General features: G+C 62.6%; 46 protein-coding genes, 2 tRNA genes, 2 pseudogenes and 1 other annotated feature (1 of these 51 running past the window's edge). Of the genes and pseudogenes, 31 read left to right on the top strand and 19 right to left on the bottom strand.

Annotated elements, in window-relative coordinates; all coding sequences use genetic code 11:
- Positions 1 to 599: the start of a succinylglutamate-semialdehyde dehydrogenase gene (gene astD / locus ACK4R0_RS08250; RefSeq protein ID WP_409672945.1), read on the bottom strand. The gene continues 853 nt to the left of window position 1, outside the view; the window shows 599 of its 1,452 coding nt (coding positions 1-599); it begins with the start codon at positions 597 to 599; the stop codon falls past the left edge of the window.
- Positions 600 to 807: 208 nt separating this feature from the next.
- On the opposite strand from astD, the gene ACK4R0_RS08245 reads away from it, so the two are divergent.
- From ACK4R0_RS08245 to ACK4R0_RS08205, 9 genes and pseudogenes are all read left to right on the top strand, one after another.
- Positions 808 to 5,535, top strand: a complete 4,728-nt coding sequence (locus ACK4R0_RS08245) for a beta strand repeat-containing protein (protein WP_409672943.1) — start codon at positions 808 to 810, stop codon at positions 5,533 to 5,535.
- Between the two features lie 53 nt (positions 5,536 to 5,588).
- Positions 5,589 to 6,080, top strand: coding sequence for a hypothetical protein (locus ACK4R0_RS08240; protein WP_409672940.1), 492 nt, complete (start codon positions 5,589 to 5,591; stop codon positions 6,078 to 6,080).
- A gap of 256 nt (positions 6,081 to 6,336) precedes the next feature.
- Positions 6,337 to 7,545, top strand: coding sequence for a trans-sulfuration enzyme family protein (locus tag ACK4R0_RS08235; protein ID WP_409672937.1), 1,209 nt, complete (start codon positions 6,337 to 6,339; stop codon positions 7,543 to 7,545).
- A gap of 145 nt (positions 7,546 to 7,690) precedes the next feature.
- Complete coding sequence (gene otsB, locus ACK4R0_RS08230) at positions 7,691 to 8,446, top strand: trehalose-phosphatase (RefSeq protein WP_409672935.1); 756 nt, start codon at positions 7,691 to 7,693, stop codon at positions 8,444 to 8,446.
- Positions 8,443 to 10,254: a glycoside hydrolase family 15 protein gene (locus ACK4R0_RS08225; RefSeq protein ID WP_409672932.1), complete on the top strand. Its 1,812-nt coding sequence runs from the start codon at positions 8,443 to 8,445 to the stop codon at positions 10,252 to 10,254. The genes otsB and ACK4R0_RS08225 overlap by 4 nt, the downstream gene beginning before the upstream one ends.
- Positions 10,251 to 11,669: a trehalose-6-phosphate synthase gene (locus ACK4R0_RS08220; protein WP_409672929.1), complete on the top strand. Its 1,419-nt coding sequence runs from the start codon at positions 10,251 to 10,253 to the stop codon at positions 11,667 to 11,669. The genes ACK4R0_RS08225 and ACK4R0_RS08220 overlap by 4 nt, the downstream gene beginning before the upstream one ends.
- A 144-nt stretch (positions 11,670 to 11,813) precedes the next feature.
- Positions 11,814 to 11,866: a sequence feature (sul1 is cis-regulatory element that is thought to sense ions involved in sulfur or methionine metabolism; They are found in Alphaproteobacteria), on the top strand.
- A gap of 214 nt (positions 11,867 to 12,080) precedes the next feature.
- A complete protein-coding gene (locus ACK4R0_RS08215; RefSeq protein ID WP_409672926.1) occupies positions 12,081 to 13,565 on the top strand; it encodes a SulP family inorganic anion transporter in 1,485 nt (494 codons plus the stop codon).
- Between the two features lie 13 nt (positions 13,566 to 13,578).
- Positions 13,579 to 14,430, top strand: coding sequence for a universal stress protein (locus ACK4R0_RS08210; RefSeq protein ID WP_409672923.1), 852 nt, complete (start codon positions 13,579 to 13,581; stop codon positions 14,428 to 14,430).
- Between the two features lie 590 nt (positions 14,431 to 15,020).
- Positions 15,021 to 15,398: pseudogene (locus tag ACK4R0_RS08205) on the top strand (HEPN domain-containing protein); the annotation flags it as partial.
- A 47-nt stretch (positions 15,399 to 15,445) separates the two neighbouring features.
- On the opposite strand, the gene ACK4R0_RS08200 reads toward ACK4R0_RS08205, so the two are convergent.
- The 3 genes from ACK4R0_RS08200 to ACK4R0_RS08190 all read right to left on the bottom strand — a co-directional run bounded on the left by ACK4R0_RS08200 (position 15,446) and on the right by ACK4R0_RS08190 (position 21,046).
- Positions 15,446 to 15,928 (bottom strand): hypothetical protein, encoded by a 483-nt coding sequence (locus ACK4R0_RS08200; RefSeq protein ID WP_409672920.1) that lies wholly within the window; start codon positions 15,926 to 15,928, stop codon positions 15,446 to 15,448.
- 672 nt (positions 15,929 to 16,600) lie between these two features.
- On the bottom strand, positions 16,601 to 20,761 hold the full coding sequence (locus tag ACK4R0_RS08195; protein ID WP_409672917.1) for an RHS repeat-associated core domain-containing protein: 4,161 nt from the start codon (positions 20,759 to 20,761) through the stop codon (positions 16,601 to 16,603).
- A 39-nt stretch (positions 20,762 to 20,800) separates the two neighbouring features.
- A complete protein-coding gene (locus ACK4R0_RS08190) occupies positions 20,801 to 21,046 on the bottom strand; it encodes a hypothetical protein (RefSeq protein WP_409672914.1) in 246 nt (81 codons plus the stop codon).
- Between the two features lie 362 nt (positions 21,047 to 21,408).
- On the opposite strand from ACK4R0_RS08190, the gene ACK4R0_RS08185 reads away from it, so the two are divergent.
- From ACK4R0_RS08185 to ACK4R0_RS08145, 9 genes are all read left to right on the top strand, one after another.
- Positions 21,409 to 21,699, top strand: coding sequence for a TrbC/VirB2 family protein (locus ACK4R0_RS08185; RefSeq protein ID WP_409673277.1), 291 nt, complete (start codon positions 21,409 to 21,411; stop codon positions 21,697 to 21,699).
- Between the two features lie 4 nt (positions 21,700 to 21,703).
- Positions 21,704 to 21,988 carry a type IV secretion system protein VirB3 gene (locus ACK4R0_RS08180; protein WP_409672911.1) on the top strand — a complete coding sequence of 95 codons (285 nt, stop codon included), beginning with the start codon at positions 21,704 to 21,706 and terminating at the stop codon, positions 21,986 to 21,988.
- Positions 21,988 to 24,369 (top strand): VirB4 family type IV secretion/conjugal transfer ATPase, encoded by a 2,382-nt coding sequence (locus tag ACK4R0_RS08175; RefSeq protein ID WP_409672909.1) that lies wholly within the window; start codon positions 21,988 to 21,990, stop codon positions 24,367 to 24,369. The genes ACK4R0_RS08180 and ACK4R0_RS08175 overlap by 1 nt, the downstream gene beginning before the upstream one ends.
- A 119-nt stretch (positions 24,370 to 24,488) precedes the next feature.
- Entirely contained in the window at positions 24,489 to 25,562 is a 1,074-nt protein-coding gene (locus ACK4R0_RS08170; RefSeq protein ID WP_409672907.1) for a type IV secretion system protein, read from the top strand.
- Complete coding sequence (locus tag ACK4R0_RS08165) at positions 25,559 to 26,350, top strand: virB8 family protein (protein ID WP_409672904.1); 792 nt, start codon at positions 25,559 to 25,561, stop codon at positions 26,348 to 26,350. Before ACK4R0_RS08170 ends, ACK4R0_RS08165 begins: the two co-directional genes overlap by 4 nt.
- Positions 26,347 to 27,051, top strand: a complete 705-nt coding sequence (locus ACK4R0_RS08160) for a TrbG/VirB9 family P-type conjugative transfer protein (protein WP_409672901.1) — start codon at positions 26,347 to 26,349, stop codon at positions 27,049 to 27,051. Before ACK4R0_RS08165 ends, ACK4R0_RS08160 begins: the two co-directional genes overlap by 4 nt.
- Positions 27,051 to 28,175 (top strand): TrbI/VirB10 family protein, encoded by a 1,125-nt coding sequence (locus tag ACK4R0_RS08155; protein WP_409672898.1) that lies wholly within the window; start codon positions 27,051 to 27,053, stop codon positions 28,173 to 28,175. The genes ACK4R0_RS08160 and ACK4R0_RS08155 overlap by 1 nt, the downstream gene beginning before the upstream one ends.
- Positions 28,172 to 29,182 (top strand): P-type DNA transfer ATPase VirB11, encoded by a 1,011-nt coding sequence (gene virB11, locus ACK4R0_RS08150; RefSeq protein ID WP_409672896.1) that lies wholly within the window; start codon positions 28,172 to 28,174, stop codon positions 29,180 to 29,182. The genes ACK4R0_RS08155 and virB11 overlap by 4 nt, the downstream gene beginning before the upstream one ends.
- Positions 29,182 to 29,550 (top strand): TrbC/VirB2 family protein, encoded by a 369-nt coding sequence (locus tag ACK4R0_RS08145; protein ID WP_409672893.1) that lies wholly within the window; start codon positions 29,182 to 29,184, stop codon positions 29,548 to 29,550. The genes virB11 and ACK4R0_RS08145 overlap by 1 nt, the downstream gene beginning before the upstream one ends.
- A gap of 82 nt (positions 29,551 to 29,632) precedes the next feature.
- Here ACK4R0_RS08145 and ACK4R0_RS08140 read toward each other — a convergent pair whose 3' ends face one another.
- The 11 genes from ACK4R0_RS08140 to ACK4R0_RS08090 all read right to left on the bottom strand — a co-directional run bounded on the left by ACK4R0_RS08140 (position 29,633) and on the right by ACK4R0_RS08090 (position 40,331).
- Positions 29,633 to 30,142: an RNA polymerase sigma factor gene (locus tag ACK4R0_RS08140; protein WP_409672890.1), complete on the bottom strand. Its 510-nt coding sequence runs from the start codon at positions 30,140 to 30,142 to the stop codon at positions 29,633 to 29,635.
- Positions 30,139 to 30,618: a hypothetical protein gene (locus ACK4R0_RS08135; protein ID WP_409672887.1), complete on the bottom strand. Its 480-nt coding sequence runs from the start codon at positions 30,616 to 30,618 to the stop codon at positions 30,139 to 30,141. Before ACK4R0_RS08135 ends, ACK4R0_RS08140 begins: the two co-directional genes overlap by 4 nt.
- A gap of 234 nt (positions 30,619 to 30,852) precedes the next feature.
- The gene (locus ACK4R0_RS08130; protein WP_409672885.1) at positions 30,853 to 31,773 is read right to left on the bottom strand and encodes a nucleotidyltransferase and HEPN domain-containing protein; all 921 of its coding nucleotides are present in this window, start codon (positions 31,771 to 31,773) and stop codon (positions 30,853 to 30,855) included.
- Positions 31,774 to 31,814: 41 nt separating this feature from the next.
- Positions 31,815 to 34,598 (bottom strand): MobF family relaxase, encoded by a 2,784-nt coding sequence (mobF, locus tag ACK4R0_RS08125; protein ID WP_409672883.1) that lies wholly within the window; start codon positions 34,596 to 34,598, stop codon positions 31,815 to 31,817.
- Positions 34,598 to 36,493 carry a type IV secretion system DNA-binding domain-containing protein gene (locus tag ACK4R0_RS08120; protein ID WP_409672880.1) on the bottom strand — a complete coding sequence of 632 codons (1,896 nt, stop codon included), beginning with the start codon at positions 36,491 to 36,493 and terminating at the stop codon, positions 34,598 to 34,600. The genes mobF and ACK4R0_RS08120 overlap by 1 nt, the downstream gene beginning before the upstream one ends.
- On the bottom strand, positions 36,490 to 36,858 hold the full coding sequence (locus ACK4R0_RS08115; RefSeq protein ID WP_409672878.1) for a hypothetical protein: 369 nt from the start codon (positions 36,856 to 36,858) through the stop codon (positions 36,490 to 36,492). The genes ACK4R0_RS08120 and ACK4R0_RS08115 overlap by 4 nt, the downstream gene beginning before the upstream one ends.
- A 207-nt stretch (positions 36,859 to 37,065) precedes the next feature.
- Entirely contained in the window at positions 37,066 to 37,605 is a 540-nt protein-coding gene (locus tag ACK4R0_RS08110; protein WP_409672875.1) for a hypothetical protein, read from the bottom strand.
- A 65-nt stretch (positions 37,606 to 37,670) separates the two neighbouring features.
- Entirely contained in the window at positions 37,671 to 37,979 is a 309-nt protein-coding gene (locus ACK4R0_RS08105) for a helix-turn-helix domain-containing protein (protein WP_409672873.1), read from the bottom strand.
- A 42-nt stretch (positions 37,980 to 38,021) separates the two neighbouring features.
- A complete protein-coding gene (locus tag ACK4R0_RS08100; protein WP_409672870.1) occupies positions 38,022 to 38,873 on the bottom strand; it encodes a hypothetical protein in 852 nt (283 codons plus the stop codon).
- 9 nt (positions 38,874 to 38,882) lie between these two features.
- Positions 38,883 to 40,091 carry a tyrosine-type recombinase/integrase gene (locus tag ACK4R0_RS08095; RefSeq protein ID WP_409672868.1) on the bottom strand — a complete coding sequence of 403 codons (1,209 nt, stop codon included), beginning with the start codon at positions 40,089 to 40,091 and terminating at the stop codon, positions 38,883 to 38,885.
- A gap of 166 nt (positions 40,092 to 40,257) precedes the next feature.
- A tRNA-Cys gene (locus ACK4R0_RS08090) sits at positions 40,258 to 40,331 on the bottom strand.
- 257 nt (positions 40,332 to 40,588) lie between these two features.
- On the opposite strand from ACK4R0_RS08090, the gene ACK4R0_RS08085 reads away from it, so the two are divergent.
- The 8 genes and pseudogenes from ACK4R0_RS08085 to ACK4R0_RS08050 all read left to right on the top strand — a co-directional run bounded on the left by ACK4R0_RS08085 (position 40,589) and on the right by ACK4R0_RS08050 (position 52,183).
- Complete coding sequence (locus ACK4R0_RS08085; RefSeq protein ID WP_409672865.1) at positions 40,589 to 41,260, top strand: protein-L-isoaspartate O-methyltransferase family protein; 672 nt, start codon at positions 40,589 to 40,591, stop codon at positions 41,258 to 41,260.
- 54 nt (positions 41,261 to 41,314) lie between these two features.
- Positions 41,315 to 42,769 (top strand): TolC family outer membrane protein, encoded by a 1,455-nt coding sequence (locus ACK4R0_RS08080; RefSeq protein ID WP_409672862.1) that lies wholly within the window; start codon positions 41,315 to 41,317, stop codon positions 42,767 to 42,769.
- 36 nt (positions 42,770 to 42,805) lie between these two features.
- The gene (locus ACK4R0_RS08075) at positions 42,806 to 43,246 is read left to right on the top strand and encodes a DUF2497 domain-containing protein (protein WP_409672859.1); all 441 of its coding nucleotides are present in this window, start codon (positions 42,806 to 42,808) and stop codon (positions 43,244 to 43,246) included.
- A gap of 61 nt (positions 43,247 to 43,307) precedes the next feature.
- On the top strand, positions 43,308 to 45,365 hold the full coding sequence (locus tag ACK4R0_RS08070; protein ID WP_409672856.1) for a prolyl oligopeptidase family serine peptidase: 2,058 nt from the start codon (positions 43,308 to 43,310) through the stop codon (positions 45,363 to 45,365).
- 24 nt (positions 45,366 to 45,389) lie between these two features.
- Positions 45,390 to 47,750: pseudogene (locus ACK4R0_RS08065) on the top strand (valine--tRNA ligase); the annotation flags it as partial.
- A 2-nt stretch (positions 47,751 to 47,752) separates the two neighbouring features.
- Positions 47,753 to 48,340, top strand: a complete 588-nt coding sequence (locus ACK4R0_RS08060; protein ID WP_409673274.1) for a class I tRNA ligase family protein — start codon at positions 47,753 to 47,755, stop codon at positions 48,338 to 48,340.
- A 39-nt stretch (positions 48,341 to 48,379) separates the two neighbouring features.
- A complete protein-coding gene (locus ACK4R0_RS08055) occupies positions 48,380 to 49,621 on the top strand; it encodes a DUF2254 domain-containing protein (RefSeq protein ID WP_409672853.1) in 1,242 nt (413 codons plus the stop codon).
- 249 nt (positions 49,622 to 49,870) lie between these two features.
- Positions 49,871 to 52,183 (top strand): ATP-dependent helicase, encoded by a 2,313-nt coding sequence (locus ACK4R0_RS08050; RefSeq protein WP_409672850.1) that lies wholly within the window; start codon positions 49,871 to 49,873, stop codon positions 52,181 to 52,183.
- A 115-nt stretch (positions 52,184 to 52,298) separates the two neighbouring features.
- Here ACK4R0_RS08050 and ACK4R0_RS08045 read toward each other — a convergent pair whose 3' ends face one another.
- Positions 52,299 to 52,505: a hypothetical protein gene (locus ACK4R0_RS08045; protein WP_409672847.1), complete on the bottom strand. Its 207-nt coding sequence runs from the start codon at positions 52,503 to 52,505 to the stop codon at positions 52,299 to 52,301.
- A 181-nt stretch (positions 52,506 to 52,686) separates the two neighbouring features.
- Between ACK4R0_RS08045 and ACK4R0_RS08040 the strand changes: the two genes are divergently transcribed.
- Positions 52,687 to 52,896: a hypothetical protein gene (locus ACK4R0_RS08040; protein ID WP_409672844.1), complete on the top strand. Its 210-nt coding sequence runs from the start codon at positions 52,687 to 52,689 to the stop codon at positions 52,894 to 52,896.
- A 115-nt stretch (positions 52,897 to 53,011) separates the two neighbouring features.
- Positions 53,012 to 54,400 carry an alpha/beta fold hydrolase gene (locus ACK4R0_RS08035; protein ID WP_409672841.1) on the top strand — a complete coding sequence of 463 codons (1,389 nt, stop codon included), beginning with the start codon at positions 53,012 to 53,014 and terminating at the stop codon, positions 54,398 to 54,400.
- A gap of 10 nt (positions 54,401 to 54,410) precedes the next feature.
- Here ACK4R0_RS08035 and recF read toward each other — a convergent pair whose 3' ends face one another.
- Positions 54,411 to 55,496: a DNA replication/repair protein RecF gene (gene recF, locus ACK4R0_RS08030; RefSeq protein WP_409672838.1), complete on the bottom strand. Its 1,086-nt coding sequence runs from the start codon at positions 55,494 to 55,496 to the stop codon at positions 54,411 to 54,413.
- A 257-nt stretch (positions 55,497 to 55,753) separates the two neighbouring features.
- Here recF and ACK4R0_RS08025 point away from each other — a divergent pair, with 257 nt between their 5' ends.
- Entirely contained in the window at positions 55,754 to 55,882 is a 129-nt protein-coding gene (locus tag ACK4R0_RS08025; RefSeq protein ID WP_409672835.1) for a hypothetical protein, read from the top strand.
- Between the two features lie 43 nt (positions 55,883 to 55,925).
- On the top strand, positions 55,926 to 56,114 hold the full coding sequence (locus ACK4R0_RS08020) for a PspC domain-containing protein (RefSeq protein ID WP_409672833.1): 189 nt from the start codon (positions 55,926 to 55,928) through the stop codon (positions 56,112 to 56,114).
- A 7-nt stretch (positions 56,115 to 56,121) separates the two neighbouring features.
- Here the strand turns inward: ACK4R0_RS08020 and ACK4R0_RS08015 are convergent, their stop codons facing one another.
- Entirely contained in the window at positions 56,122 to 56,874 is a 753-nt protein-coding gene (locus ACK4R0_RS08015) for a queuosine precursor transporter (protein ID WP_409672830.1), read from the bottom strand.
- Between the two features lie 84 nt (positions 56,875 to 56,958).
- On the opposite strand from ACK4R0_RS08015, the gene ACK4R0_RS08010 reads away from it, so the two are divergent.
- A tRNA-Arg gene (locus ACK4R0_RS08010) sits at positions 56,959 to 57,035 on the top strand.
- Positions 57,036 to 57,188: 153 nt separating this feature from the next.
- Here ACK4R0_RS08010 and ACK4R0_RS08005 read toward each other — a convergent pair.
- Positions 57,189 to 57,671 (bottom strand): S1 RNA-binding domain-containing protein (locus ACK4R0_RS08005; RefSeq protein WP_409672827.1); only part of this gene is annotated, 483 nt, incomplete at its 5' end.

Below are 57,671 nucleotides of genomic sequence, written 5' to 3'. Positions count from 1 at the left end.
GCTGCGCCGATCAGCAGCCGCACCACGCCCTCGGGGATACCCGCCTGGTGCAGGCACTCGACCAGCATCGCGCCGACGGCCGGCGTCTTTTCGGATGGCTTGAACACCACCGCATTGCCCGCGATCAGCGCCGGGATGATATGCCCGTTGGGCAGGTGCGCGGGGAAGTTGTAGGGCCCCAGCACCGCCATCACGCCGTGCGGCTTGTGGCGCAGCGCCATCGTGCCGCCCAGGGCGCTGTCCAGCTTGCGCTGCGCGGTACGCTCGGCATAAGCGGTGACCGAGATGTCGACCTTGGCGACCACCGATTCCACCTCGGTGCGCGCTTCCCACAAAGGCTTGCCGGTCTCGCGCGCAATCAGCTCGGCAAATTCTTCCGAGCGGGCGCGGACCTGGTTGGCAAAACGGCGGCACAGTTCGATTCGCTTGGTGACCGCCATCGCGACCCATTCCGGAAATGCGGCGCAGGCCTTGGCCACTTCTGTATCGACATCGCCATGCGGTCCGGCCCACAAACGGGCACCGGTAGCGGGTTCAAATGAAACAAGTTCAGGCAAAGTCACGCTTTCTGGTGATCTTGAAGCGGCGGGTATGGCCATCCGGCATCCGGATAGCAAGCTTTGGCAAAGACTGAAACTATTGAACGCGGACGTGACAAATTAGAGGCGATTTGCGGGGGCTTGATCATCTCGTATCCTCTGCTACCGTCCGCATCGGCTGGTTAACACCACTCGGCGAACAGGGTCGCATGAGTATGGTAGAAGCCGGGGGCAACACCCGCCTTGTCAGTGAACAAGGAGCGGACCCATGAAAACTTTCCCCAACAACGCAAAAGCGTTGCGAGCTACGCTTTTTCTGGCGTCGAGTGCCGCAGCGATCGCGATATCGTCACCTGCGGCCGCCGATGGCACCGCGCCGTGCAATTCGAATGTGGGACCAGACGGCGTCGCCGGAACGCCCGATGACGGAACCGAGTGCGGCGTAAATGCTATCGCCAGTGGCGCCAACGCGACCGCCGTCGGCACGAATGCCATTGCATCCGGCGTTGAATCGAACGCCATTGGCGCCAGCGCGACGGCGTCTGGCCTTCAGTCCACCGCTATCGGCGTGCAGGCCAATGCATCGGCGGGGAATGCCATCGCGATTGGCCGGTCGAGCCTTGCTTCGGGGAGTTTTGCTATCGCCCTGGGTGGGCAGGCGTCGGCAAGCGGCCTGCAATCGGTTGCGATCGGTGCCCTCGCAGTATCGCCCACCACCAACTCGATAGCGATCGGAACGCAATCCACGACAGCGACCGTTGGCATGACGCCCTCAGGCGCGGCATCGGAAGGCACCGCCGTCGCCATCGGGTTCCAGGCCAGAGCGACCCAGGAAGATGCCGTGGCGCTGGGTGACAAGGCCAATGCCAGCGGCTTCCACGCCACCGCGATTGGCGGAGAGTCGGTTGCTTCAGGCGTCGGCAGCCAGGCTTTTGGCTGGCAGGCCAATGCATCGGGCCGCACTGCCGTTGCCGTCGGCCATCAGGTTACGGCAGCAGGCTTTGAAGCCACTTCGGTGGGCAAGAGCACCAACGCGGGCGGCGCCAACGCGACCGCTGTGGGAAGCCGCGCCAATGCGGCAGGCATCAGCTCTGTGGCCATCGGCAACAACGCTGTCACCGCAGACGGCACAACGCCAACAGGTGTTGCCTCAACCGGCACGGCAGTCGCCATCGGCAATGGCGCGCAGGCCACCAACGAGGATGCCGTTGCACTCGGCGACCTCGCCAACGCATCGGGCTTTCACGCCACCGCAATCGGCGGTGAGTCGATTGCCTCGGGTGTCGGCAGCCAGGCGTTCGGCTGGCAGGCGAACGCCTCGGGCCGCACCGCTGTCGCCGTGGGGCATCAGGCCAACGCCGCCGGGTTCGAAGCCACGTCGGTCGGCAAGAGCGCGCAAGCGGGCGGGGCGAACTCGGCCTCCTTGGGCAGCCGCGCCAACGCCTCGGGCGTCAACGCGCTCGCAGCCGGCAATGCAGCCACCGCTGCCGGGATCAACTCGGTCGCGATCGGCAATGGCGCGGTGACCGCGGATGGCACCACGCCTTCGGGCGCCGCCTCGACCGGTACCGCCGTCGCCATCGGCAACGGTGCGCAGGCCACCAACGAGGACGCGGTTGCGCTGGGTGACCTTGCCAACGCGTCGGGCTTCCATGCTACCGCGATCGGCGGTGAGTCGATTGCCTCGGGTGTCGGCAGCCAGGCGTTCGGCTGGCAGGCCAATGCCTCGGGCCGCACCGCACTGGCTGCAGGCCATCAGGCCAACGCCGCCGGGTTCGAGGCGACCTCGGTCGGCAAGAGCACCCAGGCGGGCGGCGCGAACGCCACCGCCGTCGGCAGCCGCGCCAATGCGGCGGGGATCAACTCGGTGGCCATCGGCAACAACGCGGTGACGGCGGACGGCACCACGCCTTCGGGCGCAGCGTCGCTGGGCACTGCGGTCGCGATCGGCAACGGTGCGCGCGCAACCGCAGAAGACGCCGTGGCGCTGGGTGACCTCGCCAATGCCTCGGGCTTCCACGCCACCGCGATCGGCGGTGAATCGGTGGCATCGGGCGTCGGCAGCCAGGCCTTTGGCTGGCAGGCCAGAGCTTCGGGCCGCACGGCGGTGGCCGTGGGCCATCAGGCCGATGCATCGGGACTTGAAGCGACCTCGATCGGCAAGAGCGCGCTGGCAGGCGGTGCCAACTCGGCCTCGCTGGGCAGCCGCGCCAATGCGGCGGCCGACTTCAGCACCGCCATCGGCAACGCGGCGCAGGCGACCGGGCTCAATTCGGTTGCGCTGGGCTCGGGATCGATTGCCGACCGCGCCGGCACGGTATCGGTCGGTACGGTCGGTGGCGAACGGCAGATCACCAATGTCGCAGCAGGCACCGCGCTGACCGATGCGGTCAATGTCGGCCAGCTCAATGCGATTTCGGCGGCCACGGCGGCCAACGCCAGTCGGCTCAATTATTTCGCGATCAACAGCACCCAGGCGGGCGCAACCGCCACCGGCGCGTCGTCGATCGCGATCGGTGACAATGCCGCAGCAGAGGGCGTCGATGCGCTGGCGATCGGCGGTGACGATGCCGGAACCGGTGCGCGCGCGATCGGCAACTCGACCGTCGCGATCGGCGGCGAGGCCGATGCGATCGGCCCGGGCGCAACCTCGATCGGCTGGCGCGCCAACGCCAATGCCGAGCGTGCGCACGCGCTGGGTCATCTGGCGAATGCGACTGGCGTCCGTTCGCTGGCCGTGGGCGAAGCCGCCAATGCGACGGCGCTGACCGCGGTCGCCATCGGCAATCTGGCCAGCGCGACCGATGAGGATGCGGTCGCCGTGGGTGATCTGGCGCTGGCCTCCGGCTTCCATTCGACCGCGGTCGGCGGCGAGTCGGTCGCTTCGGGCCGCGGCGCGCAAAGCTTCGGCTGGCAGGCGGTGGCCTCGGGCGAACTGTCGCTGGCATCGGGCCATCAGGCGCAGGCGACCGGCGTACGCTCGACCGCAGTCGGCAAGAGCGCGGTTGCCTCGGCGACCAACTCGGTCGCGATCGGCAACCAGGCCTCCACCGACAGCGCCAACGCAGCTTCGCTCGGCACGTCGGTGGCGGTCGGCAACCTGGCGGTCGCTTCGGATGAAGATGCGGTGGCGATCGGCGATCAGGCGCTGGCCTCGGGCTTCCACGCCACGGCGGTCGGCGGCGAGTCGGTCGCTTCGGGCCGGGGGTCGCAGACCTTCGGCTGGCAGGCACGCGCCACCGGCGAGCTTTCGCTCGCGGTCGGGCATCAGGCGGTGGCAGGCGGGGTGCGCTCGTTGGCTTTGGGCAAGAGCGCCTCGGCCAGCGGCGATTTCTCAATCGCCATCGGCAACACCGCATCTGCCGGGTTCCTGAACTCGATCGCGATCGGCAATGGCGCATCGAGCACGGCGGCCAACCAGATCGTGCTGGGCACCGCCAACCACAGCTATCGCTTTGCAGGCCTGGGCGGCAACGTGCCGGCGGGCGCGCAATTCTTCCTGACGGTGGATTCGGCGGGCAACATCATGGCGGTGGCGGTTGCACCGGCAACGGCCTTTGCCGGGACCGGAACCGGCAGCACCCAGGTGGGCAATGGCGCTGCGGCGTCGGCGCCTGACACCACCGCGGTGGGCAGCGGCGCGGTGGCGAGCGCCGCCGATGCGACAGCGGTGGGCGAAGGTGCGCGGGCGACAAGTGCAGGCGCAACCGCCGTGGGCGCAGGCGCGATCGCTTCGGGCTCGACCGCCGTTGGCGCGGATGCGCAGGCGACCGGCGCAGGCTCGGCAGCCTATGGCTCCAATTCGCGCGCGACCGGCGCGCAGTCGATCGCCATCGGTGAGGATGGCAGCGATGCCGACGCGCTGGGTGCCGTGGCATCCGGCGTGGGTTCGATCGCGATCGGCAACGATGCGCGCTCGACCGGTGTCGAATCGGTGGCGATGGGCCTCAGCGCGGTCGCCACGGCTCAGTCGGCCACCGCAGTGGGTGGCCGGGCGCTGGCGACCGCAACCGCAGCCACAGCGTTCGGATGGCGGGCGGAGGCAGTGGCGGAACGGGCCACGGCTTTGGGCCACCTCGCCAATGCCTCGGGCGTGCGCTCGACGGCAGTGGGTGAGGCGGCCAGTTCGTCGGGCGACCTCAGCGTCGCGGTCGGCAACCTCTCGGTGGCCAGCGGCACCAACGCGATCGCCATCGGCAACACAGCCGTGGCGAGCGGCGGCGACGCCATCGCCATTGGCGGCAACCGCGACGGCACGTCGGGCCGGGCGACCCAGGCCACCGGGGCATCGACAACTGCGGTGGGCGGACAGGCATTGGCAACCGCGACGGCGGCGACCGCTTATGGCTGGCGCGCGGAAGCCACCGGAGAGCGGGCGACCGCGCTGGGTCACCTCGCGGTGGCATCGGGCGTGCGTTCGGTTTCGGTGGGCGAGGCGGCCGTGGCATCGGGCGCAGGCGCGATCGCCATCGGCAACCAGACTTCGGCGGCGTTCACCAATTCGGTGGCGATCGGCAACGGTGCGACCGCCAACCGCGCCAACCAGATCAAGCTGGGCGGCAGCGGTAGTTCGGTGACCATCGGCGATCTGGCGGCCAGCACGGCGGCACAGAGCGGCACCACCTCGATCGTCACCACCGATGCCAGCGGCACGCTGGGTGCGGGCCCGGCGGTCAACACCTTCGCCACCAATGGCCAGGTCAATGCGCTGACCGGGCAGGTCAACACCCTGTTCGATCTGACCGAGATCAACCGCCGGGCGATCAGCCGCGCGAACGAGGGCGTGGCGATGGCGCTGGCGATGGAATCGCCCGCACTTCCGGCAGGCACGACCTTTGCCCTGTCGGGCGGCGTAGGCTATTATGAGGACCAGGCATCGCTGACCACCGCGATCACCGCCCGCGTCGCCGAAAACGCCTCTGTTTCGGCCGGCATCGGTGTCGGGGTCAACAGCGGCTCGGTGGGCGCGCGCGGCGGTTTCCAGATCGCCTGGTAAGGAGAGTTATGCGTTTTTCAGTCACTCGGCCGGAGCGTTTTGCTCCGGCCATCATGCTCGCAATACTGGCCGCGACCACACCGGTTGCGGCCTTTGCGCAAATCCCATCGGCGCAACCGCCGATCTCGGTCGAGCCGGTGCCCAGCGAGCTCGAGCTTGCCAAGCTGTTGTGGTCGACGATGACGGCGGTCCACCACGCCAACCTGTCGGGCAATTACTCGGTGCTGCGCGACATATCGTCGCCCGGCTTCCAGGTGATGAACAACGCCGCGCGGCTGGGCGAGGTGTTCGCCAGCATCCGCGAAAGCCGGGTCGATCTGTCGAGCGCCTTGCTGCTCGCACCGACCTATACCGAGCCGCCCTCGGTCGCCGAACCCGGCGTGATCCGCGTGCGCGGCTATTTCGGGTTGCGGCCGACCGCGTTGTTCTTCGATTTCTTCTTCCAATGGGTGGAAGGGCGCTGGCGGCTGCACGGCGTCTCGATCAGCCCGCAGGCGATCGCATCGGACGAGGCGCCCGAGCGGGGGCGCAGTTCGACGCGGTGAGCGGTTGGGGTGAGGTTGGCGCGCGCGTCCCTCGACTTCGCTCGGGAATGCGGGAGAGGGCAGAAGCGCTCAGCACAAGCCCGCCTGTCCCGAGTCCCTCGACTGGCTGGCAAGCCAGCCGCTCGGGATAATCTTCCCGGCGTAGCCGGGAAGTCGAGGGACCTGCGCGCAACCTCGCGACAATTCCCGCTTTCCCCGCGCACCTCACTCGCGCATATAGCGCGCGTTTTTCCATAGCAGCACACAAGGCATCTCCATGAAGCGCAACGCCGGACAAGACCCCGCCATCACCAGCCGCTGGCGCCCCGCCACCCGCGCGATCCGGGGCGGCACCGCGCGCAGCGAGTTCGGCGAGACCTCCGAGGCGCTGTTCCTGACCTCGGGCTATGCCTATGACTGCGCCGAAGATGCTGCCGCGCGCTTCAACGGCGAGCAGTCGGGCATGACCTACAGCCGGCTGCAAAATCCTACCGTGGAGATGCTCGAGCAGCGCATCTCGCTGATGGAGGGGGCAGAGGCGACCCGCTGCATGGCAAGCGGCATGGCGGCGATGACCGCAGCGTTGCTGTGCCAGCTGCAGATGGGCGACCATGTCGTTGCCAGCCGCGCATTGTTCGGCTCGTGCCGCTGGCTGACCGATACCCTGCTGCCCAAGTTCGGCATCGAGACCACGATCATCGACGGGCGCGAGCTCGACCAGTGGCAGGCTGCGATTCGTCCCAACACCAAAGTGTTCTTCTTCGAGACCCCCGCCAACCCGACGATGGACATCATCGACATGCAGGCGGTGTGCGATATCGCGCGTGCGCACGGCATCACCTCGGTGGTCGATAACGCCTTTGCCACCAACGTGCTGCAGCGGCCGATGGAGTTCGGCGCCGATGTCGTCGCGTACAGCGCGACCAAGATGATGGACGGCCAGGGCCGCGTGCTCGCCGGCGCGGTGTGCGGCACCGATGAGTTCATCACCAACACGCTGCTGCCGTTCACCCGCAACACGGGGCCGACGCTCAGCGCGTTCAATGCCTGGGTGGTGCTCAAGGGGCTGGAGACGCTCGACCTGCGGATCCGCCGCCAGAGCGAAAATGCGCTCAAGGTCGCAAGCTTCCTCGAGGGGCGGATCGAGCGGGTCAATTATCCGGGCCTGCCCAGCCATCCGCAACACAATCTGGCGATGGCGCAGATGGAGGCCGCAGGGCCGATCTTTTCGGTCTATGTCGGCGGTGGCCGTGCCCGCGCGCACGGACTGCTCAATGCGCTCGAGCTGATCGACATCTCGAACAACATCGGCGACTCGCGCTCGCTGATGACGCACCCCAGCTCGACCACGCATCATGGGCTGGGCGAAGAGGCACGGCTGGCGGTCGGCATCACCGAGGACATGCTCAGGCTGAACGTCGGGCTGGAGGATGTCGATGACGTGATCGACGACCTCGACCGGGCGCTGGGCAAGATCGGGCTCTAACAAGCCGAGGTCGGCGTACAAAACGGCGGAACTGCGCGGAATTCTTCTTTCGCAGGGCAGTCGGTAACGGAACCAATCGGCACGTGATGCGTGGTTTGGGCATAGCCCTTATCTTTGCATCTTTACCATTGGGAGCCGCAGCCGCGTGCCAGACAGCCCTGCGCAAGCCAACATCATCGATGCCCCCCGTCCCGCCCTTCAGCGCACCGCGCTTCTGCTCGATTTTGACGGCACGCTGGTCGATATCCGCAGCACGCCCGATGCCGTCGAGGTGAGTGCAGAACTGGCCGAGGTCATGGCGCACGCCGCCGCCCGGCTGGAGGGGCGTCTCGCCATCGTCAGCGGCCGGTCGCTCGAACAGCTCGAACAGCTCTGGTCGGGCGCGATGCCCGCCATCGTCGTGGCCGGCAGCCATGGCCAGGAGCTCAAGGTCGCAGGCACCGTCTTCGGACCCGCCCAGACCGATCTGTTCGCACGGCTCGCTTCTGTCGCAGGCGGTCATTTCAGTGACGTTAGCGGTGTCGTAATCGAAGAGAAGACGTTCGGGCTGGCGATCCATTACCGTCTGGCCAGCCAGCATCGCGACAGTGTGCAGACCTGGGCGCAGGACATCGCCGCGCAGTGCGATCTTCTGGTCCAGCACGGCGACATGGTGTTCGAGCTGCGTCCGCGCGGGGCCGACAAGGGCGATGCGGTGCGCGCCATCATGGCGCTCGACCAGTTCCAGGGCTCGGTCCCCGTGTTCATTGGCGACGACTATACCGATATTCCCGCATTCGAGGCGGTCCAGGCGCTGGGCGGCACCGCGATCAGCGTCGGTCCGCGCACCGCAGACCGGTCCGACCAGCAGCTTGCCGATGTGGCCGGGGTGCTCGCGCGCATTCGAGAGCTGGTCGCATGAACCAGGCTGTCGAACCTGCCGCAGCACCGATCGACGGGATGAACCTGTGGCCGATCGGCAATTGCGAGATTGCAGCGCTGGTCAATTCCAAGGCCTCGATCACCTGGGGCTGCCTGCCGCGCTTCGATGGCGATCCGGTGTTCTGCTCGCTGCTCGAGCCGGTCGAGGACCACGGGTTCTGGGATATCCTGCTCGAAGGCTGCACCCGGACCGAACAGCATTACATCCGCAACACACCGGTGCTGGTGACACGGATGAGTTCGGACTGCGGCAACGTGATCGAGATCATCGATTTCATGCCGCGCTTTCAGCGGCACGGGCGGATGTTCCGTCCGGTGGCGATCGCCCGGATTATCCGGGTGATCAGCGGGTCGCCGCGTATCACCGTCAGACTGCGCCCGGCGCACAGCTGGGGCGCAGGCAAGCCGCGACAAACTTCGGGTTCCAATCACATACGCTATATCCTGGACGACCATACCCAGCGATTGACCTGTAACGGCCCCTTGGGCTGGATCAGGGACGAGACGATGTTCAGGGCTGAAACCGATCTGTATTTCTATTTTGGCCCGGACGAAGGGTTCGATGCCGACCTTCCCGCGACGCTGGAAGCGATGCTGGAGCAGACCGTATCGACATGGCAGCACTGGGTGCGCGGCCTGCACCTTCCGCTCGAATGGCAGGAGGCGGTGATTCGCGCGGCGATCACGCTCAAACTGTGCCAGTACGAGCAGACCGGCGCGATCGTCGCCGCGCTTACCACATCGCTGCCCGAGCATGCCAATTCGGGACGCAACTGGGATTATCGCTTCTGCTGGATCCGCGATGCGTATTTCACCGTCCAGGCGCTCAACCGGCTGGGCGCGCTCGATGTGCTCGAGTCCTACCTCCACTATCTGCGCAACATCGTCGATGCGGCGCGTGGCGGGCATATCCAGCCGCTTTACGGGATCGGCGGAGAAGCGCAGATCGAGGAATTCATCATGCCCGCCCTGCAGGGCTATGCTGGGATGGGTCCGGTGCGCTGCGGCAACCAGGCGTACGAGCAGATCCAGCACGATGCCTATGGCCAGATCATCCTGTCCAGCGTGCAGGCGTTCTTCGACCAGCGGCTGCTGCGCCGCGCGACGGTGCAGGATTTCGAGGCTCTGGAGGCGATCGGCCACCGCGCGTTCGAGGTCTACAACACCCCCGATGCCGGGTTGTGGGAGCTGCGCACGCGCAGCCACGTCCACACCTATTCGGTCGCGATGTGCTGGGCCGCATGCGATCGCCTGGCCAACGCCGCCAATGCGATCGGGCGCAGCGAGGAATCGCGTTTCTGGCAGAACCGCGCCGACACCATCCGCCAGCATATCGACGAGAACGCGTGGAGCGATGACGGCGACCATTATTCGGCAGTGTTCGGCGAGCGCACGCTCGATGCCAGCCTGCTCCAGCTGCTCGACCTCAAGTTCGTTCAGGCGGACGACCCGCGCTTCATCAGCACCTTGGCGGCGATCGAGGAAGGGCTGCGCCGCGGCAGCCATATGTTGCGCTATGCCGAGGAGGACGATTTCGGACTGCCTGAAACCGCGTTCAACGTTTGCACCTTCTGGCTGATCGAGGCGTTGCACGCCACCGGACGCGATGCCGACGCGCGCGAGCTGTTTACCGAAATGCTCAGCAGGCGAACCCCTGCAGGGCTGCTCTCCGAAGATATCGACCCCCGCACCGGCGCACTGTGGGGCAATTATCCTCAAACCTATTCGCTGGTTGGGCTGATCCAGTGCGCAGGCATGCTCTCCCGGCCCTGGAGCGACGCGCGATGAACCGACTGATTGCCATATCCAACCGGGTGCAAGCGGCCCAGGCAGGGGAAAGTTCGAACCGGGGCGGTCTTGCGGTCGCATTGTCGGCGGCGTTGCGCGAAAGCAACGGGTTCTGGTTCGGCTGGTCGGGTGAGCAGACCGACGAATTCACCGGCCATATCAGCTTCAAGCGCGAAAACGGGGTGGCTACCGCGACGATCGATCTGGAAGCCCAGGACATCGATGAATATTACAACGGTTTTGCCAACCGTACCTTGTGGCCCTTGTTCCATTACCGGCTCGACCTCACCGAGATCGCGCGCGATTTCGCTGGCGGCTATGCGCGGGTCAACGCCCGGTTCGCCGAGACGGTCGCCCCGCTGATCGAGCCTGAAGACCTGATCTGGGTGCATGATTACCACCTGATGCCGCTGGGCAAGGGTCTGCGCGATCGCGGCTTTGAAAACCGGCTGGGCTTTTTCCTGCACACCCCCTGGCCGCCGGCCAGCCTGATGGTGTCGCTGCCCAACCACCGCGATCTGGTGGCCAGCATGCTCAGCTATGACGTGATCGGATTTCATACCGCCGAATGGCGCGATGCCTTCATCGATTATATCACCACCCATCTCGATGCCCGGATCGATGGCGATTTCGCGTACTGCGCGGGTCGGACGACACGCTTGCTGGTGTGCCCGATCGGGCTGGACACCACCGAGTTCACCAGCGCGCTGGGTACCGAGGCAGCCCTGAAGGCGGAAGAACGGCTGATCACCAGCGCGGTCGGACGCCAGGTGATCGTCGGGGTCGACCGGCTCGATTATTCCAAGGGGCTGCAGGAACGGTTCCTGGCCTATGAGCAGTTGCTCAACACCCGCCCCGAGCTGTGCGAGAAGGTGTTCATGCTGCAGATTGCGCCGCCCTCGCGGGGTGATGTCGCCAGCTACCAGCAGATCCGCGCCGATCTCAACAGCCTGTCGGGCGGGATCAACGGCGAGTTCGCCTCGATCGACTGGGTCCCGGTGCGCTATGTCAACAAGGGCTATGCGCGCGAAGAACTGTTCGGAATCTACCGCGCATCGCGCGTCGGGCTGGTGACGCCGCTGCGCGACGGGATGAACCTGGTCGCAAAGGAATATGTCGCGGCGCAGGATCCCGAAGACCCCGGCGTGCTGGTGCTGTCGCGCTTTGCCGGTGCCTCGGTGCAGCTCGATGCGGCGCTGATCATCAATCCGCACAGCAGCGAGGACATGGCCGATGCCATCGCGCGCGCGCTGACGATGCCGCTGGAAGAGCGCAAGCAACGCCATTCAGCGATGCTCAAATCGGTGGTGGAGCAGGATGTGCGCTGGTGGAGCCGCAGGTTCATAGGTGCGCTCGCGGGGGAGGAACCCCAGGAGGACCGCCCCAAGCTGGCCCTCGCCTCCAGCAAGCCATAACTGGTCCACGCTTGGCTGACCCGTGGTCGGCGAGCTGGGGATGACTGCCGCGCGCAACCGATAACGGGGGCGCACGAGCGGCGATGCTGTTTGGAATTCAGGCTTGCGACATCGGCAAATCTACCCTATCCGCCGTCGCATTCCGCAGGACCCGGTCTATCGGGTGGCTCGGCCCGGCGCCTATCCCCGGGATAACCTGACGAAAGCCGTTGTTACTTTGATCCATTGATGATCGGTAAAAAGCGTCTTGGCGTCCACTTCAGCCTTCGTCGCCTCAAGTCACTTGATTACACCGCTATGCCGCTGACAAAAGCTGGACGATCGCGTGGGCATGGCGCCTGCGATGCGCGCCGCAGCTTTTGTTCGTCACCCCGTCGCAAGTGCCTCGCCTGAAGTTTAGTCGGAAATAACATGCTCAACATACACACCATCAAACAGGAATGGCTGGCAAACCCGCGTGGAGATATCCTCGCAGGGATTGTCGTGGCGCTCGCTCTCATCCCAGAAGCGATCGGCTTTTCGATCATCGCCGGTGTCGATCCGCGCGTCGGGCTGTACGCGTCGTTCTCGATCGCGGTGATCATCTCGCTGGTCGGCGGGCGTCCGGGGATGATCTCGGCAGCAACCGCGGCGATCGCGGTGCTGGTGCTGCCACTGATCCGCGATTACGGCGTCGATTATCTGTTCGCAGCGACGATCCTGATGGGTGTACTCCAGCTTATCGCCGGGTTCCTGCGGCTGAACGTATTGATGCAATATGTCTCGCGCTCGGTGATCACCGGCTTCGTCAACGCGCTCGCGATCCTGATCTTCATGGCGCAATTGCCCGAGCTGATCGGCGTGCCGATGCTGACCTATGCGCTGGTCGCAGGGGGGCTCGCGATCATCTACCTGCTTCCGTATCTGACCAAGGCCGTGCCTTCGCCGCTGATCGCGATCGTCGTGATCACCGCGCTGGTCTTTTATACCGGCTTCGATGTCCGCACGGTGGGGGACATGGGCGAGCTGCCGACGTCGCTACCCGCCTGGCTGATCCCCAATGTACCGTTCACGCTCGAGACGCTGCAGATCATCCTGCCATTTTCGCTGACCATGGCCGCGGTGGGCCTGCTCGAATCGATGATGACCGCGCAGATCGTCGACGATTTGACCGACACGCCGTCGGACAAGCAGCGCGAGATGAAGGGACAGGGCATCGCCAACTTCTTCACCGGCTTCCTCGGCGGCATGGGCGGCTGCGCGATGATCGGCCAGTCGGTGATCAACGTGAAATCGGGCGGCCTGACGCGGCTGTCCACCTTCGTGGCGGGCACGTTCCTGCTGCTCCTGATCTTGGTGCTGGGCTCGCTGGTGGCAATCATCCCGATGGCGGCCTTGGTCGCGGTGATGATCATGGTGTCGATCGGCACCTTCTCCTGGGCCTCGATCCGCGACATCCGTCATCACCCCTGGCAGTCGTCGGTGGTGATGATCGTGACCGTGGTGATCGTGGTGTGGACGCACGACCTTGCGCAGGGCGTGCTGGCAGGCGTGATCCTGTCCGGCCTGTTCTTTGCGAGCAAGGTCAAGCGCAGCTTCACCGTCCAGTCGGAGCTTGCCGCCGATGGTCTGTCCCGCCGGTACAGCGTTCTGGGCCAGGTGTTCTTCGCGTCGTCGGAGAGCTTCGTCGAAGCCTTCGACTTCAAGGAGGTGCTCGACCGCGTGGTGATCGATGTGTCGCAGGCGCATTTCTGGGATATCTCGGCGGTGGGCACGCTCGACAAGGCGATTCTCAAGTTCCGCCGCGAAGGGACCGAGGTCGATATCGTCGGGCTCAACGCGGCCAGCGCGTCGATGGTCGATCGTTTTGCCGTGCACGACAAGCCAGGCGCTCAAGCGCAACTTGGCGGACATTGAGAGGATGAAGCCTATGGAACACGTCCTGACCTGCATCGATGCATCGGGCTATGCCGACAGCGTGTGCGATCTCGCTGCCTGGGCATCGCAGCGGCTGCAGATGCCCGTCGAACTGCTGCACGTCGTCCAGCGCAGCGATGCGGTCTCGGCGCGCTCGGACAGGTCGGGCGCGATCGGTCTTGGAGTCAAGACCAGCCTGATGAACGAGCTTGTCGAGATGGAAGCGGCTGAAACCAGGCTGCGCGTCGAGCGCGGGCGGATGCTGCTGGCTGCAGCCGAACAGCGGTTGCGCGACCATGGCGCGTTCGATGTCCGCGCGCTCCATCGCCATGGCGGCATCATCGAAACGATCCTCGAACGCGAACAGGATGCGCGCGTCGTCATCATCGGCAAGCGTGGCGATGCCCATGAATTCGCGCAGGATCACATCGGATCGAACATTGAGCGGGTGGTTCGCGCCAGTACCAAGCCGGTGCTGGTTGCATCGCGCGAATACACCGAGCCGCGCAGCATCGTGTTCGCCTATGACGCCAGCCCGGCCGCCAATCGGGCGCTGGCACGCCTCGCCGAATCGCCGCTGTTTGACGGCCTGCCCGTCAACATCGTGATGGCCGATACCGACAATGACGCCCATCGCCGCGCGCTCGACAGTGCGGCGGCGAACCTGGGGTCAGAACGCGATGTCCGCACCACGCTGGAACGCGGCAAACCGGAAGCGGTGATCGCCGATGTCGTCGCTCAGACCCCCGGCGCGATGCTGGTGATGGGCGCCTATGGCCATTCGCCCATCCGCACCCTGATCATCGGCAGCACCACGACAACGATGATTCGCACCGTACGGGTGCCGGTGCTTCTGGTTCGATAAGAGGGGCAGGCGACGCCAAGTCCGGGCCCGAACGCATCGACGGGCGGGCATCGGCAGGCGGGCGAGGCTGTCTTGTCGCAGATGAAGCTGGAGCCGAGCCGGAATCCAATAGGCGCTCTATCTAACTGAAAAACTGTGATTTATTGAAAAAACGATAATAAAAAGCCCCAAGATAAGCCCCCAAAGAATCCTCTTGAGTCTTTTATTTACCACAATCTAAAACAAGGTTTAGAAGCTATGGGGCCGTAACGCCTGCTCAACGTAGGCAATCCGCTCGGCCCCACTTTCCAGCCCGCACCGCCCTATGGCATCTGCTTTGAGCGTTCTTCAAGCGCACTGATATGCCCAGCCAAGTACTGGTTTCGGTCAATTGGCGATCAAGCACATCGTACGTATACGAAAAGCTGTGCGGCCAGCTGTCCCCGGCCGAGATCAGTCGCCTCAGATTGTCATATGCAAAACTGACGGAGGTTTTACGAATTTAAGTGTATGTATTTTGTAATAAAGTTTAATATTCGTCCGCTCTATCTGTTCCCACATGATGTTCCCTGTGTATCAGAACACTCGTCAAGTACTGTGCCATCGTCTGGCTGAACACATCGCGCGATTTGGCGAAGCAGAAGCGCCCCAAGGAAGCCGCCTTCCTCCTCCACCAGGCCACCGAGCGCCTATACGCCGGCCTCCTCCTCACGCTCACCTATTACACGCCCTACAACCACAATATCGCCTTCCTCCGATCGCTCGCCGAAGGACTCGATCGCCGCCTCTACGGCATCTGGCCCGAAGACACCCGCCGCGAGCGCGCCATGTTCCAAAAGCTGAAAGAGGCTTACACCAAGGCAAGATACTCAAAACATTACAGGATCAGCGAAGAAGAGCTCGACTGGCTTGGCGAACGTGTCGAGGAGCTCGGTCGCACCGTTCACACCATCTGCTCAGAACGCATCGCTTTCCTGAGTAAGTCCTAGATGTTCACGATTAATAAATAAGAAAATTCTCCGACATTAATGTCGAATCATAAAAGATTGCAACTTTCTCTTTTGGATACAATACGAAATCCGGATTTAGTTAGTTCACTCTTAAAGCTATCGACTTGCTTTGATATTTCTGCATTGGATTTGAAGTACGATGTTGAAAACGCATTAACATCAAAAATCCTATGAGAATATTCAACATCACGCCTTCCTTCACGCTCTTTGCATTGTTCAGCCAACGCGCTCTGAACAAGAGTTCGCATCCCATCCCCTTCTACCATGATGTGTTGAGCGGTAGTTTCAGGACGATTCCCTTGCAGCGTTTCTAAGGTCACATGGTATCCGTGTCTCGATGAGTACTCATTAATAACACGCACAAGATCGGAGAAGTTTTTGTTTTCCATGTATAATGAAAACCTCTCCTCATCCACCTCTCTTGGGCCGCAGCTTGCTATTAATGGTAGCAATGCAGTCAAAATTATTAAATTTCGCAACCCGAATCTGTTTCCATAAACCTTCAGCATGACGGGTTTATTCCCTTCGCATACTTCCGGGCCATGCCATTTGAGTCACGAAAAATACTTGGCCCCATGGCATCATTTACCCCATCGCGAGTCCTGCCAATGATGCCACTTCCAGCGTTTCCTGACCCAACGGTTCTGATGAAAGTTCCACTACCGTTGGAATAGATGGTGCGAGTTATTGTCCCAACAAATAAGTGGACACTAGTGGTAGTGTTAACCGCGATGTTCCCGTTAGCGGAGAACCGGGTGGTGACATACCCGCCGGTGGTTGGGATGATTCCGAACAACCAGCCTCCAACCGGATAGGTTCCCTCGCTTCTGCCTGGAACAATCATGCCATCCGGCACTGCGGTTGCGCGATTTATCTGCCCTCTCTGACTCGGCGACAGCGGCACGCTGCAAATTTGTTCAGTCGTATCGTATTCGTGCCCACTTTGCGGCGATTATTCCAGTATCGCGAGACGATTGTAAATCTCACCAGCAGCTTACCTCAAACCCCAAACCAGCAAAAATACTGCCGCAGCAAGCGCGAGCGCCAAGACAATCCAATACAATATCGGCTCTGACGATCGGGATATAGAGCTTCCACCCGCTGAGGCGTCGCCGATCAAGAGTGCGCGGATTATTCCGATAATCAAAAGAAGAGCAATGAAGATAGGGAAAATGTCCAAGTCAATTCCCCTTATACTTGCATTGTGAAACCGTCGTTTCTGTATAACTCCCAGTCAAATTCAGGAATGGAAATGCGCTGGATCCGAGATCAAGACCTCCACCGGAGCCAGAACCCGACGAGTTGGATGCATGAGAATAAGAAAGCCCAACCGACAGCCAGTCGATTCCGATGCCTGCTCCGATCGAAAAGCCATCCGAAGGTCCAGCAAATGCACCGAGACCGGAATAAGTCATTTCACCGACGTTCAAACCCACTCCTACACCTGCGGTGAAACCTACTGTCGTAAACTTGCCCGTCGTACCTGTACTCCGATTGACCCAAGTTCCTCGCGTGGCGGTCCACCCAACCGCAAGCGTGGCGGTTCCCGTGATACCTACCACATCAATTTGACCACCTTCCTTGAAGGCGTTTGCGCAACTTGGAGAACTGAACGGCGGCACCTTTTGCGGCTTTTCTGCTGTTACGACGATAATGGCGGGCGTGGCGCCACCTCCACCACCACCAGCGCCGCCGCCAGAGCGAGCCAATGGCCCCTCGTTGACTCTTATAGGTGTTATACCTGTAACAACTATTATGTCTTCATGTTCCATGCCAGTGGAATCAACCCGGTTCACCGGATCATTTCCAACATAGGCGTACATGTTCATTCCATCTCCATAGCCGGTCGGATCAGTCTGTAGGAACCGGCCCAGCGTCGGCGAGAATGTGCGGGCCTTATAGTGGTACATGCCAAGCTCAGGGATCCAAGTCTGCCCAGTGTACTGGAACCGCCCCATGTTCGTCGAGCCCGGAATACCATATTCGTCGTAAGCGTTGATCGCCAGCATCGCGCCTGCTGCATCGCTGATCGCGACGACGCTGCCGCGTTCGTCGGCGTGCAGCCAGCGGCGGTCGGCGGTGCCATTGCCCTCATACCACACCAAAGGTTCATCGTTGCCCGGACCATGCACATAGCGGCGCAGCATGGTGCCGCCGCCAGTGTATTCTGCAATTAGAGCAGAGCCCGCATAGCGCAGCAGTGCGCCCGGTGCCGTTTGCAGAAACATACGCCCCAGCGCATCATAGACAAAGCTGCCACCCGGCGCGGTCGCAAGCATGTTGTCCACCGTATAGGTATAGCTGCCCGAGCCGGTGCTGGTGAGGTTGCCACGCGCATCATAGCTGGGCGACAGGCCTGCCACAGCACTGTACTGGTTGAGCCCGTTGGCGGTGTAGCTGCGATTGACGTTGTAATGCTGCGTCCAGGCATAGGCATCGTTATCGCGCGTGCTGCTGATCATCTGGCCTGCGGGGTTGTGGCCGTAGCTGAAGCCCACATCATGGGCAGTGCCTGCCAGATCATGGATCAGCGCAGTGAGCCGCGGTACCGGATCGTAGCTGTAGCCCGTCACCGTGCCGTTTCCCCGCGTAAGGCTGATGCGGCGGCCAAGATCGTCATAGGCGTAAATGCCCAGCACACCGACACCCGATGTCGCACCGGTCTCACGAATGTGGCTCACTTCACCCGTGAGCAGGTGGTCGTAAGTGACATAAAAATAATCATCCCAAGTTTGCCTCGTCATGCGCCCTGCCAGATCATAGGTCCAGCTGGTCGTGCCGAGCCACGCGCTGGTTTCGGTGAGCTGGCGGCCCAGCGCATCGTAAGTGAACGTAAAGCTGTGCGGCCAGCTGTCTCCCGCAAAAACCAACCGACCGAGATTGTCATATGCAAAGCTGAGATCGGTCTCCATCCATGCCACGTTTGGCCGATCAACCGTCGTCAGCCGGTTCAGGGCATCATACCCGAAGTCCACTACCTGACCGTCGCGCAGGCGCCGGCTGGTGACATTGCCGGCGGCATCATGGGCCAGCTGCTCATAATCACTGGTCGAACTGGTGGCAGCGCCCTTTGTCGCCACCGGGAACAGTGTCTGCAACATCCGGTCATGGCCATCATAGACATAGCTTGTCATGTTGTTTTCGGCATCGGTGACACTCGCCACCCGCCCGTTGCCAGTGTAGGTCGCGGTGACTTCGTCAGCCTGCTCGCCCGACACGCCATAGGCGCTTTGCACCTTGACGACCTGCCCGGCAGCATCATAGCTGGTCCGGCTGATCCGGTCTGGCCCAAATGAGCCGGTGGCGCCCAGGCTACAGGCTGAACCGGGCAGTGCCCCCCATGCTCCGCTGTTCATCCGCAACGCCGTGCACTCGATCCGGCCTACCGCGTCGTAACTGTACTGGGTGACCTGATAAGTGGCGCTGCTGGCAGTGAGCGTGCTCGTTACCTGCCGATCATTTGCATCATATCCGATCAGGTTCTGCTGCAGCGAGGTGAAAGCTGCCCAATCGACATCGGACTGGCTGTTGACGGTACCAACTTCAACCTGGCTGATCTGTCCGTCACTGCGATAGGTATTTCGCTGTGCACGGTGTTTTAGGGTGCCGCCACCATCGGGATCGGGGCCAACAATGCCGGTCAGCTGTCGCGCCCCATCGTACCGCCGCTGCACCGTGTCGGCGCTGCCTGCTAGCGGACCATCGACCGTTAACAAGTTACCGACCGGGTCGTAGGTCATGGCTTGGGTTACGGCGAGCGCACCTGTGCCGTCACCCCGCGTAATGCTGATTGGCAGACCATTGCTGTTATAGCTGACCGTGGCTTTGGTTTCATCTGCGGTGCTGGCGCAGGCCGCACCGGTCTGGCAGCGTGATACTTCAGACAACAGGTATTCATCGTTGGTCAGCGCATAACTGTAGCGCGTCTGCGGACGGGTCAGCCCCGATGCCGGGGCGGGCGCTGTCACCGTCAACACCCCGCCATGGACGCTGTCATAGGTAAAATCCGTGGTGCTACCGCGCGGATCGGTAACACTGGTTGGCTGGTTGCAGGTTATCGGGCTGGAACAGCTTGATGGGTAGCTGGCCGTCGTCGTGATCGTCGCAAGACCGGAGCCTGATTTGGCGACATTCTGGGTCTGCGTGACGTTGCCTCGCGCATCGAGCGTGTACTCGGTATAGTTGCCTTCCGGCGCAGTGATGCGGGTCAGGCGGCCATTGCCGTCATAAGTATAACCGGTGGTGCGGCTGAGCGGATCGGTTACAGATGTCGGGCGACCGATTGCGAGATCGGAGACGATGGTCGTCTGCTGCGAGAGGGCGTTGGTCACTACCATCGTTCCGGTGCTGCCGCTGACCGAACGGGCATATCCTGTCGTGACACCGTCGCGCGTGACCGATGTCACCCCGTTTGTGCCATAGGTTATGCTGGTGGTATCGGCGCTGGCGCCGGGCTTGCGGATTCCGGTTACGGAACTGGCGCCAGTAAATCGCCAGACCCTCCCGCCGGTGTCGGTGACCTCTGTCGTGTTGCTGTCGGGATAGGAATAGGTGACCGCTGCTTGCGCCGTCGTGCCGACTTCATAGTTGAAAAAGGATGCGCCGGTCCGCGTATACCAGTTGGTAGAGGGCATGGACCCCCAACTTACGCTGTCGGTTTGATAGGCAAAGCCTATGCCATAGCCATGGCTGTTGCTGACACTGCCCAGGCGCCAGAAGTACTGGCAGTCGAGCGTGAAATCCTCATTGAACTCAGTCGAGCACAGCTCATGAAGCGTCCATTCGAGCGTGGTGGTTTTCCCGGCCGGTTCGGTGATTGTCAGCGGTGCAAGAAAGCATCCTGCTTCGGCATCGGTGGCACAAAAGCTGGTGGCACCGCCATTGGGACGACCCGACGGATCGCCAAACTGGATTACGGTGCCGTCCGCACTGGTATGCGTAAACAACCCGCCAGCGCCAGTCAGGGTCGATCCGTTGGCCAACGTATTTGTATAGCTGCCCGATGAACCGGTAAAAGTCTCGCTGCGGGTTCCCAGATTTATCGTGATCGTCGCAACCCCTCCGGAACGACTGAGAGAAAAAAGATAGCCGTCCCACTGGCTGGATTTTGCGCTCGGGTTGGCACTTCTGCGGATCAGCTGGATTTCGCCGGGCCCTGATCCGATCGTTCCTTCAACGAATAGCAGCGGAAAGCCGCCAGACACCAGATCGACGCCATTTTCGTCAACCGTGCGATAGGCAGGGTCTGCAACCTGGCTTTGGGCAAGCGCCGGTTCTGCGAGCAGGGCAACAGCTATAGCTGCTCCAGCCGCAGACCCCAGCAATCTGGGCGCGATGGTCATGAACTGATACTCCTGCAATCAGGAAATGGAAAAGATGCGTTAGTTCGGCGACCCCGTCACCGTCACATTGGTTCTGTTATCAACCTTGTCGTGTGTGTAATCCGCATTGACGTTGTTGTTTACAGTGCCGGTGCGCTCAACCTTAATGACACGGCCCCGCGCGTCGTACGTGTAGGTTATTGTCTCGGTGGCACGAGCGGCACCCAAGGGTATTGTTACAAACAACACGAGCGCTACAATTATCCATAATTTCTTGGGATGGATCGAGTGAAGTTCAAGCGTCATCTGCGATTCCCCTGCTCATCAAACTCAGTAAGAGTTCCAGAGCATGCCCAAAAATTCAAGATACAAATTTAGTAAAAAATGGTTTGTTATTTTTGCTATTTCATTAACCATAATAACGTTGCCGTTTGTATGAAACACCATCAGCATTTATTTCAACAATCCATATTGCAATGGGAATTGCATGCCGATAACATTGGCAAAGACTGCAGGAACGCGACGTAGTGTCTGTTTGACCTCGCACTTATTATGCAAGTGGCATATGGATTACGGCTGCGGAATGTGTCTGTTGGTGAAGCAAGTATTGCCGCAATTTGACAAAGGGGCGCGATGTGCAGCTGAATATCTCGCGACTCGGCATAGGCATATTGGCAGCGCTAGCTTCGGTTTACGATCGCGCCATGGCACAAGATGCGCTGGCCGATCCGGCAGGCTCGGGCGTGCTGGTCTCGGCCGTACAGTGGCTGCAAGGCACATTGCTGGGCACGCTCGCGACGGTGGTTGCGGTGATCGCGGTGGCAGCAGTGGGCTTTCTGATGCTCACCGGACGGATCAACTGGCGCTATGGTGCGACCGTGATCCTGGGATGCTTCATCCTGTTCGGCGCGGCCAGCATCGTGGCGGGCATCCAGTCCACTGCGACGCTGGGCAACTGACGCGGTGGAAAGCATCGAGCGGACATCGGTGTTCATCGCGCTGACGCGGCCGCAGATGTTCGCCGGGGTGACGTACAGTTATTTCGTCGCCAATGCGGTAATCGCGACCGAACTGTTCCTGATCTTCCGTTCGAGCTGGATCGTCGCGGTGGCGCTGCTGATCCATCTGACCGGCATGTTGCTGTGCCTTCGCGAGCCGCGCTTTTTCGACCTGTGGCTGGTGCGCCTGGGCCGCTGCCCGCGCATCCGCAATCACGCGATCTGGCAATGCAACTCTTATCAGCCCTGATGCTGACCGCGCCCCTCTTGCCACCATTGGCCAGCGATCCCAAGGTTATCGCGCGGGAGAAACAGGCAGGCGAGCACCTGCCTTATGCCCGGCACGTCAACGACCATACAATCGAGACTCGCGATGGCATGCTGACGCAGATGCTGCATCTACGCGGCCTGCATTTCGAGACGGCAGACAGCGAGGAGATCAACTATCGCGCGCGGCTGCGCGATGCGTTGCTGCAGGCGATCGGCAGTTCGAGCTTCGCGATCTATCACCATATCGTCCGCAGGCGGGTGGACATGGCGCTGGAGGCGGAGTTTCCCGACAGCTTCTCGCAGCGGCTGGACGCAGCGTGGCGCGCGCGGCTGCAATCGCGCCAGCTCTATATCAACGACCTGTTCCTGACTTTGGTGCGCAGGCCCTTACGCGGTCAGGTCGGCGCGCTGGACCGGGTTCGCGCGCTGCTCGGGCGCACTACGCTCGACCACGAGGCGGAAGCTGCGCAGGATCTACGCCAGCTCGACACTGCGCGCGATGCTTTGGTCTCGGCGCTGGGTAGCTATGGTCCGCGCCTGCTCGGTGTCTATGACACGCCGCAGGGGCCGTGCTCCGAGCCATTGGAGTTCCTGTCTTCGCTATTTCATGGAGAGATGCGCCCGGTGCTGCTGCCGCGCCAGGATATCGGCCGCTATCTGCCCTATCGCCGGATCAGTTTCGGGCAGGAGACGGTGGAACTGGGCAAGGCGGGGCTATCGCCGCCAAGCTATCTCGGCATCGTGTCGATCAAGGATTATCCTGCGCAGACCGCGCCGGGCATGTTCGACGAGCTGCTGCGGCTACCGTTCGAGATGGTGCTGTCGCAGAGCTTCGGTTTTGTTGATCGCGCAGCGGCGCTGTCGCGGATGAACCTGGCGCTGCGGCGTATGCGCTCGGCCGAGGATGAGGCATTGAGCCTGCGCGATGAGCTGGCCACCGCGAAGGATGATGTCGCTGCTGGCCGTGCCAGCTTTGGCGAGCATCACATGACCATCGCCATCAGGGGAAGCAGCCCGGCAGAGGTCGATCAGGGCGTGGCCGAAGCGCAGGCGATGCTGGCCGACCTTGGCGCGATTGCCGTCCGCGAAGAGATTGCTTTGGAGCCCGCCTTCTGGGCGCAGTTTCCGGGCAATTTCCGCTATATCGCGCGGCGAGGGCTGGTCTCGACACGCAACTTTGCCGGGCTCGCCAGCTGTCACAATTTCCCGCTGGGACAGTCCCAAGGTAACCATTGGGGCGATGCTGTTAGCCTGCTGGAGACCACAGCGGCGGGGCCGTATTATTTCAACTTCCATCAAAGCGATCTCGGCAATTTTACCGTGATCGGCCCTTCGGGATCGGGCAAGACGGTGGTGCTCAACTTTCTGCTGGCGCAGGCGCGCAAGTTTCATCCGCGCATCGTGTTCTTCGACAAGGATCGCGGGGCGGAGCTATTCATCCGCGCGATTGGCGGAAGCTATGATGTGCTGCGCCCTGGCCAGCCTTCGGGGCTCAATCCTCTGCAGATCGACGACACGCCCGGCAACCGGCAGTTCCTGATCGAATGGCTTACTTTGTTGGCTGGCAACGTGGATGTAGAGGAAGCCGCGCAGATCAAGGATGCGATCGACGCGAATTTCCAGCAGCCGAGCGAGCATCGGCGGCTGCGTCATCTGGTCGAGCTGTTCCGCGGCGGTCATCGTCCGCGCAGCGACGACCTGTGGTCGCGCCTGCGGCCCTGGTGGGGAGAGGGCGAGCATGGCTGGCTGTTCGACAACCCGCATGACCTCACCGATCTGAACGCCGCGACGGTTGGGTTCGACATGACGCAGATCCTCGACAATGCGGCGCTGCGAAGCCCGGCGATGCTGTATCTGTTCCATCGGGTGGAGCAGCGCCTTGATGGAACACCTGCGATCATCGTCGTCGATGAAGGCTGGAAGGCACTCGATGACGAGGTGTTCGTGCGGCGGATCAAGGACTGGGAAAAGACCATCCGCAAGCGCAACGGCATTGTCGGCTTTGCAACGCAGAGCGCGCAGGATGCGCTCGAAAGCCGGATCGCCAGCGCCATAATCGAGCAGGCCGCCACGCAGATTTTCATGGCCAACCCCAAGGCGCGAGCGGCCGACTATATCGACGGGTTCGGACTAACCGCGCACGAGTTCGATCTGGTCCGCTCGCTGCCGGACAGTGCGCATTGCTTCCTGATCAAGCATGGCTCGCACAGCGTCGTCGCGCGGCTCAATCTGTCGGGCGAGCGCGAGATTTTGACCATCCTGTCCGGGCGCGAGAGCAGCGTGCGGGCGCTCGATGAACTGCGGGCGCGGGTGGGCGATGATCCTGATGTGTGGATTCCGGCGTTGATGGAGGCGCTGTGATGGCGTGCCCGGTTCCAACCCCCGGCGGCAATTTTCTGGGCGATACACTGCGTTTCCTCGACTGCGAGGCGCTGACCATCGGCGCTGCCGGCTATCAGGCGCTGGCAAGCCCAGGATCGATGCTCTGGGCACTGTTGACCGCCCTGCTCACCATCTTCGTTGCGATCTTCGGCTATCGCATGATCTTGGGCGAGGTGCCCAGTTTGCGAGAGGGCGTGCTGGCCTTTGTGAAGATCGGCATCGTGCTGACGCTGGCTACCAGCTGGCCCGCTTATCGGACGATCGTGTTCGACGTCGCCGTGCGCGCACCGACAGAGCTCAGTTCAACGATCGGCGGCGCGGCAGGGTTGCCGGGCAGTAGCGGCGGGATGATTACAAGGCTGGAGGCCACCGATGCAGCCATGGTGGCGTTAGCGATAGAGGGGACCGGGCTGCGGTCCGCCAACCTCAACACCATGCCGCCGCTCTTTGCCGGGTTTGAGCCGTTTGCGCTGGGCGGCGCGCGCATGTTGTTCCTGCTGGGTGTGCTTGGCGCATTCGGCACGGTCCGGCTGATTGCAGGCTTGCTGCTCGCTATCGCGCCGTTGTTCATTGCGTTTGTGCTGTTTGATGCGACGCGCGGGCTGTTTGCCGGCTGGCTTCGGGTGCTGCTGGGTGCGGCGCTGGGAAGTCTGGGCACGTCAATCCTGCTGGGCGTGCAGCTGGCGCTCTACGAACCGTGGCTGAGCAGCCTGCTTAATGCGCGCGCCGCAGGGATTGCGGTGCCCTCCGCGCCGGTCGAACTGCTGACAATGAGCCTGTTGTTCGCAATCCTGCTGCTGGCGGTCCTGGGCGCGCTGACGCGTCTGGCCTGGGGGTTTGGCTTTGCCAGATTTGTGGTTGCTGGGCCGTTGGGAGCCACGCAAACTGGACTTTTTCAGCAGCGTGACCGCATTGCGAATGTGCCATCTCCCACTCCGTCGGCGGAGAGATCGCGCGCAGCAATGGTCGCCGATGCTGTTGCATCGGGCCAGCGTCGCGAGGCGAACCTTGGCACCCTGGCCATGACTGGACCCGGATCACAGAGAGTTCCCGTTCAAGCGGTTACCCGGCAGGAGGTTTCGGCGACGATCACCCCGCTTGGGCAATCGCATCGTCGGCGCACCGCACGGCACGTTTCCCGAAGCGCTGACAGAAGGGATGCCCGCGCGTGAAGCAGGACACCAAGGCCGAGCGCGAGGCGTATTACCGCGAGGCTGGCACCTGGGCGCATGACCAGCAGCAGTCACTGCGTTCATCCAGGCGCATCGCCTGGATCGTTGCCAGCATCGCAACCGGAGTAGCGATGCTGCTGGCGCTGGCGCTCGTATTGCTGACACCGCTGAAGACAGTGGAGCCTTATACGTTGCTCGTCGACCGTCAGACAGGCTTCGTCCAGGCTGTTGACCCGCTGGAACCTCAGCGGATCTCGGGCGATGCTGCGCTCACCCAGTCGTTCCTCGTTCAATACGTCATCGCCCGCGAAAGCTTCGACATCGATTCGGTGCAATCCAGTTATCGCAAGGTCTCGCTCTGGTCAGCCGACAGCGCGCGCGCGCGCTATGCTGCGATGATGCAGGCCACGAACCCCGAAAGCCCGCTGACCCGCTATTCGCGCTCGACGGTGATAGATACGGTGGTCAAGAGCGTCTCTCCTATGACAAGCGGCAAGGCCATGGTCCGGTTCGAAACCCGCCGCTCTGACAGAGGGGCGCCGCCGCGTGTGACGGGAAGCTGGGTAGCGCTGGTCAGCTACCGTTTTGCAGGCGAACCGCTACGCGTAGAGGATCGATACCTCAATCCCCTGGGATTCCAGGTCGTGCGCTACCAGCGCGATCCCGAAACCCTGCCGCCGCCTGTCCCGGTTCTGAACCAGCCTGCCGCCTCAACACTTCGGTCAACCACGCCGTCTTCGGTGCCGCCCGTCATGCAGCGACGGTTGTCGGACGGGGCAGTGCCATGATCCAGACCGGCGTGATCGCAATGCTGATGCTTCAGATGGCTCTTCCCGGCATGCCGCCTGTGCAGCCGATGGGTCCTCCAGGCGATCCGCGTCTGCGCACGATGGAATATCAGGCCGACCAGATCGTTCGCCTTGAGGTTGCCACCGGATATCAGCTCAGCGTCGAATTTGCGCCAGATGAAAAAATCGAGACCGTCGCGGTCGGCGACAGCAGTGCATGGCTGGTGACAGCCAACCAGCGTGGGACGCATCTGTTCGTCAAGCCCGCCAGCGTCGGGGCAGACAGCAATATGACCGTGATCACCGATACGCGGGTCTATCTGTTCGATCTGCATGCCCTGGACAGCCCTGGCCCGAACGCGCCCTATACGGTGCGATTCACGTTTACCTCAACCGGAGCAGTTCCGGTTGTCAGCTCTGGCGACGCTGATGAGGTTGAGGGAGAATATCGACTGAGCGGAGACTACCGGTTGTATCCCAGCCAGATGGGGGATGATGGCGTCCATACTTATATCATCTGGCCTGCAGATGTCGCGCTGCCGGCCATGTATACGGTGGACGAGCGAGGCGAGGAACGAATGGTCAACGGAGCCATGCGCGACGGAATCTATGTGATCGATGCGGTAGCACCGCGCCTCACGTTCCGGATCGACAAACGCACAGCCCATGCGCGCAGGATCCTGCCCAAGGAGAGCCGCTGATGGCGAGCAGGGCTGAACCGGAAATCACCGCTGAGGCCGATATCCGGCCAACCGTCGCTCGCACGCGGCGGCCGCTTCCTGCGTGGGTGTTTGTAGCTGTGCTCGGGGTGCTTGCGATTGCATTGTTTCTGGTGCTCGACGGACGTCGGCGCGCGCTGCAGGCACCTGCTGTCGTGGCGGGGCGTGTCGATCTGGCAGGCGGACCGGACGTACCGATGCTTTATGTGCCCCCGGAGCTGGAGCAACTAGCACCAAATTTCCAGATAGCCCCCCAGGCTGCGCCTCCCTTGCGGGAGATGCCATCATCGCCGCGCTCGGAGGCGCAGTCGAGACCGAGCCCATTGCCGCCTGTGCAGGCCTACTTTCCGCCACCGAACTCAGGCGCTGGCGCGGCGCCCACCCAGCCAGCGGGCAACGCCTCGCCTGTTCTGGTGATCGATAACGGCAGTGTTCCGCGCGCGCCCTTGTCAGGAAGGCAAGTCGCAAGCGATGGCGGGGGGACCGCAGCGTCCGGCGGCAACGCGTCTGCAGCGCAGCGCGACACCAGCCGGCAGCGAGCCGGTGCCTTTGCCAATCGCGGTACCTCCGTCGTGCAAGGCACGTTGATCCCGGCCGTGCTTGAATCCGCGCTCAATTCGACCCGGCCAGGGTTCGTCCGCGCGATCGTGTCGCGCGATGTTCGAGGCTTTGATGGCACAAGAGTGCTCATCGCACGCGGTAGCCGCCTGATCGGCGAGTATGAGTCCGATACCCAGTCTGGCGAGAACCGGGCGCTCATCAACTGGACGCGCCTGATCCGGCCTGATGGAGCGACGGTCGCTATAGATTCACCTGCAGCCGATCCGCTGGGGCGCAACGGGGTACGCGCCCGGGTGAACTCGCATTTTTTTGAACGGTTCGGCGGTGCCATCCTGCAGTCGGTGCTCGACATCGGCGTCAATGCCGCTGCGCGAGCTGTGGATTCGCCGACGGTGATAGCGTTGCCGGGATCGTTCGGCGGCGCAGCAGGCCAGCGCATTCAGCCGCAGCAGGTTACGCCCACACTCACCGTCAAGCGCGGTACAAGCATCAGCGTTTTTGTGGCGCGCGATCTCGACTTTACAGGCGTGGAGCAGGGAAGGTGACGGGCGCCAGGCCTGTTCCTATCGGCCAGGTGTATCTGACCAGCTACCTCGCGCCTCTTGGCGCGGCACTTGCCCGGCCTGATGTGACCGACATCTACGTGAACCGGCCACATGAAATCTGGCTCGAGACCATGGGCGGGTCATCCGAACGCATGGAGGCGCCTGAGTTGGGTCCGGTGACACTCGAACGCCTTGCCCGGCAGATCGCAGCCCTCTCTCATCAGGGTATCAGCCGCGAACATCCGCTTCTGTCAGCCGCCTTGCCCGATGGCTCGCGCATCCAGATAGTGATGCCGCCTGCCACGCGGGGGCATGTGGTCCTGGCTGTACGCAAGCATGTCTCGCAAAATCTGAGCCTGGGCGATTATGTCGACGCTGGAGCCTTTAGTCAGACCCTACGCGGAGCCGATGCCAACAATGCGGCAGACGCGACGCTGGAAAGACTTCTGGCGCAAGGTGACATCGCCGCGCTTCTGGCAGAGGCGGTCCGTCAGCGACGCAATATCCTCGTGTCGGGTGGCACGTCGACGGGCAAGACAACGTTCCTCAACGCGCTTCTGCGCGAGATTCCAAAGGATGATCGGCTCATCCTGATTGAGGACACGCCTGAGCTGAGCATGACCCATGACAATTCCATCGGGCTGCTGGCAGCGCGCAGTGAGCTTGGCGAGGCACAGGTAACGGCGAACGACCTCGTTGCCGCATCGCTGCGGCTTCGCCCCGACCGCATCATTCTTGGGGAACTGCGTGGCGGCGAGGCGCTCGCCTTTCTGCGCGCGGTCAATACCGGGCATCCAGGATCAATGACGACCGTGCATGCCGACAGCCCGCAAGGTGCGATCGAGCAGATCACGCTGCTTGCATTGCAGGCTGGGACGCAGCTTGGTCGCTCCGACATTCATCATTATGTTCGCTCGACCGTCGATGTGTTCGTCCAGCTATCGCGCGAGAAGGGACGACGCTTTGTATCTGCTGTGGTGCTTGGCTCGCAGCTTTGGCCAGCCTAATGGATAGCTATGATCCTTTTGCGACAAGCGTTGAGGCTGGTGCACTGGCGACAGCTGCCGCCTGGGTGCAGGCGGCCCTTACAGGAACGATAGCAGTATCAATAGCGGTCATCGCAATAGCGGCTGTCGGCGCTGGCATGATGTCAGGCCGCATCGATATACGGCGTGCTGTGACGACAATTCTGGGCTGTTTTGTAGTGTTCGGCGCGCCGTTGATCGCATCAGGCATTCTGGAAGCGGTGGAGCCTGGCGCGATTGATGCGCCTTACGTGCCTCCGGTTACAATGGAGCAACCAGCGGCAATGCCCCGGATTAGCAGGCAGCCCGAATATGATCCTTATGCCGGTGCCGCGATGCCGGTTCAGTGAGGGTCATTTGCGACCATGATGCCAAGGAGCGTCGCGACCGGGGAAGGAGAGAATTTCCCTGGCCCACAGTGAAACTAGCCTCTCAATGCGTTTTCACCATGGCCCGCCTGAGAGAACTCAACGCCCGCATCATGTGATATTCGACGCCCGGCTCCCCGATGCCAAACTGATTTGCTATCTGCCGGTACGACATGCCCTTGAGCCGGTGCATCCAGAAAATGCGCCGAGTTCGCCGAGACAATGCCAGAAGCGCGCGCCGGTATGCTGCGCGCAGTTCCAGAGCCTGAATACCCCATTCCTGGTGTGGCGGCAGTGGTGCGTCGCGAGCCTCATCCAGTGGACAGATTGTGCATGCATTCCGCTGCCGTTTGCGCGTCAGATCGATGAGTAGGTTCTGAGCTGTCCGTGTGAGATAGCCCTGCGGATTGTCCAGCCGATCAAATGCGCTGCTTTGCCAGACGCGAACAAAAGTTTCCTGCACCAGGTCGGAGGCATCGCCTGGACCAATCTTCCGCCTGAAGAAGTGGAGCAACCGTGTCCATTCCGACCGGTAAATTTCTTCGAATGCATGATGGGAGACTGCAGTGCTCATGGCCGGTCTCCCAAGCCATGTGTCGAATGAAGGTCGGCATCGCGCGATGCGCGATAAAGAACGATCCCTGCCTCGATCCGGTCAAGAATGAAAGTGTCACGCTCGGCCTTGGCGATGCGAATCTCGGACTTCGAATAAATCTCGATATCCACAGCACATCGATTGCCGAGCTCTCTGTCGATAGTAGCCCGTGCACGTTGCCAGCAGCGTTCGTCGGTAAAGAGGGGATGATTGACGACGACCCAGAACTCGTAATCGGAAAACTCGATCGTCCGGCGGTCTTCATACCATGATCGCCGGGCGTAGGGTCCGATCAGGATAATGCGCGTTATCCTGCCAGGCTCAGGCGCGAGCACTGGCGCAGGATCGAATAGGCTGCGCAACATCCGAGTGATACGTTCGATTTCCCGTTGCTTGCGCCGAATGAGATGGCCGACGCGCGCCATCACGACTTCGCGCGCGTAAACGTCGTTCAAATGTGGGGTGTTCATTTTCAGCTCGCACCACGGCGGTCCGCGCAATGCTGCACGGATGGGCAAGCGGTGTTCGCTGTGGTGCCGCTGGAGCGGCTATCAGCAACCGTCCGACGCGCAGCCGGACCTACATGATGCCTGGCAGGGTAATCCCCGGAATGGCCGCCAGTTGTTCCAATCCGTGCTGCAGATTATGCCAGATAGAGGGCGTCCCGGCAAGTCGCACGGGTTTGCCGCCTACTTGCGGGCGGCGATTTCAAGCTCGGCGATCTTGTCGGTGCAGACCTGATGCACGACCCGGCCTAGCTCCTCGACTCGCTCGCCCAGCCAGGCCAGCTCTTCCTCGCTGATCCTGTAATGCTTCGAATAGCGCGCCTTGGTGTAAGCCTCTTTCAGCTTCTGGAACATGGCGCGCTCGCGATGGGTGCCATCTGGCCATATGCCGTAGAGACGGCGATCCAGCCCCTCTGCCAGCGAGCGAAGGAAAGCAATATTGTGATTGTAGGGCGTGTAAAAGGTCAGCGTCAAAAGCAGGCAGGAGTAGAGGCGCTCGGTCGTTTGATGAAAATCAAATGCGGCGTCTTTGAACAGTCCTTCTGCCACCGCGTACTTCGCCAATTTTTGGCGTGACATCGCGCCCGCCATCCCGTCGTCAAAATAATCGCGCGCTGCCTTCAACGCCTCGTCTGGTGTCTTCGGTTTTGGCTTCGCCAGCTCCCGATCCTCCGCCTCGTAAAGCGCAATGCCATCCTTCGCGACCTCCATGAAGAACACGCGGCCGTGCGAGAGCCCCTCGTTGACCTCATGCAGACTGTGAACGATGAAGTTGACCGGCGTATGGAGCGTCTTCTCGATCGTGTAGGCCCGGATTAGCCGTTCCTCGGCTTTGGCCCAGTAGGCAGCGCGGTCGGTCAGCTCCTTCTGGCTGACAATGATCAGGATGTCGTAATCGGATTTGTACTGGTTCGCCGATAGCGGCGCATCGACCCAATCGCCGCGCGCGTGGCTACCGAACAGAATGATCTTGAGGATGCGCGCGCCTTTGCGCGGTCCGGTCGCATTCTCGGTGGCCCCGCGAAACTCGTCGAAGATCGTCTCGACGACGCGTTCAAGCTCGCGCTGTTTGGCGGCGGGAAGATGATCGAGATCGGTGCGCATGGCACAGGAATCTTCGGGAACAATCCCGACTTTGGCAAGGACTAAAGCCCGGCTCCAAATTTCGAGGAGATGGATTTCGTCAATCCCGATGCGCTCGCCTTTGTTGCCGCGGGTTGCAAAACTGCCGCCTGCGCTATCGCGGTCTGGACCGTCCCTGCACGTTCATTGATCGCAGACACAAGCTTTGCGCGGTCATTGGTGACGATCGTCGCAGACTGTTTCGCGCGGGAAATGCCGACATAGAAGCTTTTCTGGTCGACCAGGTTGGTCGAACGGCTGTCGGCATGCACGATCACGTGATCGGCGGTTCGGCCCTGTGCAGCAAAAGCTGTATCGACATAGCCATGTGCGATGTGCCGGTCGCGGGCGGCATCGACCTGCAATATCTGGACCTGTCCTCGCGAGCCGCGAACGGTGGCGGTTCTGGCGTCTGCATCGAGCGCGATGACCTCGGCGCGTGCGCCGTTGACTCGCCCGGCCTCGCGATCGTTGCGCGTGAACCGGATGCTGTCGCCCGTCCGGAGCTCCAGCCGCTGCGCCTCGAAGACCTGAACGTTGCCAGCCCCCCATTGCCGCAACCGCCAGTCCACCTCGCGCCCATCCTCCGATCTCAGCGCAATCGCCGCCTTGGCCGGGTCCACCGCTTCGACCCGGAAGGCCTCGCCGCGCGCTACGCCCTTGTCCGCATAATCTTTCGAAAATCGGATAATATCGCCTCTGTCGTAACTCAGCGGATCGCGGGCCTCGGCTCGGGTAAGCCCCTTGTTGACGAGGCTTTCGACAACAACCGTCGGGCCGCTGAGCGCTCCTGACCTTGTAAGCGCCTCTCGTATCTCTGCTGTCAGAACATCGCGGCCTTCCCGCGACGGCTCGATGACCAATGTGCGGGCGCGGCCGGGCTTGTCGAGAGCGGCGTAGCGCTGCGCTATCGCTTCGAACCGCTCGGTGCGCTCGGGTGCTTCGATGATCGCACCGCCGCCGCGATCCAGCGCTGCCAACGCCTTCTTCGCGTCACCCTCGATCGAAGCCAGCACCGCTTCTTTCGTGGCAGCATTGGTCTGCCGGACAATCTCGCCAAGCTTGGCGGTCTGCATGCCCGCGCTTTGCAATTGTGCGAATGCCGCGCCCGCCTCGACCGATCCCAGCTGCTTCACATCGCCGACCAGTACGATGCGGGCATCATGCTTCTCGGCCAGATCGAACAGGCGCGCGGTGTCGCGAGCAGAAAGCAGCGAAGCTTCATCAACAATCCAGGCAACAGGCTGGCCGGTCGCTGACTTTTCCGGCGACAGCAGATGGCGCGCGACAGTATCCCCGCGACTGCCTAGCGCTGCCCCAAGCACCATCGCCGCCGATGCCGTGGGTGCAAGGGCAACGACAGACACGCCGCGTGCCTTGGCTTCACGGGCGAAGGTGGCGAGCACGGTCGTGGTCTTGGCCGTGCCCGCATAGCCCTGGACCGCCGTGATCCGGTTGCGACTTGTCAGAAGCTGCTCGGTGGCAGCGCGCTGATCGGTATTCCAGGCAAAACCGGCACGCTCGGCCTTGCGAGACGCCATGGCAACAGCCTTCGCTGCTGCCAGCGGCGTTGCGATCGGTTGAAGCCTGCCCCGGCCGTCCGCTTCGATCCGCAGCAATCTGGCCTCCGCATCGATGTTCTGGCGCGTGGTAAACCCGGCAAACTCTGCGCCGCGCCGATCGACAAAAGTGCGGTTAGCAAGCTCGCCTCTGCCAGCAGCTGTATCTATCGCTGCATGGACATCGGCGTAGCTTACTTTCCCAAGACCAACGCGCCCGGCTTCCTCGTGCAGCGCTGCAACCGAAAAGACCGACTGCCGCTCGCCCAGCTTGTCGGCGGCATGCGCCACCGCGCGTACGGCGAGTCTCGCTTGCTCCCCAGCCTTCGCTGCGCTGCCCGCACTGGAGTTCGCATCGCGGACAAGAGCGCGCCGTGCGGCACCATCGAAGCCAGCCTGATCAGCTGTCTCTCGCCACTTGGCGACCAGCGAAGCCTGATCGGTCGCGACTTTCGCCTCACGGGTATCCAGGGCTGCCACCTGTTTTTCTGCCGCGCTGGCGGTATCGCGTGTTGTCCCGCGCTCGCCCAAAGCTGCGACGATTTCGGCGCTGCGGGTGCTGAACGCCGCAAGGACTTCGCCGGAAACCCCCTTGATCTCGAACATCGAATCTTTTCCGATTTCGATCTCATAACCCACCTCGCGAACCTTCAGTGCCAGCTCCTGGCGGTAGATTGCGCCAATCTGCTTCTGCAGCTGGTAGATTGCACGTGGCTCAAAGCTGCGCCACGAGCCGTCTTCGGCCCGTGTCGCGTTCATGATGACATTATGCGTATGGAGTTGCGGGTCTTGTGCCCGGCTGGTCCCATGCTGGAAGCTCGCGACCACGAGATTGCCGGTTGCCTCTCGGGTCACGCTACCGCCATGCCGGACCCGCGTTGCCGCCATATGCGTCTCGACATGGGCCAGCGCGGTCTGCACCGCTTGTCCATGCGCCTCGATCAACCGCCTGTCGCCTGCAACTTCGGCCATGATCGATACCGACTTGGGCGCGCTCAAGGTGACATCCCAACCGGGCCGATGCTCCAGCTGGCCGTCGCGTATCGTGCCGAGCTGCTGGCCCTCTATCTTGCCGTCGAGCAATTCGCGGAATGCATCGCGATCCACGTCGCCGGTAAGGCCAAGCTGCTCGGCGCCCTTTCCATTCCACCGGGAAGGCGACAGGCCATCGTCAGCATAATAGTCATCAGCTTCATAATAGCTGCTGGCCTGAGTCGCGCTGGTGATTGCGGAAACCGACGCAACCATCAGATCGGACCATCATCGACGGTGGGCGGCGGTGCTTCTGGCGGGTTTGTCTTGGCCACGGGTTCCGGCTGTTCTGTGGTGACTTTCTTCGCGGGCTCTGCCTGCACTGCCGCCGGAGATTCTGATGACTGGTGCCAAAGCGTAGTGGTGGGGTTTGCCTCAACAAATGCGCGTTGCCGGGGCTTTCCACGTTGCGCAATGTGGTCGGCTGTCAGCGTTACGAGTGCGACGGGAAGCCCGTCGGGGAACAGCAGATAGCCTTCGTAGCGCGCGAGGCGTAGCTCGCTTTCGTAGATCGCTGGCCGCATCGTGCGCTGCTTGCCCAGCGTGATTCTCGGCCTGTCTTCACTATCGCCAAGCGCACCGGTCATGGTGTGAATCTCGACTTCGCAGGTGCCAATCGTGTCGCTCGCCCAGCGCCTCGATTCAGCATCGGTCAGCTGGAGAAAGAGCTTGGTGTTGCAGCAGCCGAGCATCGACTCGGCAATATCGTTGCCATAGCGGTTGCGCATCTGGCCGATCCCCTGAAATGTCAGAACGACAGCAGCACCGAACTTGCGGCCTTCCGGCAGCAGCCGTGTGAGATTATCGACGCGGGGAAGGTCGGCTAGCTCGTCGAGCAGGAACCAGACCCGGCGCTCTGACGAAGGCGTGAGACCAAGCATCGCGCTTGCCGCGCATTCGAGCCAGCAGGCGAGCAGCGGTTTGGATGCCTCGAAATAGTCCTCTTTCCGGGGGACGAAAACCCAGGGCTTCTTCCCCTGTCTTGTATCGAGCCCTGCAATGAACTGGCGGAAGGAAAACGCCTGCTCGTCCTTATCCTGCACGCGCAGGAACTGGATCAGGTTGGCAGCCTTGGCGAGCATGAACAGCACGCTGCCCGTAGCCCGGTCTGCATCGTCGGCGAATGTACGGGCTGACGAACTGTCCCCAAGCCAGGCCTTCAGATCGTCCTTGGTCCGTACCTGAAGCGCGTGGAGAAGATCCGGCAATGTGCCCTTGTCCTCGCGCCAGAGCGCGCGCAGCATGTTGGCGACAAGGATGCGGCTCGTTTCCAGCCAGACATCGCGATCGTCCTGTCCGGTCTCGGAAACAAGCTGCTGCGCAATGCGGTCGGCATCTGCCGGATGCGCAATCTCCGCAAATGGCGACCAATAGGCGCAGCGTGCATCGAACGGATTGAGGATGATATCGCCCCGCTGGGGGTCGTAGTAGTGAGCGATGAACTCACCGCTGGTGTCATAGACCAAAGCCGCCTCTCCGCGCGCCTCGATCCGGTCGAGCATCTGCCGCAGCACGGTGGTCTTGCCGCTCCCGGTTGTCCCGGCCATCGCCATGTGGCGGGTCTCCAGCCGGGTCGGCACTGGCACCGGTCCGATAGTAATTGCATTGCTGTCAGCATGGGCCTGGGTCATTCTGGCAAGCGCAGTCTGGCTCGTCACCATGGTGCCGCCCACGACACGATCGCGCAGGGCGAGCTCCCGGCGACGTGCACCAACTCTGCGCAGCATGACCAGGCTGGAAAGCCAGCATGCGAACCCCAGCAATGCTCCGCGAAACATGAACGACGCGCTGATGCTTGCAGCATTGCGATAATAAGGATGCTCGGCGACTGCGCGTGCCGAGACCAGGTAATCGCCATCGTCATATCGGATGGTCATTCCGGGATCGCCGCCGGTGCTGCCGCCGAACCAGGTTAGGACCTGCGCATGACAATATGTGCCGCTTGCGTGAAGGATGCTCGGGTCAAGCATCAGATATGGTGCGGTGAAGGAGCCGAGTGCTATGGACGATAGCATGATCGCGACATGCCGCTTGAACCGTTGCGCCTGATTGTAGCGATCATGCCGCCGCAATGTTTCTGCATGAAGGCGGCGATCCTGCGGCTCGCTCATGACCGGCCTTCCGCTGCTGATTTTTGCCGATCATAGGCCCGGTTGATTTCACCCAGAATGATGTCATCGGTTTTTCCGCTGCCCATCGCCGCGCTGCGCGCATAACAATAGGCTGCGCAGGCCGTGAACAATGTGCGATCGACCATCCGCTCAATGTCATTCAAACGGGTGCTGATGGAGGCTACCTCGGCGATGAGTTCTCGGCTCTCATCGACGCTGGCTTCCGCCGCACTCTGTGCAGCGATACCTGCTTTTACGCTGCGCTGAAGCATCGCGTATGGCGTAACACCATGCTCGCTGGCGAGTTTGCGGAGCGTCCTTTCGAGCGCAGCCGATAAGCGAATGTTGTGGCGAGCGAGGGTCATCGTATTGATACCCCGCGCTGCCTGGACGCTGCCTCGAGAATTAGCCGAAAAGCTGGATTTTCTGACCGCCTATATATAGCGCTGCCTTTGCGCTGCCTCGAAAAGTGGCAGAAAACCTTGATGCACGCGTGCGTGGGGTGTGTATCCAAAGTACGGGTCCGATGCGAAGCATCGCGGCCCTGCAACTTTGCCAGCAAAGTGCTCCGCTCAGCCATGATCCCGAGCCTCCGCCATTTGCGTTTCGGCGGACTGATCGGCTTGCTTCCGGGCCATCCATTCGGCGATCATTGCCTTGCCTTTGCGGTCGGCTTCCGTCCGGTCGATCTGCACTGGAACTAGCCCGGTGTGACGGGGGCCATTCTCATCGAGCCAGGCAATTATCGTGCTTTCGATGGCTCTGCGCATACGGTCACGAAGATCATTTGCCTCGAACGGATTGAGGTGAGCGGTAAACCCTGGGCTCAACACGAGGCCACCAATCGGAAATGGGTAATCGCCAGCCCATTGGAGCGGTACATCGATGCGACAAAATCTGTCGTCGCCCTGATAGATCGCGATGGGTGGACGTGCTCCACTGAACCAGGCGATGAGGGCTGAACGGTATGCGGAACCATCTTCGTTGTCGGCAGCGAGCCGATCGATAATGGGCCGAACAGATTGCGCGATGCGATGTTCAGTGACGATGCGAATGGTGACGTTGTCTGGCGCGGCCAGAAGGCGCGCCAAGGCGCGGCGAATCATGGACATGTGTCATGCTCCAGTTGAAGAGACGCTGCCCAAAAAGGGGCAGGGGGGAATGCGCTGATCGGAAATCAGACCTGACGCTGAGTCTGGGTCAGGCGCGTGATCGATTCGGTCGTGATCAGAGTGCGTGACCCTATCTTGAGGACATCGATCTGGCCGGTCTTGATGAGCTTGTAGATGGTGCTCCGACCGACGCCGAGCACCTTGGCCGTGCGGTTAATTGAGTAGGCGAGTTCATTCATCGTAGCCTCCGTTTGAATGCCGCGATGCGGCTGGCGACGGGATGGTTTGCAGATGAGCGTCGGCAGCTCCAGCGGTGCACCAAAGTGCAGCTTTCCGGCCGTTTTGACCCAAGCCCGGCAATTGACGTGGTTCATTCGCTGCGAAACCGCGTGGTTCCCCGGTAATGCAGGCAAGGATTAAGCGGAACGATTTTTCGCAATCGTCTCGAGGATCTGCTTGGCGTATCCGGACAGCTGGGTCTCGCCCGGCACTTCAAGCCTTCTGGTGCGATACCAGTCTTCGAGAAGCCTGATAATCAGCTTCTGATTGCCACGCTTTCTGGCAGTATCGATTGCGCGCACTTGTGGATGTTCGATCAGCGATATGACGGCATCGGTGTAATCATACTTCCTGGGCGCTCCGGCACGGCTGGGCTCGGCTTTGGCCTCGGCGATAAGCCTTTCGACGTCCGCCTCCAGGAACAGTTCGCGATCGAACCATGACCCGACCGGGCTGAATAGCGCGCTGCGAATCATGCTGTCAGGCGCGACATGGGCAGCGCGCAGCTTGCCGAAAAAATAGCGGTGATCGACATAGCGCCGCCCACCATTTGCGATCCGGAAAAAGGCGCGCGGGGATGACTCCGTTTGAAGGAGTGCAAAGAGCCGTTCGAGGTTCCGTGCTGCCGGATCGTCGCGGTCTGCATACAGCGCAGACTGCGGCGTTGTCGCTTTCAGCCCACCATATTGAAATACACGCCAGGCTATGATTGTCAGCATCATCAGGGCGAAGCACATCAATCCGATCATGACGACGGTGGTTGCCCCCGGAGCGTTGCTCAGCGTCAGGAAAATCCCTGGCAGGAGGGTCATCATGGTCGCAAGGGCGGTAGCGCCAAGCGCCAGCCGCAAAACCCAATAGCGCCTATGGATAGTGCGCGAAGCGTGCGCTGCAATACGGTCGAGATGAATGATTCCGGCCTGTTCATCGCTGCTGATGAACCGGGCGGCGATTAGGCGAAGTGGCAATACGTCTTTCATGTCTTCCATCGGCCTCTCCTAATGAGAAGCGGCTACATTGCCTCCATCGCGGAGCTGACACAAATAGTCGCTCCACCATTGCGCCATTTCGATGCGTTCCGCCCAGTAGGCTGACTGGTTGTAGATGCGGCGAACGCTTCCTGCGATCATATGCGCCAGCGCCCGCTCGATAGCATCAGGGTTCCATTTTCCAGACTCGTTTAGCATGGACGATGCAGATGTTCGAAATCCATGGGCCGTCATTTGATCTTTCGAGTATCCCATACGACGTAGAGCCGCATTTACGGTGTTTTCGCTGATGGGCCGGGCGCGCGTACGAACGGACGGAAACACGTATCGACCACTGCCAGACAATGCGCGCATATTTGTCAGAATCTGAACTGATTGCCGCGAGAGAGGAACCGAATGAGGCTGCCGCATCTTCATTTTGTCGGCAGGAATGGTCCAGACCGCTTTGTCGAAATTGATCTCGGTCCATTCCATCTGCCGAATCTCGCCTGGACGCTGGAAAACATGCGGGGTCAGCTTAAGGGCGTGGATCACGGATGGATCACCGTTGTAGCCATCGATTGCCCGCAATAATGCTCCAAACGATGCGGGCTCGATGATCGCAGGGAAGTGTTTGACCTTTGGCGTTATCAAAGCGCCGATCAGCAGTTGTGCTGGGTCCCTTTCAGCGCGCGCAGTTGCTACGGCGTAACGGAACACGCGGCTGGCGAAGGCGCGAAGCAGGTTTGCTGTTTCCAAGCGACCTCGCCGCTCGACTTTTCTTAGTTCGTGAAGGATTTCCTGCGGAGTGATCTCTGCCACTGGCCGTCGGCCGAAATCTGGACCAAGCAATTTCACGAAGTAGCGCAGCTTCGTCAAAGTTGGCTCGGATATCCCTTCTTTGGCCCTTTTCTCGATCAATTCCGCCGCAACGCAAGCAAAGCTGTTGCTGGCGCGTATGCTGGCTTCGATCTTTGCTTGCCGTTTTGCGGCATTTGGATCGATAGATCGGGTAAGCTGTCGGCGGGCCTCATCCCGCGCCTGCCGGGCTTCAGCAAGCGTGATTTCGGGGTAAGAGCCCACAGATAGCTTCCGCTCCACACCATGCAGGCGGTACTTAACGCGCCAGAGTTTGCTTCCGCCAGGGTTGACCTGCAGATACAGCCCCAACGAGTCCCCCACTTTATAGGGTTTGTCTTTTGGCTTCGCTCTTCGAACTGCGGTATCGGTTAGCGCCATATGGGGGCCTCGATATCTTGGGGCCTGCGCGAGGCCCCCAAATCAGGCCCTAATTGCCCACGTTTAGCGGCAACCAAGGACCATCACTGACAACCAGTGAATGGGTCCAAACTATCGGATTTCTGGGGTTTTTTCAACCGTCGGCAGGCATCGCCGGACAGATTTATGGAGGCCCGAGCCGGAATCGAACCGGCGTGCGAGGATTTGCAGTCCTCTACGTAACCACTCCGCCATCGGGCCATCCGCGTCGAAGGACGCGGCAATGTGCGGGTTTGGGCTGAAAGTCAAGTCTCAAGCGCGCTGAATGGCGCTCGGGCGGCGGCGCCACGAACGCCTTAGAAATGGAGCAAAAGCTGTATTGCCATAATAATACAGCCGTGTCATAACCGCGAATGATATGAACTCGATTGCAATTTGCAACCGGAAGGGTATCAAAGCGGCATCGTTCGGACCGTTAGGGCTTGCATCGCTGTTCGCATATTCTAGGGCGCTTGGACATGACCGATACACACACACTCGCTCCGCCAGATTTTGCCGCTGCCCGCAGGCACATGATCGAAAGCCAGCTGCGTCCCAGCGACGTCAGCGATCCCGTCGTCATCGCCGCGATGGCGGTGGCCCGCCGTGAGGATTTCGTTCCCGCCGCGCAAAAGCCGCTCGCCTATATCGATCGCGCCGTGACCCTGGCCGAGGGCCGGGTGCTCAATCCCGCGCTGTCGACCGGGCTGATGCTGACCCGCGCCGAACTGTCCGGCAACGACAAGGTGCTGCTGATCGGCGCCGGCACGGGCTATTTCGCCGCGCTGCTCGCCGGAATCGTCGCGCATGTCGTTGCGGTCGAAGACAATCATGCCTTGGTCGAACATGCCAGGGCAGCGCTCGCCTCTACCGCCAATGTCTCGATCATCGAATCGCCGTTGCAGGAGGGGCACGCAGCAAACGCACCTTATGACCTGATCATCATCGATGGTGCCGTCCAGCAGGTGCCCGATGCCATCATCGCACAGCTGGCCGAAGATGGACGGTTGCTGGCGGGCGTGGACGAGAACGGTGTTTCGCGACTCGCCATCGGGCGCCGTCGCGCCGGTGCTTTCGCGCTCGTCCCCTTCGCCGATACCGATATTGCTCCGCTTGCGGCCTTTGCCCGGCCAAAAAGCTACAGCTTTTAAATACAGCACCGCCGCCCGGCAGCAGGGGCGGGGGAAGATATGAGAACCGGATTGATGAAGATTTCGCTTTGGATGACCGGTTGCGGTGCGGCGCTCGTTCTGGGCAGCGCGCCGCTGCACGCAGAAACGCTGCGCGATGCGCTGATCGCGGCCTACCAGACCAATCCCACGCTCAACGCGGCGCGCGCCCAGCAGCGCGCGACCGATGAAGGCGTCCCGATCGCGCTGGCGGATGGCAGGCCCAATTCGCAGGTGCAGGCGCAATATACCGAGAACTTCCTCAATCCCGCCAACGCCTTTACCGCGCCCGAACGCTCGCTGGCCGGGACGCTGAGCCTCAACGTGCCGATCTATTCGGGCGGCAGCGTACGCAACGCGATCAATGCCGCCAAGGTGCGCGTCGATGCCGGCCAGGCCGATCTGCGCGGGACCGAGGCGAGCGTCTTCAGCAATGTCGTCGCCGCCTATATGGATGTGATCCGCGACGAGGCGATCGTCGGGCTGCAGCGGCAGAATGTCTCGGTGCTCGACGTCAACCTGCAGGCTTCGTCAGACCGGTTCGAGATCGGCGATCTCACCCGTACCGATGTCGCGCAATCCGAGGCTCGGTTGGCGATCGCGCGCAGCGACCTGCAGACCGCCGAGGCCAATCTCATCCGCAGCAAGGAAGTGTATATCCAGCTCGTCGGCAAGGTGCCGGGTGAGCTCGAGCCGCCACCTCCGCTGCCCAACCTTCCCGATGCGCCCGAAACCGCGGTCGAGGCCGCGCTTGGCAACAACCCCGATCTGGAAGCTGCGCGCGAACGGGTGGAGGCATCGAATTTCGACATCAGGGCTGCGCGGGGGACACGGATGCCGCAGGTTAGCCTGTTCACCCAGGGCAATTACCAGAACTTCCTAGGCACTTTGGGCAGTAATCTGTTTGAAGGCTCATTCGTGCAGCAGCAGTCGAGCGCTTCTGCAGGCGTCCAGCTCACCGTCCCGGTCTATCAGGGGGGCCGCCCTGCCGCGCAGATCCGCCGCGCACAAGCGGTGTCGGGCCAGGCGATCGAACAGGAGATCGCGGTCGAGCGCAGCATCATCGCGCAGGTCCGCGCGGCCTATGCCAGCTTCAATGCCTCGATGCAGGTGATCGAATCGTCGCAAAAGGCCGTCGAATCGAACGAACTGGCGCTGGAGGGCGTTCGCGCTGAAAACAGCGTCGGCAACCGGACGGTGCTCGACATTCTCGATGCCGAGCGCGAACTGCTCAATGCCCAGGTCCAGCTGGTGACGGCACGGCGCAATGCCTATGTCGCAGGCTTCACCCTGCTCGCGGCGATGGGCCGGGCAGAAGCGCGCGATCTGGGGCTCGATGGCGGCGTGTTGTATGATCCCGAGATCAATTACGAGCGTGTCCGCGACAGGATCAACGACTGGGATTCGGACAGGGATCCGGTCGCGCAATCGACGCGCACCGTTGACAGCCCGGCGCAAAATGCCGCAGTGATGGGTCCGCCCGAAGAATAATCGGGCAAGGGCGTTTTCGAATCAGGGGCTGGAACAATGACGCGCGATATCGGCGAGCCTAGCCTCGAGGAAATTCTCGCCTCGATCAAGAAGGTGATCGCCGAAGACGGGCGCAAGCCCCGGCGTCCTGCGCCCGCGCGACCCGCGCCTGCACCGGCGCGCCAGGAAAAGACGGCGGACGATATTCTGGAGCTCACCGACAGCGTCGAGCCCCAGGACGCCGCACCCGCTGAGGAAACCCCGCTGCTGAGCCGCGCCGGCGAGCAATCGATGCGCGAATCGCTTGCCGTACTGGCGACGCTGACCGAACCGGGTGCCAGCCCGCAGATCGTGCGCTCGGGCGAAACCTCGCTCGAAGGCATGGTGCGCGAGATGCTGCGCCCGATGCTGGCCGAATGGCTGGATCGCAACCTGCCCGACATGGTCGAGGCGCTGGTGGCCAAGGAAATCGGCCGCATCACCGGGCGCAAGGGCTGAACCGATCGCTGCTCCGAAGGGGCTTTGCGCGCACCGATGCTTGCTGGTAACAGCGGCAACCATGAAACAGACATACCTTGCTGCGCTGCTTGCCAGCGCGCTTTCGCCTCTTCTCGTCAGCCCCGCCGCCGCGCGCCCGATGACCGAAAGCGATCTGGCCACGTTCAACCGGCTGGGCGCGCCTGCTGCTTCGCCCGATGGCAAATGGGTCGCGTATCAGCTGACCACGACCGATCTGGCCGCCAACAAGCGCAGCACCGGGCTTCAGCTGCTCGATATCGCCAGCCCGAACGCGCGGCCCATCGTCATCGCCGATTCCCCGGGCCATAACGAGAGCGCGCCAGTGTTCGCGCGCGATGGCCAGCATCTTTTCTTCCTCTCCAACCGCTCGGGCACTGCCCAAGTGTGGCGCGTCGCGCTCCCCACCGGCGAGCCGATGCAGGTGACCGACGCTGCCACCGACATCAGCGGGTTCAGCCTCTCGCCCGATGGCGCGCGCCTCGCGGTCTGGGCCGATATGAAGCAGGGATGTTCGCTCGAGGGCTGCGCCGACGGCGGGGCAAGCGGGCAGGGCAGCGGGCGCGAGTACGACCGGTTGTTCGTGCGCCACTGGGATAGCTGGCGCGAGCCGGGCACCTATTCGCGCATCTACGCCTATGCGCTGGGCAGCGATGGCAAGGCCGCAGGGCCAGCACGCGCGTTGAGCGGATCGATCGAGGGCGATGCTCCCACCAAGCCGTTCGGCGGCGGGGAAGAGATTGCCTGGGCCGCAGACAGCAGCGCGATCGCCTTCACCATCCGCAAGTCCGACGGCGACGAGCCGCGATCGACCAACACCGATATCATCTGGCAGCCGCTGGCCGAAGGCGCTGCGGCGGTGAACCTCACCGAGGCCAACCAGGCGACCGATTCGCTGCCCGCCGCCTCACCCGATGGCCGGTGGCTCGCCTGGGCGGCGATGGCGCGGCCCGGCTATGAGGCCGACCGCATGGTCGTCCATCTGCGCGACATGAAGACCGGCAAGGTCACCAGGCTCACCGAGAGCTGGGACCGCTCGGCCGGCTCGATAGCCTGGGCGGCGGACTCGAAGAGCCTGCTGGTCACCGCGCAGGATACGCTCGAACATCCCGTGTTCCGCATCGATGTGCCCAGCGGCAAGGTCACGCGGCTGACCGAGCGCGGCAACGTGAACAATGTCGTGCCGTTGGCGAACGGCGGCTTTGTCTATACCGTCAATTCGATTGCCGCGCCCGATGACCTGGTGCTGATGCAGCGCAACGGCCAGACCCGCCGCCTGACCAACGTCAACGCCGACAAGCTCGCCGGGCTCGATCCGGTGGCTTATGAAAAGTTCAGTTTCAAGGGCGCCAATGGCGATCTGGTCCACGGCCAGATCGTCAAGCCGCAGGGCGCGAAGGGCAAGCTTCCTGTCGCGCTGCTGGTGCATGGCGGGCCGCAGGGCAGCTTCAACAACAGCTGGTCGTACCGCTGGAACCCGGCGGTGATGGCTTCGCAGGGCTATGCCGCAGTCAGCATCGATTTTCACGGATCGACCGGATACGGCCAGGCGTTTACCGACTCGATCAACAAGGACTGGGGCGGCAAGCCGCTCGAGGATCTGAAACTCGGCATGGCGGCGCTTCCCGGCATCGATGCCGCGCTCGATACCGCCAACGCCTGCGCGCTGGGCGGCAGCTATGGCGGCTATATGATGAACTGGATCGCAGGCCAGTGGCCCGATGGCTTCAAGTGCCTGGTGACCCACGCAGGCGTGTTCGATCTGCGCGCGATGGCGTTCGAGACCGAGGAACTGTGGTTCGACGAATGGGACCATGGCGGCCCTTGGTGGGAGCGCCAGGATGCCGAGAAGTGGAACCCGGTGAACCACGTCACCAACTGGAAGACGCCGACGCTGGTGATCCACGGCGAAAAGGACTTCCGCATCCCCTATTCGCAATCGCTCGCCGCGTTCACCGCGCTGCAGCGGCAGGGGATCGAATCGAAGCTGCTGATCTTCCCCGACGAAAACCACTGGGTGCTCAAAGCGCAGAACTCGGTGCAATGGCATCGCAATGTCTTCGACTGGCTGGAGCAGCATCTCAAAACGGCTGGAAAATAACCCATCCTGCGTTAAAGCGGCGGGATGACGAGCACCGACAAGCAAGAGCTGCCCAAGACATTCGATCCTGCCGCGATCGAGGCGAAATGGTATCCGCATTGGGAGGAGACGAACGCGTTCCGGCCCGCGCGGCCCGATGCTGTGCCGTACACGATCGTCAACCCGCCGCCGAACGTGACCGGATCGCTGCACATCGGCCATGCGCTCGACAACACGCTGCAGGACATCATGATCCGCTACGAGCGGTTGCGCGGCAAGGATGCGCTCTGGGTGGTCGGCACCGACCATGCGGGCATCGCGACGCAAATGGTGGTCGAGCGCCAGCTCGAGGCGCGGCAGGACAAGCGAACCAACTATTCGCGCGAGGACTTCGTCAAGAAGGTCTGGGAGTGGAAGGAAGAAAGCGGCGGTCAGATCACCCGCCAGCTGCGCCGCCTGGGCTGCTCGATGGACTGGTCGCGCGAGCAGTTCACCATGGACCCGCATTTCAGCAAGGCGGTGCTCAAGGTGTTCGTCGACCTGCACAATCAGGGGCTGATCTACCGCGACAAGCGCCTGGTCAACTGGGACCCCAAGCTCAAGACCGCTATCAGCGATCTCGAGGTGGAAACGCGCGAAGTGCAGGGCAGCTTCTGGCACTTCCGCTATCCGCTGGCGGATGGCGTGACGCTCGACGATGGGCGCGACCATATCGTGGTCGCGACGACCCGGCCCGAAACGATGCTCGCCGATATGGCGGTCGCGGTGAACGGCGCCGACCCGCGCTATACCAGCGTTATCGGCAAGTTCGTCGAGCTGCCGATCACCGGACGGCGTATCCCCATCGTTGCCGACGACCATGCCGACCCCGAGCTGGGTTCGGGCGCGGTGAAGATCACCCCGGGGCATGATTTCAACGACTTCGAGGTCGGCAGGCGCGCCGGCATTGCGGCAAGCGACATGCTCAACATGTTCGATGCCGAGGCCAAGGTGGTGCAGACCACCGATGGCTTGATCCCGGCCGAGTTCGTCGGTGTCGACCGCTTCGATGCGCGCCGCCAAGTCGTCGAGCGGATGAAGGCGCTGGGCCACCTCGTGCCGCATGTCGTCACGTCCAAGGATGGCGAAGTCACCGAGCACGACGCCGAGCCGCGCACCATTCAGACGCCTTATGGCGATCGCGGCGGCGTGGTGATCGAGCCGTGGCTGACCGACCAATGGTATGTCGACGCCAAGACCCTCGCGCAGCCCGCGATCGAGGCGGTGAAGACCGGCGTGATCGAGATCGTGCCCAAGAGCTGGGAGAAGACGTTCTTCCACTGGATGGACAATATCCAGCCCTGGTGTGTGAGCCGTCAGTTGTGGTGGGGGCATCGGATTCCGGCGTGGTATGGGCCAGCTGTTAAGGATGGAGAGTTCGATTATGAGCAACCTGACAAGGCGTTTGTCGGTTCCACTCCCGAAGAAGCACTCGAACAGGCCAGAGAGTATTATTCGACCATGGACTCTCCAGAGTCTCGGGTTTGGGTAGAAGTCGAAGAGGGTGATATTCACGTCCGGGAGGGCCTGACGATCAGGCTTCTTCGCGATTCCGACGTCCTCGACACCTGGTTCTCCTCGGCGCTCTGGCCGTTTGCGACCTTGGGTTGGCCGGATAACGCCCCTCCTCCGTCTGTCCCGAGCGAAGTCGAGGGACGTGGGGAGACGGTGGCGCAAGGTCCCTCGACTGCGCTCGGGAACTCGGCTGGGGGTGGCGCCTCTGGCCCGAACCTGCTCGCCAAACACTATCCCAACGACCTCCTCATCTCGGGCTTCGACATCCTGTTCTTCTGGGATGCGCGGATGGCGATGATGGGGACGCATTTCATGGGCGCGGCCCCGTGGAAGCAGCTGTATCTGCACGGCCTCGTCCGCGCTGCCGATGGTGCGAAGATGTCCAAATCCAAGGGCAACACCGTCGATCCATTGGGGCTGATCGACCAATATGGCGCCGATGCGCTGCGTTTCTTCATGGCGGCGATGGAAAGCCAGGGCCGCGACATCAAGATGGATGAACGCCGGGTCGAGGGCTATCGCAACTTCGCCACCAAGCTGTGGAATGCATCGCGTTTCTGCCAGTCGAACGGCATCGGCGCGAGTTCCTCGGTCGCGGCTCCGCAGGCAACGCTGGCGGTCAACCGCTGGATCATCGGCGAGGTGGTCGATACCGTCGCAGCGCTCGACAAGGCGCTCGCCGACCTGCGCTTCGATGCGGCGGCGAACGCGATCTATCACTTCGTCTGGGACCAGTTCTGCGACTGGTATCTCGAGCTGATCAAGCCGGTTCTTTCTTCTGAGCCCTCTCCCCTTCAGGGGAGAGGGCAGAAACCCGCGCGGTTGCCGGATGGGTGCTCGACCAGATTCTGGTGATGCTCCACCCGTTCATGCCGTTCATCACCGAAGAGCTGTGGCACGCGCTTGGCGAACGGGAGAATGACCTGATCCTCGCGCAATGGCCCGCGCCCAACGCCAGCGTCGATGCCGACGCCAAGGCCGAGACCGAGTGGCGCATCGCGCTGGTGCGTGAAATCCGTTCGGCCAAGAACGAACTCGGCATCGCGCCGGGACAGCGGCTGCGCGGCTTCGTGCAGGGTGCGAACGATCGCACCTGCGGGTGGATCAACGGCTTTGCCACCGGCGCACAGAGGCTTGCCCGGATCGACTTCGCGCCGTTGGGCGAATCCGCCCCCAAAGGCGCGAATATCCAGATCGTGGTCAACGAGGCGACCTTCGTGCTGCCGCTCGAAGGCATCATCGACATCGCCGCCGAAAAGGCGCGGCTCGCCAAGGCGCTCGAAGCGGTGACCAAGGAGGCCAAGTCGCTCGAGGGCCGCTTGTCCAACCCGGCGTTCGTCGAGAAGGCCAAGCCCGAGGCGGTCGAGAAGGCGCGGGCGGATCATGCGGAGAAATCCGCCGAGGCCGAGCGGCTGTCAGCGGCACTCGCGCGGCTTGGATAGGCGCCGGCCCATACGCCCGCTGACCGGGGAGCCACCGCGATGACTTTGTCGCATGCACGGCTATTCGCCCGGCGGATATTCCGCTCGCTGTGGTTCACGCCAGCGGCCTATGCGCTGCTGGCGGTGGCGGCGCTGCTGCTGGCCCCGAGCGCCGGACGGTTGCTGCCCGATGAGTTCAACGAGCTGATCGGGCTCGACGGCGTCGACGATCTGCTCGACGTGCTGGCCAGCTCGCTGCTCGCGGTGGCGATTTTCTCGCTCGGCATCATGGTATCGTCGCTGCAGGCGGCGGCATCGGCGGCGACGCCACGGGCACGTCCGCTGCTGATGCAGGATCGCACCGCGCAGAACGCGATATCGGTGTTCATCGGCGGTTTCATCTACGCCATCGTCGGCACGGTTGGCCTGGCGACCAGCTTTTTCGGCGCGCCCGCGCGCGTCATCCTGTTCATGACCACCTGCCTGGTGATCGTCTCGGTGATCTACGCGCTGCTGCGCTGGATCGGGCGGCTGAGCAATTTGGGCGATGTCTCCGAGGTCGTCGACCTGCTGGAAAACGCCGCCGACACCGCGTTTGCCGAGCTCGCCCGGCGGCCGTTGCTCGGCGGGGTCGCGTTTGAGACGATGCCGGACCATGGCGTCCCGCTGCGCGCTGAGCGCTTCGGCTTCGTTCAGGCCATCGATGATGCGCTGTTCTCGACCATCAGCGCCGAGCAGGACATGGATTTCTATCTCGCCGTCCGCCCCGGCACCTATGTCGATTCGACCACCATCCTGCTCAAGACATCCAGCGCGCTCGACGAGGAAACCGCCAGATCGGTGCGCGCGGCATTCGTCATCAGCGGCGATCGCACCTTCGAGGCTGACCCGCGTTATTGCCTGATCGTGCTGTCCGAGACCGCGTCCAAGGCGCTGTCGGCGGGGATCAATGATCCGGGAACCGCGATCGACGTGCTGGGCACTGCGCTGCGCGTGCTCGCCAAATGGAGCAGCCAGGCGCGCGAGACGGTAGCCAGCGTGACGTGCCCCCGCCTGCACGTGCCGCCGGTCAGCGTCGAGGAGATGGTCGGCGATGCCTTCCGCTGGATCGCGCGCGATGGTGCGGGCCAGCTCGAGGTGCAGATCCGGCTGCAAAAGGCGCTGCAATCGCTCGCCGCGCATGATCCGGCGCATTTCGGCGACGCGGCGCGGGCAATGTCGCACGAGGCGTTCGCGCGCGCGAAGATCGGGCTGGAGTTGCCTGCCGATGTGGAGATGCTGGAGCGGTTTGTTCTCGATTGATGGTCGATTGCTTGTGGATCAAATCCTCCCCCAGCTTGCTGGGGGAGGGGGACCGCCCGCGCAGCGGGGGGTGGAGGGGAAGCGAGGTCGTGCTGCGCTCGATCGTTGCGCGATCCCGCTTCCCCTCCACCACCGACCTGCGGTCGGCGGTCCCCCTCCCCGAGACGAGCTCGGGGAGGATTTTCGATCGATCGTATCGGACCACCTCACCCCTTGCCCCAAGCCCCCACGTTCCCTAAACGTTCGTTGGTGAACACGCTCGCCCCCGCATCCGAATTTCCGCCGCCATCGCCGCAGGACCCCGCCTATCTGCAGGGGCTCAACACGCCGCAGCGCGAGGCGGTGCTGTCGTCCGAGGGGCCGGTGCTGGTGCTCGCGGGCGCTGGGACCGGCAAGACCGCGGCGCTGACCGCGCGGCTGGCGCATCTGATCGCCACGCGGCGTGCGTGGCCTTCGGAAATCCTCGCGGTGACCTTCACCAACAAGGCCGCGCGCGAGATGCGCGAGCGGGTAGGAAAGATCATCGGCGATGCGGTCGAGGGGATGCCGTGGTTGGGCACCTTCCACTCGATCGGCGCCAAGATGCTGCGCCGCCATGCCGAACTGGTCGGACTGCAATCGAACTTCACGATCATCGACACCGACGACCAGCTGCGGCTGCTCAAGCAGTTGATCCAGGCCGCTGATATCGACGACAAGCGCTGGCCTGCGCGGCAGCTGGCCGGCTGCATCGACCGCTGGAAGAACAAGGGGTTGAACCCGCACGAACTCGACGCTGCCGAGAGCGAGCTTTACGCAAACGGGCGCGGGCAGGAGCTTTACACCGCCTATCAGGACCGGCTGAAGGCGCTCAATGCCTGCGATTTCGGCGACCTGCTGCTGCACATGCTGACCCTGCTCAAGACCGACCGCGCGGTGCTGGAGCAGTATCAGCAAAGGTTCAAATACATTCTGGTCGACGAGTATCAGGACACCAACTCCAGCCAGTATCTGTGGCTGCGGCTGCTCGCGCAGGCGCGCAAGAATATCTGCTGCGTCGGCGATGACGATCAGTCGATCTATTCGTGGCGCGGTGCGGAGGTCGCCAACATCCTGCGGTTTGAAAAGGATTTTCCCGGCGCACGGGTGATCAAGCTCGAGCAGAACTACCGCTCGACCCCGCACATATTGGGCGCGGCATCGGGGCTGATCGCCTCGAACGGCGACCGGCTCGGCAAGACATTGTGGACCGAGGTCGATGCCGGCGACAAGGTGCGCGTGCTCGGCGTCTGGGATGGCCCCGAAGAGGCGCGGCGCACCGGCGAGGAGCTCGAGCGGATCACGCGCGGCGGCACCAGCCTCGACAAGACCGCGATCCTGGTGCGCGCCTCGTTCCAGACCCGCGAGTTCGAGGACCGGTTCATCGCCATCGGCATGCCCTACCGCATCGTCGGGGGTTTCCGCTTCTATGAGCGCGCCGAAATCCGCGATGCGCTCGCTTACTTGCGCGTCGTCAACCAGCCGGCGGACGATCTGGCGTTCGAGCGGATTTTCAACACCCCCAAGCGCGGCCTGGGCGACAAGGCTCTCGAGAAGGTGCACCGGCTGGCGCGCGCCACCGCATTGCCGCTCAGCGCTGCCGCCTTCCAGATTCTCGACAGCGACGAACTGCCCGCGCGTGCGCGCACCTCGCTGACCAGCCTGATGCGCGGCATCGCGCGTTGGCGGGAGATGCTGACCACGATGAACCCGGCCGACCTCGTCCGGCAGATCATGGACGAATCGGGCTATACCCAGGTGCTGCAGGCCGAAAAGTCGGTCGAGGCATCGGGGCGGCTGGAAAACCTTTCCGAACTTGCCCGCGCGATGGAAGAGTACGAAAGCCTCGGCGACTTCCTCGAGCATGTCAGTCTGGTGATGGACAACGAGGCATCGGCCGACGAAGCCAAGGTCACGATGATGACCATCCACGGCGCCAAGGGGCTCGAGTTCGAGCACGTCTTCCTCGCCGGATGGGAGGAGGGCGTGTTCCCCTCGCAGCGCTCGCTCGACGAAGGCGGTCTCGCCAGCCTCGAGGAAGAGCGCCGCCTTGCCTATGTCGCGATTACGCGCGCGCGCAGCAGCTGCACGATCATGCACGCGGCCAACCGGCGCATCTATGGCCAATGGACCAGCTCGATCCCCTCGCGCTTCATCGGCGAGTTGCCGGCAGAGCATATCGAGGAGGAAAGCTCGCTGACCGGCGGCGCGTCGCTGTGGCGCGCAGGGCTGTCAGAGCGCGACGATCCGTTCGCGCATCTGGCGCGGGATCCCGAACGCGCGGCACGGCGCGGCCCCGGCTGGCAGCGCGCGGCGCAGGCCCCCGGCGGGTTCAACACCGCGCCGCAGCGCGTCGCCGAGGCGCGGACAAGCGCGATCAGCCTGGGCAATGCCGGGCGCAGCGATGTCGATGTCGGTACCCGCGTCTTCCACCAGAAGTTCGGCTACGGGCTGGTCGCGGAGAAGGAGGGCAACAAGCTCGAGATCGACTTCGAAAGCGCGGGCCGCAAGCGGGTGATCGACAGCTTTATCAGCCTCGCCTGATTTTCTTGTCGTCACCCCCGCGAAGGCGGGGGTCCCGCTTTTGCGATGGCGGTCCGAAAAAGCGGGATTCCCGCGTGCGCGGGAATGACGAAGTCAGTTAGCGCCGACCCCAGCCTCAGCGTTTGCGGCTGTCCATATACCATAATGCGCCATGCAGCGCGAAGCCGCCGCTAAGCCCAGCGATAAAGCCGATCGAGGGTTGGCCCATCAATCCGCCGATGATTGTGCCTGCGAGCGTGCCCAGCGCCATGAACACGCCGCCACCGCGCACAGGCGGGCGATCATCCGGGCGGGCAGGGGTTTTGCGCGTATCGTTCTGCATGCCCCAGCCTTTGCCACGGCTGGCTGCGATTTGCCAACGCCAAGTGACGCACAGCGTCCCTGCAAAACGCTAACGCTGCGTTTACCAAGCCGGTTGAGCCTTCCTGCACCCCCACGCGTTATCCCTGATCGAACCGCCACCAGCAGGGGAGGCGGCAATGAATGGGGACTCAACTGCGGCCATGAACCTGCCTTATATCGGAACCCGCGAAGCTTATGACGACGCCTGCCTGCTGCTCTCGCGCTTCGGCGAGACCGCCGGCCTCGAAGCCTCGGACCGCGCCGAAGCCGCCCGCGCGCGCGGCAACCACATCCACTTCTGCCACTGGCGCCAGATCGAACGGCTGCTGGTGATCATGACGATCGACCAGAGCATTGGGACGATTCACTAAAGCGCACTCCTGCCAGCGCATAGGCAGGCAGCGGGAGTTCGACGCACCCACACATTTCGGCTAACGTGATGAAGACGCGGATAACCTTCGCGATCCTGAAAGCGAAAGCCCCACAATGCTGCGATCTGCCTTTCTGCTTTTTGTTTTTGCAGTCGCCTGCGCGACGTCGCCTGCCGCCAGCGCGCGCGAATTCCAGCCTTGCCGCGATGCCGGAGATTTTCCCGCGTTGGCCGGGACCTGGTGCGCTGAATCGGTGGTGCCGTTGCAACCGGCCAAGGCTACTGACGAAGCTGCGACCGTCACCCTGTTCGTCCGCAAGTTTCCAGCGCTTGGCGTGCGTAGGTCGCGCGGCCAGGTGTGGCTGATAGCCGGTGGCCCCGGCGAATCGGGTGCGTCTCTCTATCCGGCGCTGGCGGCATATCGGGCGGCGTTTTCCGGATATGACTTGATGGTGCCGGATCACCGCGGCACGGGCTTCTCGTCGAAGCTGTGCCCGGTAGAGGAGTCCCCCGACAGCGCCGATGGCATCGCGCTGGCCGGAGCCGAATGGGGCGGGTGTATCGGCGCGATGCACCGTGACGTGGCGCGAAGCCACAGTTTCACGATCACCAACGCCGCGCACGATCTGGGCACGCTGATTACCCGGCACCGGACGCGCGGCAAGGTTTACGTCTATGGCGTATCCTATGGGACCCAGTTGGTGGCGCGGATGATGCAACTCGCTCCGGCCAAGCTCGACGGGATCATCCTTGATGGCCTGGTCCCACCCGAGACGGCGCCGCAATGGGACCTGAGCCGCCGCACCGAGATTGTCGATGCGGTCGGTCGCAGCTTGCTGAGCCCCGAGCAGCTACAGCGCTACCGCAGCCTGCTCGCGCAAAGCGAACCTGCCTGGCTGGAAAACGTTCCGGGTGGGGATCTTCGCCGGTTGCTGGGATCGCTGCTCAACATCCCCTCGGCGCGGGATCGCATTCCGCAGATCATCGACGGCCTGAGCAATGAAAACGTCGCACCGCTGAAGGCTGCGCTCGCCGATGCCGCGAGCCTGTCCAGCGCGCTCTCGCTGTACCCGCAATCGCCACCCTCGCTGCCTTTGGTCATGCTGATCAGCGGGTCGGAGAACAACGAGAGGCGCGATATCAGCCAGGACAAGGTGTCCGCCGAGGCCAAGGATGCGCTGTTCACCAGCGCGCTGCCGGGTCTGTTGGTGAACAGCCCCGCGCCGCTCTACCAACGCGATGCGGCGTTTGGTAAACTGCCGCAAAAGATGCCCCGCACGCTGGTCGTTCACGGTACGCTAGATCCCAACACGCCTTATGAAGGTGCGCTCGAACATGTGAAATTGCTGGCGGCTGTCGGTGATGTGCAGGTTGCCACGGTAGAGCGCGGCGCGCATTTTCTCGCGCTGTTCGCGCCAGAGTGCTTTGCCGGTGCAGTATCCGCGTTTGTCGGACGTGATGCGGTGCCGGATCGCTGCACCGAGCCCGAACCGAGCGGCGAGTAGCTACCCGGCGTCAGCCAAGCGCAGTCACGACCCCGCCGCTGACGCTCCAGTCGGCGCGGCCTGCCATTGGCACAGCCTCGAACAAAGCCGCATCGGTGCCGGTCATCCACACCTGGCCCGAGCGATCCGCGAGCTGGTCGTAGAGCGCGGCCCGCCTCGCAGGGTCCAAATGCGCGGCGATTTCGTCGAGGAGCAGGATCAGGCGGCTGCCGCGCCGCTCCGCGACGAGATCGGCATGCGCCAGGATGATCGCGATCAGCATCGCCTTCTGCTCGCCGGTCGAACAGAGCGCGGCTGCCTGACCCTTCTGGCGCATGGTGACGATGAGGTCGTCGCGGTGCGGGCCAGCGAGAGCGCGTCCGGCGGCGCGGTCGCGGGCGCGCCCTGATCTGAGCGCCGCGGCGAGCGCGCCAGCCTCGACAGGCCCCTTGCGCTCCAGCGCCAGCGTCGGCTGAGCGAATGGACCATCGGCAAGCGAATCGATCTGCACCTCGAGCGCTTGAAGCGTGTCGGCGCGCGCCTCGGCCAGCGCGCCGCCATGCTCGGCCATCCGCGCTTCGAGCGCATCGATCCAGCCCGGATCGATCGCACGGGTTTCGCCGAGCAGCCGGTTGCGCTCGCGCATCGCGGCCTCATAGCGCGCCGCATGGCGCGCGTGCGCGGGGTGCAAGGCCAGCACCAACCGGTCGAGAAACCGCCGCCTGCCGCCTGCGCCTTCCAGAAACAATCGGTCCATCGCCGGGGTCAGCCACACCACCGCGAGCCAGTCGGCCAGCCCCGTCGCCGCCGCCGCCGCGCCGTTCACCCGCACCAGCCGCCGCGAGGGCGCGTCGGCGTTGGTACCGGTGCCGATCCTGACCTCTTCGCCCGCCAGCGCAGCCGAGATCGCAAAGCCTCCCGGACCCTGCTGACGCGCCATCTGCTCGATGCTGGCGCGGCGCATCCCGCGCCCGGGGGCGAGCAATGAGATCGCCTCGAGGATGTTGGTCTTGCCCGCGCCATTGTCGCCCCAGATGACGTTGTACCGCGCGCCCGCCGCAATGCGGCTGGCCTCGTGGTTGCGAAACTGGCTGAGGGACAGTGTGGAGAGCGCCATGTGGGCAAGGCTATAGCGGCTTGGTCATGCGATCGCGCGGAAAATCGCGTCGGGCTGCGATGAACGGGAAAGGCGCTCGCCAAATTATCGTGAATATTCCCAAAACTTCGCATTCAGCTTTGAGCAAGAATGGGCATCTGGCATCTAAAGCTCTGATTTAACGAGGTTCTGCAAACTGGCACGGCCCGTGCAATGGTTCTGGCATCTCCCGACGGACAGTCCCGAGGGGCACCAAAACACCAGAAAGGACCACCATCATGTTCTCGCTCTCGACCTTCAACACCAATCTGATCGCCGCCATCTGCGCATTTGCAACCTCGGCTCTGTTCATCGGCCTGAGCGTTGGCCCCGCAGAAATCGGCACCATGACGACGATGATCGTCTGATCCGCCACAGCTTTCAAATCATCTGGTTTATAGGGGAACCACCATGAACAACCGCGCCTTCCACCTCGACAAGTCGAATTCCAAGCTGATGGGCGTATGCTCGGGCATCGCCAACTATTTCGACTGGGACGTCAACCTGATCCGCATCGCCTTTGTGCTGGCTGCACTGTTCGGTATTGGCGCACCGGTGCTGATCTATCTGATCATCGGCCTGGTCGCGTCGGACCGGTGAGCGAAGGCTACACCCTGGTGCTGAACGGGGTGAAGTCGGTGGCGGTATCGAACACGTCGACGCCCTCGCGGCGCTTGAGCCACCCGACCACCAGATAGGTTACCGGGGTCAGCACCGCCTCCCAGCTGACCTTGAGCAGCCAGTTGGTGATCATCACGGTGATGACCTGGCTGGTGTCCCACACCCCGTAGAACGCAAGCGGATAGAAGATCAGGCTGTCGACGCCCTGGCCGACGATCGTCGATCCGATGGTGCGCGACCACAAGGCCTTGCCCTTGGTCCACACCTTCATCCGCGCCATGACATAGCTATTGACGAACTCGCCCGCCCAGAAAGCGATGATCGAGGCCAAGACGATCCGCGGCACCTGGCCGAACACCGATTCATACGCCGCCTGCCCGTCCCAGCCGTCCGCAGGCGGAAGACTGACGACCACCCAGCTCATGAATGCCATGAACAGCAGCGCGCCGAACCCCGCCCAGATGACGCGGCGTGCGCGGGCATAGCCGTAGATCTCGGTCAGAACGTCGCCGATCACATAGCCCAAAGGGAAGAACAATATCCCCGCGCCATAGACCCATTGCTCGCCACCGATGGTCAGGAATGTCGGCTTGGCCGCACCGATGACGTTGGACAGCAGCAGCACCGTGACGAACGCCGCCATGACGAAGTCGTAATAGCGGAAGCGATGCGTGGCGGGATCGAAGCCGCTGTCGAGAACCAGGGCTGCGGTGGCGGGGTCGGGCGGTGCGGACTGCATGGACCATCGCCATATCGCGGTTTACACGCCCATGCAAAGCCCGCTATTGCGCCCCGGACGTCAAAATTCGATGTCAAACGGCGCGCGCCCTTAGCTCAGCTGGATAGAGCGCGAGACTTCTAATCTTGAGGCCACAGGTTCGACTCCTGTAGGGCGCGCCAAAACTCCCCCTCATCACCCGGATTGTCGCTGACGGCACGCGCGTGCCATCGCCACTGCGCAGCATAAAAAACCGGCCGGAAGCGTGATGCCTCCGACCGGTTTTTTCAGCGTCGCGGGGCTTGCCCCGCGTTGCTAGCAGCAACCTGCTGGTATCAGTTGTCGCCGGTGATGAAGTCGGGCAGGCCGGCATCGCTGCCGGTGTTGCCGCCTTCGCTGGCTTCTGCACGACCGCGACCACGGCCACCGCCGGAGCGCTCGCCGCCACGATCACCGCCGCCGGAGCGTTCGCCGCCACGGCCACCGTCGCGACCACGTCCGCCATCGCCATCACGGCGGGGGCGACGATCGCCGCGATCACCACGGTCGCCACGTTCACCGCGCTCGCGCGGTTCGCGGGCAGGGCGGGTGTCTTCCAGCTCTTCACCGGTTTCCTGATCGACAACGCGCATCGACAGGCGAACCTTGCCGCGCGGATCGATCTCGAGAACCTTGACCTTGACTTCCTGGCCTTCGGTCAGGACGTCGGTCACCTTCTCGACCCGCTCGTTGCGGATTTCCGAAACGTGGACCAGGCCGTCCTTGCCGCCCATGAAGTTCACGAACGCGCCGAAATCGACCATGTTGACGACCTTGCC

Source organism: Blastomonas sp., assembly GCF_046294995.1.
Lineage (GTDB): Bacteria > Pseudomonadota > Alphaproteobacteria > Sphingomonadales > Sphingomonadaceae > Blastomonas.
This window is presented reverse-complemented; position numbering and strand designations above follow the sequence as displayed.

Coding starts and splice junctions, on each gene's coding strand:
- ACK4R0_RS08245 (WP_409672943.1), top strand. CDS start 808: ATGAAAACTTTCCCCAACAACGCAAAAGCGTTGCGAGCTACGCTTTTT.
- ACK4R0_RS08240 (WP_409672940.1), top strand. CDS start 5,589: ATGCTCGCAATACTGGCCGCGACCACACCGGTTGCGGCCTTTGCGCAA.
- ACK4R0_RS08235 (WP_409672937.1), top strand. CDS start 6,337: ATGAAGCGCAACGCCGGACAAGACCCCGCCATCACCAGCCGCTGGCGC.
- ACK4R0_RS08225 (WP_409672932.1), top strand. CDS start 8,443: ATGAACCAGGCTGTCGAACCTGCCGCAGCACCGATCGACGGGATGAAC.
- ACK4R0_RS08220 (WP_409672929.1), top strand. CDS start 10,251: ATGAACCGACTGATTGCCATATCCAACCGGGTGCAAGCGGCCCAGGCA.
- ACK4R0_RS08215 (WP_409672926.1), top strand. CDS start 12,081: ATGCTCAACATACACACCATCAAACAGGAATGGCTGGCAAACCCGCGT.
- ACK4R0_RS08210 (WP_409672923.1), top strand. CDS start 13,579: ATGGAACACGTCCTGACCTGCATCGATGCATCGGGCTATGCCGACAGC.
- ACK4R0_RS08200 (WP_409672920.1), bottom strand. CDS start 15,928: ATGCTGAAGGTTTATGGAAACAGATTCGGGTTGCGAAATTTAATAATT.
- ACK4R0_RS08195 (WP_409672917.1), bottom strand. CDS start 20,761: ATGACCATCGCGCCCAGATTGCTGGGGTCTGCGGCTGGAGCAGCTATA.
- ACK4R0_RS08190 (WP_409672914.1), bottom strand. CDS start 21,046: ATGACGCTTGAACTTCACTCGATCCATCCCAAGAAATTATGGATAATT.
- ACK4R0_RS08175 (WP_409672909.1), top strand. CDS start 21,988: ATGCTGACCGCGCCCCTCTTGCCACCATTGGCCAGCGATCCCAAGGTT.
- ACK4R0_RS08170 (WP_409672907.1), top strand. CDS start 24,489: ATGCTCTGGGCACTGTTGACCGCCCTGCTCACCATCTTCGTTGCGATC.
- ACK4R0_RS08160 (WP_409672901.1), top strand. CDS start 26,347: ATGATCCAGACCGGCGTGATCGCAATGCTGATGCTTCAGATGGCTCTT.
- ACK4R0_RS08155 (WP_409672898.1), top strand. CDS start 27,051: ATGGCGAGCAGGGCTGAACCGGAAATCACCGCTGAGGCCGATATCCGG.
- ACK4R0_RS08145 (WP_409672893.1), top strand. CDS start 29,182: ATGGATAGCTATGATCCTTTTGCGACAAGCGTTGAGGCTGGTGCACTG.
- ACK4R0_RS08140 (WP_409672890.1), bottom strand. CDS start 30,142: ATGAGCACTGCAGTCTCCCATCATGCATTCGAAGAAATTTACCGGTCG.
- ACK4R0_RS08130 (WP_409672885.1), bottom strand. CDS start 31,773: ATGCGCACCGATCTCGATCATCTTCCCGCCGCCAAACAGCGCGAGCTT.
- mobF (WP_409672883.1), bottom strand. CDS start 34,598: ATGGTTGCGTCGGTTTCCGCAATCACCAGCGCGACTCAGGCCAGCAGC.
- ACK4R0_RS08120 (WP_409672880.1), bottom strand. CDS start 36,493: ATGAGCGAGCCGCAGGATCGCCGCCTTCATGCAGAAACATTGCGGCGG.
- ACK4R0_RS08115 (WP_409672878.1), bottom strand. CDS start 36,858: ATGACCCTCGCTCGCCACAACATTCGCTTATCGGCTGCGCTCGAAAGG.
- ACK4R0_RS08110 (WP_409672875.1), bottom strand. CDS start 37,605: ATGTCCATGATTCGCCGCGCCTTGGCGCGCCTTCTGGCCGCGCCAGAC.
- ACK4R0_RS08105 (WP_409672873.1), bottom strand. CDS start 37,979: ATGAACCACGTCAATTGCCGGGCTTGGGTCAAAACGGCCGGAAAGCTG.
- ACK4R0_RS08100 (WP_409672870.1), bottom strand. CDS start 38,873: ATGGAAGACATGAAAGACGTATTGCCACTTCGCCTAATCGCCGCCCGG.
- ACK4R0_RS08095 (WP_409672868.1), bottom strand. CDS start 40,091: ATGGCGCTAACCGATACCGCAGTTCGAAGAGCGAAGCCAAAAGACAAA.
- ACK4R0_RS08085 (WP_409672865.1), top strand. CDS start 40,589: ATGACCGATACACACACACTCGCTCCGCCAGATTTTGCCGCTGCCCGC.
- ACK4R0_RS08080 (WP_409672862.1), top strand. CDS start 41,315: ATGAAGATTTCGCTTTGGATGACCGGTTGCGGTGCGGCGCTCGTTCTG.
- ACK4R0_RS08075 (WP_409672859.1), top strand. CDS start 42,806: ATGACGCGCGATATCGGCGAGCCTAGCCTCGAGGAAATTCTCGCCTCG.
- ACK4R0_RS08070 (WP_409672856.1), top strand. CDS start 43,308: ATGAAACAGACATACCTTGCTGCGCTGCTTGCCAGCGCGCTTTCGCCT.
- ACK4R0_RS08060 (WP_409673274.1), top strand. CDS start 47,753: ATGCTCCACCCGTTCATGCCGTTCATCACCGAAGAGCTGTGGCACGCG.
- ACK4R0_RS08055 (WP_409672853.1), top strand. CDS start 48,380: ATGACTTTGTCGCATGCACGGCTATTCGCCCGGCGGATATTCCGCTCG.
- ACK4R0_RS08045 (WP_409672847.1), bottom strand. CDS start 52,505: ATGCAGAACGATACGCGCAAAACCCCTGCCCGCCCGGATGATCGCCCG.
- ACK4R0_RS08040 (WP_409672844.1), top strand. CDS start 52,687: ATGAACCTGCCTTATATCGGAACCCGCGAAGCTTATGACGACGCCTGC.
- ACK4R0_RS08035 (WP_409672841.1), top strand. CDS start 53,012: ATGCTGCGATCTGCCTTTCTGCTTTTTGTTTTTGCAGTCGCCTGCGCG.
- recF (WP_409672838.1), bottom strand. CDS start 55,496: ATGGCGCTCTCCACACTGTCCCTCAGCCAGTTTCGCAACCACGAGGCC.
- ACK4R0_RS08025 (WP_409672835.1), top strand. CDS start 55,754: ATGTTCTCGCTCTCGACCTTCAACACCAATCTGATCGCCGCCATCTGC.
- ACK4R0_RS08020 (WP_409672833.1), top strand. CDS start 55,926: ATGAACAACCGCGCCTTCCACCTCGACAAGTCGAATTCCAAGCTGATG.
- ACK4R0_RS08015 (WP_409672830.1), bottom strand. CDS start 56,874: ATGCAGTCCGCACCGCCCGACCCCGCCACCGCAGCCCTGGTTCTCGAC.